This is a genomic window from Mycobacterium colombiense (genome assembly GCF_003284975.1).
Lineage (GTDB): Bacteria > Actinomycetota > Actinomycetes > Mycobacteriales > Mycobacteriaceae > Mycobacterium > Mycobacterium europaeum_A.
This window is the reverse complement of the sequence record NZ_QMEU01000010.1, coordinates 1-54,903: the sequence shown is the minus strand read 5'-3', so window position 1 is coordinate 54,903 and position 54,903 is coordinate 1. Positions and strand designations below refer to the sequence as shown.

The following is a 54,903-nucleotide window of genomic DNA, read 5'->3' as shown; positions in this document are numbered from 1 at the left end:
ATGTGGACCGGCTGCGGGCTGCTGATCGTGGCCTCCATCCCGGCGTTCTGGCTCATCCGCTTCGGCGGCGTGTACCCGGTGATCTTCATCGGCGTCCTGCTGATCGGCCTGATGGAGCTGTGCTTCGACAGCACCGGTCCGGCCATGTTGCCAGCACTGTTTCCCACCAACGTGCGCTACGGGGCGCTGGCCATCTCGTACAACATCTCGATTTCGCTGGTCGGCGGCGTCACGCCGCTGATCGCCCAAGCGCTGGTCTCCGGCACCGGCAACGTGATGGTGCCGGCTTACATGCTGATCTTCGGCGGCGTGGTGGGCGCCATCACGTTGCTGTTCACCCCGGAAGTCGCCGGCAAGCCGTTGCTCGGCTCCGGGCCTGCCGTCGAAACCGAGCGCGAGGCTCGCGAGCTTGCCGAGGACGTCAGGTAACAGACAACCCGCGCAGTATCTTCTGTTTTTGCTCGCGGGCGTTAATTTGGCCGTGGCGGGCTATCCGGTGGAGATGAGGACCGGTTTTCACCAGCGGCTGCGCACGCTGACCGAGCAGCTCGCCCAGATGTGCGGGATGGCCGCTGAGGCGATCCGGCAGGCGAGCCAGGCGCTGCTGGAGGCCGACCTGACGACGGCCGAGTCCGTCATCGCGGGCCATCGGAGCATCCTCGCGATGGACGCGCACGTCGAGGAGACCGCGTTCGCGCTGTTGGCCTTGCAGGCGCCGGTGGCCACCGACCTGCGCGCGGTGGTCAGCGCCCTGCGGATCGCCGCGGACGCGCGACGGATGGTCGAGCTCGCGGTGCACATAGCCGAGATCGCCCGTCGCCGCCACCCCTATCCGGCGGTCTCGGCAGAGGTGCGGCCATACATCGCCGCCATGGGCGAGGCGGCCGAAGCGCTGGCGCTGGGGGCGCGGGAGGTGCTGGTGTCTCAGGATCCGCGCAGGGCCGCTCAAATTCGCCGCGACGACGACACGATGGACGACCTGCACCGGCGCCTGCTGGCGGTCCTGAAGGATCCCGCGTGGACGGAGGGCGTCGCCGCCGCGGTGGACGCCACCCTGTTGGGCCGCTTCTACGAACGCTTCGCCGACCATGCGGTGCAGATCGCGCGGCGCGTCATCTTTCAGGCCACCGGACGCTAACCGATGCCCTTCGGCGCGGTGACAACGTGCCGCGAACGAGGTGGCTCAGCGGTCAAGCGTGACGCAGCACCAACAACTCGCCGGTCAAAGTTCCATCTTCGAGCAACCGACCAATTGTCGAACTCTGGCGTTCGGCCAACTGCCAGGTCTCCGTGTCCCCATGCCGGTCGGCGAGCACACGCTCCACGGTATCGACGCGCTCATTCCATTCGTCCTCGATCGGCGGTAGGTCCTGCGTGCCGAGCTGCCGCTCGACGTCGAGCGACGCCCTGATCAGCAACTCTCGCAAGGCATCGGGAGTCGGAAAGTGGTTGCCCTCCAGCGTATTTGGCGGTATTTCGCGGTGCGCGACGAAAACGAGCAACCCGACGCGCCCACCCGGCCGTACCACGCGGCGCAACTCGGTGAGCAACGCGATTTGATCGGGGGTGGTGCACAGCACGCCCAGGGCCCAGGCGGCGGCGAAACTCGCGTCCCTCATCGGTAGGGCCGAGCCCATCGCGCACACCACGGGAAAGCCGAAGAGTTTCTGTGCCGCACGGCACGCGCCGGTCTCCGGCTCCACGAGAACGGGCCGAACCGCAGTCGATCGAGCGGCGTAGGCCGCGGGGCCCCCGACGCCGGCGCCGGCGTCCAACAGTGTGGCATCGGGCGCCAGTTTCATGTGTTCGACGAGCCAGTCGAGGGCCGCCGGGCTTCCGCTCCCCCGGCAACCGGCAGGGAGGTGGTACTCCGGCCCGAGCTCGGCCGCCACCTGCGCGGTCCATTCGGCGACGGTGTCGAACTCGGCCTCCATGGCGTCCGTCATGGCGCCCCTCCTCCCCGTCGCTGACACTCCGCATCGTCGGCGGCGCGCGTCATGGCGCCCCTCCTCCCCGTCGCTGACACTCCGCATCGTCGGCGGCGCGCGTCATGGCGCCCCTCCTCCCTGATCCCGGATGCGTCGGCCCACCTCTGCCTTGATCTCCGCACCGATGCGAGGTCCCGATGCCGAGGCCAGCCCCGAGATGTTCACACCCTCGACGCCCTCGATCGACAGCAGCGATCGCGCCTCGTCCACCGCCGCCGCGATCCCAGCCTCCACCGGATCCGACGCGCTCAGAACCCGTTGCGTCACAGTGGGATCGAGCTCGAGTCCCGGCAGCCCTTCCAGCACCGCCGCCGAGATGCTGTCGGTGAATACCGCTACCGCCGCGATCACCGGGATCGCCAACCCGGCCGCCCGTGCCGACTTCATGAAATCGGCGATCATGTCGGGAAAGGGCACGTGATTGAGGACCGCCAGACTCGCTCCGGCACGCTGCTTCTCGACCAAACGCGCGGGCCGGCGATGTACGGGCGGGGCGGTGGGCGTTTCGGGTACCGCGGCGACGATGCCGACCGAAGCGGCCAGCGAAACCAGGCGAGGCCCGTCGAGGTCGAAGGTCTGCGAAACATCCGGGCGCACGTCATATCCGCGCCCATCGCCGGTGACGCACAGCACCGTTTCGACATCGATGCTGCGCAGTCCTCTCAACTCCTGCTCGAGCACCACGCGGTTACGGTCCCGGCAGGACAACGTGATCCAGGGCGTCACACCGGCGTCGAGCAACAGCGACGCCATCAACGTGGGCGGGAAGTCGGGTTTGTTCTGGTGTTCGCCCACGAGGACGGCGTCGCACCCGGGCGCCAGGACCGTCGCCGTCGCCGCGATGTCGTCAGGATCGAACGGGGTGGCGCTGAAGTCGGTGAGCACCCGCGGAGCGCGCGCGGGTCGGGGGGACGGGCGATGACCCGACCACGGCACTACGTCGTCGAAGACGCACGGACCCGGTTGCATCTCGCACTGTCCGTCCGGCCGCACGCCGCCGCACGGCCCGAACTCCATTCGCTTCGGACAACCCGAATCCGCCGCCATCTGCACCCCCTCGATCGTCAATACCCAAACGATCGCGCCCACAAGCGCCCCGGCGACCGCCCGATTTCGGGAGGTCATTCGGGATTAGCAATCGTTCGCTGCGGCTAATACGAAAGGGGCATGTGCTGGATGGACGGCACAGCGGACGGGATGGGAACGGCTATGGAACCGATATCACCGATGGACGCGTTGTTCCTCATCGGCGAGTCACGCGAACACCCGATGCACGTGGGCTCGCTGCAACTCTTCGAGCCCCCGGAGGATGCCGGTCCCCATTTCGTGCGCGAGGCGTATCAGGCGATGCTGGAGTGCACGGACGTGCAGCCGTCGTTCCGGAAACATCCGGCCTTCTTCGGCGGCATCACCAACGTCGCGTGGTCTTTCGACAAGGACGTCGAACTCGACTACCACCTTCGCCGGTCCGCGCTGCCCGAGCCCGGACGAGTCCGCGACTTGCTCGAGTTGGCCTCCCGGCTGCACGGCAGCCTGCTCGACCGGCATCGCCCGATGTGGGAGGCGCATCTGGTGGAAGGCCTGCAGGACGGGCGGTATGCGGTCTACACGAAGTATCACCACTCCCTCATGGACGGCGTTTCGGCGCTACGCCTGGTGCAGCGCGCCTTCACCCCCGACCCCGACGACGACGAGGTGCGGGTGCCCTGGAGCCTGGGTCCGCGTAAGCGCAGCGGGCGGCGCGAACAGTCGTCGCTCTTCGACCGCGTGGGCCGCACCGCGGGGTCGGCGCTCGCCATGGCGCCGTCCACGCTCAAGCTGGCGCGCGCCGCGCTACTCGAACAGCAACTGACCCTGCCGTTCCGGGCGCCTCGCTCGATGTTCAACGTCCGGATCGGCGGCGCCAGACGGGTAGCGGCACAGTCGTACTCGTTCGACCGCATCAACGCCGTCAAATCCGCCACCGGGACGACCGTCAACGACGTCGTGCTCGCCATGTGCGCCGGGGCCCTGCGCGCCTACCTCCTCGATCAGGACGCCCTGCCGGACGCGCCGCTGACCGCCATGGTCCCGGTGAATCTGCGCAAGGACGACGACGACCGCGGGGGCAACAACGTCGGGACGTTCCTGTGCAATCTCGCAACGGATCTCGACGACCCGGCCAAGCGGCTGGAGATCATCAGCGCCTCCATCCGCGACACCAAGGAGGTGTTCTGGCAGCTGCCGCCGGTTCAGCAGTTGGCCCTGTCCGCCTTCAACATCGGCGGCTTGTTCTTCGGGCTGATCCCCGGTTATCTTTCCGCCGGCTCGCCGCCGTTCAACATAGTCATCTCGAACGTGTCGACCGGCAACTCAGACCAATTGTATTGGCGCGGCGCGCGATTGGACGGAAACTATCCGCTATCGATCCCGCTCGACGGCCAGGCGGTCAACATCACCGTGACCAACAACGCGGACAACCTCGACTTCGGTCTGGTCGGATGCCGCCGCAGCGTCCCGCACCTGCAGCGAATGCTCGGTCATCTCGAGGCGTCCCTGAAGGATCTGGAGCTGGTGGCGGGCGTCTGAGACACGTTGCGGCGGTGGTATATCGCTGCCGCCGCTCACGAGGCGACGGTGTCGGTGGCGTCGGCGCGCTCTTCCTCCAGCCGATCCTTGCTGCGCAGCAATCGCAGCAGCGTGACGAACAGTAGACCGCCCACCAGGTTGCCGACGACGGTGTAGCCGAACCAGCCCAGCCAATCGAGGTAGCCGAACGGCGCCTTGCCGGTGATGAGCGCGCCGAAGATGAGCAGCGAATCCAGAATCGAATGGAACAACCGCAACCCGGCGAGGAGGAACGCCGCCGCCACGGCCGCGGCGATCTTGCCGGGCACCGAGTCGGTGCCGTGTTGCATCCGGGTCATCAGCGTGATCACCATGCCGCCGAGCACGGCCAGACAGCAGCTCTGGGCCGACAGCGGCGCGGTGGCGAAGTGGGTCGCGGATTCGACCGTCTGAGAGTGCAACTCGGGAAAGCCGGTCATGATCAGCCACATGATCACCCAGCCGCCGACGAGGTTGGCAAACATCGTCCCGGCCCACAGTTTGAGCAGTTGCGTCAGGCCGGCCCGCTTGGCCGCCACCGTGACGACGGGGATGATGAAGCCCTCGGTAAACAGCTCGCTGCGACCCAGCAGCAGCGCCAAAAAGCCGATGGAGAACGCCAATCCGGCCAGCAGCGGACGGTGGGTGGCGTCCAGGACCGACAGATAGGCGAGCACGCCGAGCGCCACCTCGGTGCCTCCAAAAAACCCGGTGACCAGCACACCGCGCCAGCTCCGGTGCAGTCGCTGGGTACCCTCGCTCAGCATTCTGCTGAACGCGTCTTCGAGCTCGTCCTCGATTGGACTGTCGGTTTTGCCGAGCTGTCGTCGAATGGTCTCGCCCATGGTGAAGTCCTCGCAGTTGAACGGCCGAAGAAACGGTCCTATACCCATTTCCCCGGCCGTCCTGCCGCCATGACGCGTTAGCTACCCCACATGCGCCATGCGCCGTAGCGGGCGCCGATTCGCGCGACCGCGGCACCAATCCTTTGTGGGGAATACCACTGCGCCTACTGTAAGGTCCACGGTAAGTCAGCGCAGGCGGGGAGAAGGGTGAACCGTGCCAAGCACCATTGATATGCGCAGCCAGCTGCGGCCCGACGTCGATCTGACCGACGGCGCCTTCTACGCGGGCGACTCGCGACCGGTCTACCGATGGATGCGCGAGAACGAGCCGGTGTTCCGGGACCGCAACGGCCTGGCGGCCGCGGCGACCTACCAGGCGGTGATCGACGCCGAGCGGGCACCGGAGTTGTTCTCCAACGCCGGCGGTATCCGGCCGGACCAGGACGCACCGCCCATGATGATCGCAATGGACGACCCCGCCCACCTGCTGCGGCGCAAGCTGGTCAACGCCGGCTTCACCCGCAAACGGGTCAAGGACAGGGAGTACTCGATCGGCGCGCTGTGTGACGCGCTGATCGACAACGTCTGTGAACGGGGCGAATGCGACTTCGTCTGGGACCTCGCGGCTCCGCTTCCCATGGCGGTGATCGGCGACATGCTGGGCGTGCTTCCGGAGGAACGCCAAATGTTCCTGCGCTGGTCCGACGACATGGTGACGTTGCTGAGCAGCACGACCGCACAAGAGGATTTTCAGGTCTCGGTGGACGCATTCGCCGCCTACACCGAATACATGACGGGCATGATCGCGGCGCGCAAGGCGGAGCCCACCGATGACCTGGTCAGCGTGCTGGTACATGCGGAGGTGGACGGCGAGAAGCTGGCCGACCATGAGATCGTCACCGAGGTGTTATTGCTGCTCATCGGCGGTGACGAGACCACCCGGCACACGCTGTCCGGCGGCACCGCGCAGATCCTGCGTCACCCGCAACAGCACCGGCGCCTAGTCGACGACGTGGCCCTGCTACCCAATGCGATCGAGGAAATGCTGCGCTGGACCGCCCCGGTCAAGAACATGGCCCGCACCATGACCGCGGATGTCGACTTCCACGGCACGCAACTCCATCAGGGCGAGAAGATCATCTTGCTGTTCGAATCGGCGAACTTCGACGAGGCGGTGTTCGGCGACCCGGAGAACTTCCGCATAGACCGGTATCCCAACAACCATCTGGCGTTCGGCTTCGGCACCCACTTCTGCCTGGGCAATCAGCTGGCGCGCCTGGAACTGTCGATGATGCTCGAGCGACTGCTGAAGCGCCTGCCGGACATGCGGCTGAGGTCGGAGGACCCACTTCCGCTGCGGCCGGCCAACTTCGTCAGCGGTCTGGAACGTATGCCGGTCGAATTCACGCCCACGGCACGGTCAAGTGCCTGATCCGAAACTGCGTCCGAGGCCTCACCGCTGCTGGCCGGCGAGCTCCGCGTCGGTCGCGTAATCCAGGTAAACACTGGTGCCGTTGGGCCGGGTGTGGATGGTGCAGTGGTCGGACAGGCGGTGCATCAGCATGATGCCGCGCGAGGCGTGCGGATCGTTGGACTGCCTCGTCGAGGGCGTGCGCCAGCTTCCGCGGTCACTGACACACACCCGGATCGACTCGGCCTCCGGGTCGTAGCTGGCCTGGAGTTTCATGACGCCAACCTGGTGATGCGAGCGATAAGCGTGCTCAACGCAATTCGCTAGCGCTTCGTTGACTCCGAGGACGACGTCCTCGCGGATTTCCTCCGGCGCGTGCACCTCGTGCCGCAGCCACCGTTGCAGCGCACGGCGCCACTCCGCCACCGTATCGGGGCGGGCTGTGCCGGCGAGCGTCAGCCGCACCGGCGTGGCTGTCTCCGGCAGTAGTGGACTCATGAAAGCCGCATACCCAGTTGTAGTTGGAGCAATAACCTTCTGCGAGTATCGCTTCGGCCACAGATCGGTAGCCGCGCAGAATCACCACGTCACGGCGCCGAAGGCGTCGGGGCGGGTGCTAACGGTGCGGCGACAGGATGGGTGTGACCAGTTCGCCCGTGCTGAGGTAGCTGTCGAGATTGCGGATGGCCAGCAGGGCCATGGCCCGCCGGGTCCGCGCGGTGGCGCTGCCGATGTGGGGAAGCAGCACAACGTTGTCCATGCCGAACAATTCGGCCGGTACGTGTGGCTCTTCGACGAAGACGTCCAGGCCCGCTCCCGCCAATTCGCCTGCGGCCAGCAATTCCACCAGCGCGTGCTCGTCGACCACGCTGCCTCTGGCGATGTTGATGAGGTAACCCTCGGGGCCCAGAGCCCGCAGCACCGCACGGTCGACCAACTTGTGCGAATTGCGGTCACCCGTGGTGGCGATGACCAGCACGTCCACCGACTCGGCCAGCTCCACGGGCGAATCGGCATAGCGGAACGGTGATGCCTCGATGCGATGACGGTTGTGATAGGCAATGGCGCAGTCGAATCCGAGCAGCCTGGTCGCGATCGCCGAACCGATCCGGCCCAGTCCCAAGATGCCGACCTGCAGGCCGCTGACGTCCCTGGCGTAGGGAAACGCACCCTCGCGCGCCCATCGGCCGGCGCGCACGTAGCGATCGGCGGCGCCGAACCGGCGCAGTGTCATCAGGATCAGCCCCACCGCGGTGTCGGCGACTGTGTCCGACAACACATCGGGCGTATTGCTCACGCCGATGCCGCGGCGCTTGGCCGCCTCCAGATCGATGAGATCCACGCCGGCCCCGTTGTTGACGATGACCTCCAGCTTGGGCAACGCCGCCATGGTGTCCGCATCGACGCCGGGCGATCCCGACGTCACCAGCACGCGCACGCCGGCTCCGTGCTCGGTCAAGAACCGCGTGCGGTCGGGGCCGCCGGGCAGCTGCGGAATTTCGTACCGGGCGGACAGCTCCGCTGCGAACGTCGGCTCCATCTCACCGACCCTGAGCACATCGCTGACTTTCTTCGCCGTCACGACTTCATCATCCTCGACGGCGGCATCGGGCCGGCCCGGCGGTGGAATATCCCGGCGACGACCGTGGTTGCCAGCGCGGCGGTGCCGGCCATTCCCCCGGGGACCACACCAGAACCGTCGTTGCGAGCGACCACTTGCGCCAGAGGCGTGAAGCCGGCACTGCCCCCAAAAACTCTTGCCCGGGGGCCCACGCGGGAGTTTCGTCGGGTGGGAAGCAATCCCGCTATCGCGCGGTTGCACAGCGAATGCGTATCGGAGTCGTCTTTCCACAAACCGAGCTCGGTTCGGACCCCGCCGTCGTGCGCTTGTACGGTCAGCGCGTCGAGGAACTGGGGTTCACCCACATCCTGGCCTATGACCACGTCGTCGGAGCGGACCCGACGGTGCATCACGGCTTTCAGGGCCCCTATGACATCGACTCGACGTTTCACGAGCCGTTCGTCATGTTCGGCTACCTGGCCGCCGTCACCGCGTTGGAACTCGTCACCGGTGTCATCATCTTGCCGCAACGCCAGTCGGTACTGGTGGCCAAGCAGGCCGCCGAGGTAGATGTGCTCACCGGGGGCCGTTTCCGGCTCGGCATCGGATTGGGTTGGAACGCAGTCGAATTCGAGGCGCTTGGCGAGTCCTTCACCAACCGGGGCAAGCGCTCCGAGGAACAGGTCGAGGTCATGCGCAAGCTGTGGACCGAACGGTCGGTCACGTTCAACGGCAGGTACCACACCGTGACGGGGGCCGGCCTGGCCCCGCTGCCGACCCAGCGGCCGATACCGGTGTGGTTCGGCGCCGCGTCGGATCGTGCTTACGAACGTGCCGGTCGGCTCGGCGACGGTTGGTTTCCCATGGTCGAGCCCGGACCCGGGCTCGACCACGCGCTCGAGCAGGTGGGCTGCGCGGCCGAGTCCGCGGGCCGTGACCCGAAGAGCCTCGGCATGGAAGGCCGGGTCAACTGGACCGGAGACCGCGATAAGCTCGCCGCCACTATCGCCGCCTGGAAGGCCGCCGGGGCCAGCCACCTGTCGGTGAACACCATGAAGGCCGGCTTCGCGAACGTCGACGGACACCTCGCCGCCCTCGAGCAGGTTGCCGACGACCTCGAATAGCGCCGCGGTTTTACCGGCTTCCCGCCGCGGACAACTCCTCGACCAAACTCAGGTGCGCGTTGCGGCGGCCGGCTTTCGATCGCTTCGGCGCGGGCTCGGTCGCCTCGACGGTGTCGCGGACATAGACCTGCCCGCCCGTAGCGCAGTGACGGCGCTGCCAGTCGCTGATCGCTTGGTGCGCCGCGTGATCGAGATAGCTCGTCAGCAGGTGGATGGTGACCGACGTCCGTTCGGGAATTGAGGCCAGGACGCCGGTCAACCGGGGCAGCGCCAGAAAGGTGCACGCGCCTTCGACGACGACGTGCCATCCGTCGCCAACTGGCTTGGCCTCGATCCTGGCGCGCACCACCCGCCATCCGGTGACGGCGATGGCCAGCGCGAGGCCGATCATCACGCCGTGCAGCAGATTGAGGAAGACCACGCTGCCCACCGTCACCAGGTAGACGGCGAGATCACCGTTGCGCAAGGCGGTTTCGATATGCGCCGGCTTCAGCAGCTCGATGCCGATGACGATGAGCAGGCCGGCAAGTGCCGCCGTGGGAATCTTTTCGACGAGCCCCGCGAAGGGCACCGCGAAGAGCAATATCCAAATGCCATGCAGGATGGTCGATGCACGCGTCTTCGCACCGGCATTCACGTTGGCCGCGCTGCGCACGATGACACCGGCGATCGGAAGCCCGCCGATGGCGCCCGACGCGATGTTGGCCGCGCCCTGCCCGATCAGCTCACGGTTGAAGTCGGTTCGCGCTCCGGTGTGCATTCGGTCGATCGACACCGCGGTCAGCAGACTCTGCACGCTGGTGATCAATGTGACCGTGATGACGGCGATGACGACGGCTCCCCAATTGCCGTGCGGCAGCGACGGCAACCGCAGCGCCTCGAGGACGGAGCCCTCCAAGACGATCCGGGACACGTGAAACGGGAAGATCATCGAGATGGCGGTGACCGTCACGATCGCCACCAGTGGACCCGGCACACTGGCCACCCGGGCCGGAACCCAGCGCCAGGCCACCAGAATCGCTATCACCAGCAATCCCAGCACGACTCCCGGGCGGTGTGCGCCCAGAATCTGGGCGGGCAATCCGGTGACATTGCTCCACGCCGAGCTTTTCGAAGCGCCGCCCAGCAGCACATGAACTTGCTGCAGGGCGATCGTAATTCCGATGCCGGCCAGCATGGCGTGGACCACGACCGGCGAGATCGCCAGGGCGGCCCGGGCAATCTTGCTGAACCCCAACAGGACCTGCAGGATCCCTGCGATCGCGGTGATGAAACATGTGACCGCCCAGCCGAACTGGGAGACCACATCGGCGACAACTACGGTAAGCCCCGCAGCCGGACCGCTCACCTGCAGTGGCGAGCCGCCCAGCCACCCGGCGACCACTCCTCCGACGATCGCCGCGATCAAGCCCGCGAGAACCGGTGCGTCCGAAGCGATCGCGATACCTAGCGACAGCGGAAGCGCCACCAGGAAAACCACCAACGAGGCCGGCAGATCGTACCGGAGCGTCTCTCGCATCCGATCGAGCCGGGACGGAGCCACCGCGTCCATATCCTGTCGGCCTGACTGTTCCACCTTGTGCACCGGCACTCCCCGAATTGGTCTTTAGCGGTGGGCTTTTAGCTATCCGCCCGGTCACGGCAGGCTGAACATTCGTAAAGCCTTGCGGCGCAGGATGTTACAGATACCACGAACGTCGTTGTTCGCCTGGGCACGCCTGGCCTATGCGTTCGAAGGTAAGGCGGCGGGGATAATAGGGTCAACCGGACGGGCCGGGCGCATATCGAATGCAAATTTTTCGGTGGCCATTGAAAGTAGCGGAGCCAGCCGAGGAAAATGGTTACTCCAGAACGAAAACCGGGATTTGCCGTGCCGTTTTCGTCTTGTATTCCGCGTAGGGCGGAAAAGCCTCAACGGCCCGCTGCCACCACTCCTCGCGCTCGGCGCCGTCGAGCTCGCGTGCCGTCAACTTGACCACCTTGTCGCCATCCTGCAGTGTCACGGCCGGATTCGCCTTCAGGTTGAAATACCACAGCGGATGCTCGGGCGCGCCGCCGTGCGACGCGACAATGACGTAGCGGCCATCCTTCTCGACCCGCATCAACGGCACGTAGCGCTGCTTGCCGGACTTCGCCCCGGTGACGGTCAGCAACACGATCGGCCGGTCGAAAACCTCGACTCCGTCGGTGGTGCCCTGACTCAGGATCTGTTCGGTCTGGTCGCGCACCCAGCCCCTGGGGCTCAACTCGATTTCGTCAGCCATACCTACACCGAACACCCCGGATCCGCGACCCCATTCCCCGGGTCCGACTAAGGCGTACAGTCGAGTCGTCAACTTATATGAGCTAACTAATCGCGTCGCAGTCGCGGAGAGGAGATGGGTGTGGCCCGCACCGAGAACGACACCTGGGACCTGGCGTCCAGCGTCGGAGCCACCGCCACCGCGGTCGCCGCGCAGCGGGCGATCGCCTCCAGCCCACCGGATGCTTTGTTGAATGACCCGTGGGCCGACCCCCTCGTCCGCGCAGTCGGCATCGACAGCTTCATCAAGCTGCTCGACCATCAGCTCGACCGCAGCGACGATCCGCTGCTGAACCGTCAGGCGGTCAAAGAGCAGATCACGGTGCGGACCCGGTTCTTCGATGACTATTTCGTTCAAGCGACGGAATCCGGCATCAAACAGGCGGTGATCTTGGCTTCCGGGCTGGACACCCGGGCATATCGGCTGCCCTGGCCGACGGGCACCGTCGTGTACGAGATCGACCAACCTGAGGTGATCGAGTTCAAGACGCGGACGCTGGCCGACCTGGGCGCCACCCCCAGCGCGGAGCGCCGCACGGTGTCGATCGACCTGCGTGAAGACTGGCCGTCCGCTCTCACCGCCGCCGGATTCGATCCTGCACAGCCGACCGCGTGGAGCGCCGAGGGACTGCTCGTCTATCTGCCGCCCGAGGCGCAGGACCGCTTGTTCGACGACATCGCGGCCGTTTCGGCGCCGGGCAGCCGGATCGCCACCGAGCACCTGGACCTGCGCAGCATCCCCTCGGACTGGGCGCAGAAGTTGACCGAGCGGTCCCGGCGCATCGGCTCCGGCATCAATCTGGCCGAGTTGTTCTACACCGGCGAGCGCAACACCGCCGCCGAATACCTGGGCGCGCGGGGCTGGGACGTCCATATCCGGACAACCGAGCAGGCGTTTGCCGCACACGGGTTCGCGGTTCCCGACGACGAATTGGCCTCATTCGGCGACGCTTCCGGCTACCTGACGGCGACGCTCAAGTAGTTGAGCCTCCGACGGCCTCGGTCGCTGGGCGGCTGGGGTTGATCGGCGAGCCGGTTTCCCAGCCAATCCCTGCATCGCCGCGTCCGCCCCATATATCAGCTTCATTGACATATATCAGTGGCATTGATATAAACGGTGGCATGACTCAACCGACGCAAGAGATGTTCGAATCCGCCTACCGGGGCGAGGCTCCCGAAATGGGCGAGGGCAACCGGCCGCCGTGGAGCATCGGCGAGCCGCAGCCAGAGATCGCGGCCCTCATCAACGACGGCAAATTCCACGGCGATGTGCTCGACGCCGGTTGCGGCGAGGCGGCCGTGTCGCTGTACCTCGCCGAGCGGGGCTTCACCACCGTGGGCCTGGACCAATCCCCCACCGCCATCGCGTTGGCCACCGAGAAAGCGGCCCGCCGAGGCCTCACCAGCGCCACCTTCGAGGTCGCGGACATCAGCGCCTTCACCGGCTACGACGGGCGCTTCGGAACCATCGTCGACAGCACCCTGTTCCACTCGATGCCAGTCGAACTGCGTGAGGGCTATCAGCAGTCGATCGTGCGGGCCGCCGCGCCGGGCGCCTCGTACTTTGTGCTCGTCTTCGACCGCGCCGCGATGCCTGCCAACGGGCCGGTCAACGCGGTCACCGAAGATGAGCTGCGCGAGGTGGTCTCGAAGTACTGGGTGATCGACGACATCCGGCCGGCCCGCATCCACGCCAACGTGCCCGAGAGCTTCCTGTCCGGCTTCCAGGACTTCGCCGCCGACATTCGCGATGAGGACAACGGCCGCAAATCCGTGGGCGCCTGGTTACTGTCCGCGCACCTCGGCTGACGCGGACCGGGGGCGCGGCCTACGGGCCGGCCCAGCCCTCCGGCAGCATCGGCGTGCGCGCGCCGTCGCCAGACTCGTTGTCGCCCAACGTGATCAGGCCCGCCGCCCGCAGGTCAGGCCTGGGTAGCGTCCCGGCGAAGCCCTGTGTCGAGGCACCGGATTCCGAGGGTAGGTGCCGAGCGGACGACACCGGTGCCGCCACCGCGGCCGGGTCATCGTCGGCCTCGATGAATTCGTAGCGGTATCCGGGGTCGACGACCGAGCGCGGGCGCCGGCGTGAGCGTCCGCCGTGCTGCTCCGCCACGGCCACCCCGGCCGCCGACGCCGCGTTCTGCGTGGCGGGCGCCGCGTTGTGGGCGCCGGTCTGCGCCGTCGATCCCATGCCGAGTCCGATGTTGCCCACCAGGTAACCGAAGCCCTCGGATCCGGTCACCGGGGCGGGCGGTGTGGGTGGAGCCGCGGGCGGCGCAGCCGCCGAAGCCGTAGGCGCAGGGATCGACGCCATCGACGTCGCCGTTACTGGCGGGCCGGCCGGTGCCGTGGGCGCCGTCACCGGAGCGGCCGGCACCGCCGGCGCTTGCACGCCCACCACCGCGGGCTGCGGCACGGCAGGAGCGGGAGCGCCGGCCGGCGCGGCCAGCCCGGCCAAGCCCGCCAGGCCTCCCAGGCTGCCCAGGCTGCCCAGGCTGGTGATCGACAGGCTCAAACCGACCTGCAGCAGCAGCGGCAACTCCTGGAGAATGAAGCGCAGTGTCCGGATCGTCCAGTTGATGATCCGGTAGGTCTGCCACGCGATGAAATAGTTGATCAGAGCCGGGAATTGGGACGGGTTGAGCAGGCCGGAAAAGTTCTGCTGTAGCCAGGCCACCGCCTGGGCGTTGCCGTTGAAGAAGTTGCCCAGGTTCTGCAGGTACTCCGATGGACTCCAGTTGGGTTGGCCCTGCCCGGGGATTTGCTCGCCGTCAGGCCCGAACAGCATTTCCCAGATCTCTTCGGGCGTGGGCAACTGGAAAGAACCCGTGCCGGTGCCGCTGCCCGCTCCGGTCCCAGTGCCGGTGCCGCTTCCCGTTCCTGTTCCGGTCCCCGTTCCGGATCCCGAGCCGCTGCCCGCCTTGCCCCCAGTGCCCGATCCGGCGCCGCTGCTCATCTGCACCGCTTCGGTCGTCGCCTGGTAGGTGGTCATGGTGGTGGCCGCCTGTGTCCACATCCGCGCGTAGTCGGCCTCGTTGAGCGCAATCGGAATGGTGTTGACGCCAAAGAAATTCGTGGCCACCAAGGCCGCATGCGTCGCATGGTTGGCGGCCAACTCCGGCAGCGTGGGCATCGCGGCCAGCGCGGCGGTGTATGCGGTGGCCACCCCCTGGTGTTGAGCGGCCGCCTCGGCGCTCAGCGCGCCGGCCAGCTGCAACCACGCCAAATACGGCATGTGCGCGGCGACATAGCTATCGGCCGTCGGGCCGTCCCACACCGGAACCGAACCGGTCAATACGGACGTCAACTCCGTTGCCGCCGAATCATATTGGCTACTCAACGCCGTCCACGTCGCTGCGGCCGCCAGCACCGGGCCCGGCCCCGGTCCGCTGCTCAACAGCGCCGAATGCACCTCCGGCGGAAGAGCCATCCACACCGGCGCGGTCATCGTCAGCCTGCGCCCAGATAGGTCGACGCACCCGCCGCGTCGCCGGCGGCGTAACCGACGCCAGCCAGACTCACGCCCAACCCGGCCCGACCCAGCACCTCGACGCCCTTGGCCGCCGCGGCCGAATGCTGGCTTCCTCGCTCGCTGAACACCGCGGCGGCCGCCAGCGAGACGGGATCGGCCGCCGGTGGGACCACCACCGAGACCACCGGCGCCGCCGCCGCGTGCGCGGCCGCAAGCGCAGCGGTGATCGCGTCGACCGCCGCACTCGTCGCGGCCAGGCCCTCGGGGATAACTCGCAGCGTCATAGCGGCCGCTCCTCGTATCGTCTTGTCGTCGAACCGGCGCCGGCCACCCTGGCCGCAGGCCGCCAACCCACACCCAGGGCTACCCCCCAGGCGAGCAGACCGGCTACCAATCCGAAGATCACGTGCCACTCAGCCCGCTCGAGCATTCCGTTCGATACCCACGCCGACATGGTGTGCCCCGTGGAGACCGAATTAGCTAGCGCGACAAGGTGAATGGGCGCAGCGGCCAGGGCCAGTAACCACCGATGCAACCGCACCACCGGAACGAAGCCCACCGCAAACAGCAACGCCGCCGCGGCCACGTAGCGACTGCTCCACAGCGGATCGCTCAACCCATGGATCGGCAGCGCCGCGATCGATGACGTCGCGCCGACCGCCAACACCGTCTCGCGACGCGCCGTCACCAGCGCGACCGCCACCAGCAGCGTCAGCCAGATCAGCCCGCGGTGACCGGGCAGCCCCAGGGGCATCCGGATGTCGGTCGAGGCGACGATGACGGCGACCGCAACTAGCGGAAACGCCGCCTCGCGGACGGCGGTGAATCCGGCTGTTGGGCGCATCAGCACGGTCATGCGCAGATCATAAGTCGCGAGAACCTAGACTAATCCTTATTTACGGCGAATTCACAGGATAGGACCCGTAAATGCGCAGCAATATGCTCTTGATTCGGGTGGTTGCGGTTTTCGCCCTAGCTACGGGACTCGTCGCGTGCGGTGCATCCGAGACCGAGGTCCAGCTCGTCGTGCAGGACAACCACCGGGTGCTCGACCGATTCACCCTGTCGCGACTCGAGCGGCTGCCCCAGGTTCAGGTCGCGACGCCGCAAACACACCGCGTGCAGCACGGACCCAGCGTGCGTTCGGTCCTCGACGCCGCGGGCGCCACCGGGGTCATCAGCGTACGGGTGGAAGGGCGCGACCCGGCCCAGACCCTGACGGCCGGCGAGCTCGACGATCGGACCATCCTCGGCTTCACCAAACGCCACACACTCAAGCTCACCGGCGCAGAACTCACTCGCGATCAGTGGGTTCGCGACGTCACCGACCTGGTGGTCAACCCGTGATCGGCGGTACCGCGCTGGCCGGTGTCGACCTGCTGATCGGCATCGATGACACCGACAACCCGTACACCCCCGGCACCGGCCGGCGGGCCCGCGCGCTGCTTCGTGAGCTACAGGCGGCCGGACTCGGCTCACCCGCGGGCGCCACGAGACATCAGCTGCTCGTCGATGATCGGATCCCGTACACGTCCCATAACTCGAGCGCGTGCCTGGCCTGGCGCAGCCCCGCCGGTGATCCGGACGCGGTTCGCACCGGAGTCATCGAGTTCGCCGGACACTTCCTGGAAACGGTGTGCCCGCCCGACGCGGATCCGGGGCTCGCCGTCGTCATTCCGGGCGAACTCGTCGGCAGCGCGCCGCGGCTGATCGACTTCGGTCTTCGCGCCAAACGGGAAGTACTGTGCCCCAACGAAGCTCGCGAACTCGCCACGACACTCGGCATCCACCTGTCCGGCCACGGCGGCACGCGGGAGGGGACGACCGGCGCGCTCGCGGCGGTCGGCCTGCACCTGTCGGGCAACGACGGACTGTTCATCACCTTGCCCGGAATCCGCAAGCTGCCCGGCCGGGCCACCATCGAGACCGTATTCGACCTGACCCCGATCGACATCGCGCGCGACGACGCTTTCCGCCAGCCTCGGCACGGCGAGATGATCGACCTGGGCGACTGGGTACGGCCAATCTTGCTCGACGGGCTGGCCGTGTTGCTACTCGAACCGCCCCGAGCGCAGGGCAACGGAACCAGGTCGTGGCGAACGGCACCGCGTGCGGTGGTCAAGCAATACTGATTCCCCGCTCGATCCCGCGTACGTGAGCTGCACGATCGGTGTCGGCGGTCGCGCGCGGGTTTCAAAGGCCGTCATTCGGGCGAACCTGACGAAAGGCATTGCAGACGTTCAAAGGAGATCTCGGTGGATCAGCAAGTCAACTTCGACCCGCCCGCGGCGCCCGAGGACGCCCGAAAGGCAACCGAGGAACAGCGCAAGCTGCAGGAGCAGCTAGAGCACCAGGACGAGGATCCGAACGCCCCCGGATTGCACCAGTCCCGGCACGACCTACCCGACGAGAGCACCCGCTAGTCGCCTCAACCGTGGCTCGGCGAAAGCCCGTCAGGGACAAGGCAGTTCAGGTTGCCGGGCCGACGGTGTGGAGCGCCGGTAATCGTGGGCAAGCGCCACGCCCGCCTGCCACGTCAACGTCAGCCCGCCCAGCGCCGCCGCGGGAATCGCCCACAACCGCCGGATCAGGAGCGCGTGATCGCACTGATCGACATACTTTCCGCCCACGCCGAGCGCGCTGGACGCCTGGGTCAGATCGGTGATAAAGCCGCTGCCGCACTTGACTTGCCAGCCGAACTGATCGTAGGCGTCGATGAACACCGGCAGATACAGCGCGAAGACTCCCCCGGCCAGCAACACCACGGCAGCGGAGACGATCAGCGGCCCGCGGTTGGTCATGCGCCCCCCTCAGGTCATGCAGACGTTGGCGAAAAGCAGCACCGGCCAAGAGACGATCGAGCCGAGGAATGAGACCACCAGATCGACGCCGTGCATCTCGTGCAGATGCTGGGTGTGGGTGCTCGACCAGATCACGCCGACGATCAGGTACGGCGTCCCCAGCAGGATCGCCAGGCCCAGCAGCTCGGCGATGGTCAGTTGATACTCCAGGACTGAGCGGATCCTGCTGAGCATGAGCATGCCTTTCGCGCGGGCGCTGCCGGGTTCGAAGCCGGCCTACACCGAAGTGCTGAGGACCCACCGCGTCCCGGCGTGCGGACTAGACTCATATATGTTAATCGGCATTCGATTGATTCGGTAGTGTCGCGGTCGATTTGGCGGCGCAGTCACGCAGCGGCCGAACGCTCAGATGTGGTGGCGCAAAGGGGCGCTCGGCTCGCGCTCCTTGCATCGGAGGGGTTTGTTTGTAAGGAGCAAGTGCGGGAAGATTATTTGGCGGAGTTCCCGCAACAGCATGTCAGCGGCGCTGCCGGCCACCGCGTGGCGCGCTACGAGGCGCTGCGGCCGGCCGTCCTAGCAGCGTGACCTCCATCAGGCGGCGCACCGTGAGTCCGGCGGCCGCGCTGGCGTCGGGGTAGACGAGTCGGCCGGTGTCCACCGCGAGGGCAAACGCGGCGTGGACGGCGTATCGCGCGCGGCCGAGCGTGAGCTCCGGCCTGGCCGCGACGGCGAGGCTGGCCCAGGATTCGACGGTGGAACGCTGAATGTTGTACAGCAGTACCGCGTCCGTGTCGGGCAGGTTGTGCCGCTCCGTGTAGTAGACGCAGGCCAATTCGGGGTTGGCGAATGAGCGGGTGACGTAGGCCTCGATGAGTTGCGCGAGCGCCTGTTCCGGGTCGGCGCTGGTGGCCAAGATGCTGGACAGGTCGCCGGAGAGTTGGTCGGCAGCGCGCCGGTAGTAGACAGCCAGAATGTTGGCCTTGCCCGGAAAGTACTGATAGATGCTGGCAACCGGGATGCCCACCGCCGCCGCGATGTCTTCCATCCCGGTCTCGCGATAGCCGCGTTCGTTGAACAGGCGCATCGATTCGTGCAACAGAAGTTCATAGCTTCCGGCTGCGCTGGTCAGCGTCGCCGTGCGCGGCTGCTCGGATCCGCGACCGCGCTGGGTTGGCAAGTCGGCCCGCAACACCGCGGCCGAGATGTCGGCCAGCGCCGCGCGGATCTCGGAATTGCCCAGCCGCGACCGATGGTCGGTGATGCTGCCTATCACGCTCAGGGTGGCCGCCGACAGGATCCAGCGTTGCCGCGACGTGAGTTTCGGTCGAAGCCTCATCAGCGGACGCTGCAGGCGCCGGTTGATCAGTTTGATCTGTTCGGCCAAGGCGTGTTGATCGTCGCCACGTAAGTAGCGGCCCTCCCAGCGATAGAGTCCGCCGGCGGTGCGGTTGACGATCGTGGAGTCGATCAGCGCACTGACCAGCGCGCTGAGCTGCTCCTCGGGATCGCCATCGGCGGGCAGGTCATCAGCGAACGCCGTGGCGTCGACCAGTTGCTGTCCCAGCGCCAAGAAGACTTCGCGGAACAGGTCGTACTTGCCCTGCGAGTGGCGGTATAGCGCGGCCGCGGAGATCCCGACCCGCGCCGCGATGTTTTCCATGCTGACCGCGTGATAGCCCAACTCGCTGAATGCGTCGGTGGCGGCGCGGGCGATTTGGATCTTGCGGTCCTTCGGGCGCCGCTTTACTTGATCTGCGGACGAGCGGCTAGCCGATGGCATACAGATCACCGTAGCCGCAGCAGCGGCTGTCGGGGCGATCGGTCGACAAGCGGAATCGCCGAGCCGGCAAGCTTCCCGCGCGCGGCTGGGCGCAGCGTCCTACCCGAGGTCATCAGACGTCTATCCCCGCTACGCCCCGCCGAATTCCGGGCGCAGGACCGAGCTCAGTGCGCTGAGCGGAATGTGTGGCTCGACGGCCCCTCCGTCCATGGACCATTGCTCCGACTGCCCGTATTGGATAGGCGAGTCGTGTCCCACCGGATAGTCCGGCATGTACAGGATCAGCTCGTCGGGCGTGAGCGCCCAGGCTTTGTAGCCGCCCGAGAAGACCTTGTCCGGTGTCCACCGATCGAAGGTGAACGGATACGTTCCCGGATTGTGCTGCCATGCGGCATGGTCGAGTGCGTCCTGGATGGACGATTCGGCCAACGGCGGAATTGCGGTCAGCGGGTCGAGGCCCGGCTTGGTGATGTCGGCCAGCTGCAACCGCCTGCCGTCGGCCATGTCGAAGGTGAACGTGCGATAGGCGTTGTTGAATGCCGGACCGTCGGCGTGGTAGTCCTCGTGGAAGGCCACGCTGAGCGCCGGCCCATGGGTGAACACCTGATAGTTCTCCTCGCCCCAGCTGTCTTGGACCATCGATGCGCCCTTCGTGCGCCAGTTGTTCATCAAATTCCGCAGGTATTCACGGATGGGTGGACCGCTGGTGGGGTTCTCGACCAGATCGCCGGGCAACGCTATCTTGATGTCCCGGACCGCCTTTCGCTCGGACAACACCGACGTGTGGCAGTACTGCCCGTCCCAATCACCGCCGAGCTCGCCGCAAAACGATTGCGCCGAGGCCGGTGCCGTCGGTGCCCTCACCACCGCGGCCGCCACCATCGCCGCACCGGCCGAGACTCGAATCAACCGCATGACCGAAACGCCCTAGGGTAGTTCGACTTTGCTGGCCAGCCAGCGGCCGCCGACGTCTTCCATCGTCATCTTCATCCGGCTTCGGTCAACCCGACCATCGGGCCGCGCGGCGTTGCTGACGGTTTGGTCGACCATCAACAGCACCACCACCTTGGTTTTGCTCTGCGATTGAATCGCCGAGTCCACCACGGTGCCATGCGCTGTGGCCTTGTTGTCGATGAGCAGTTGCCGAAGCTGCGCGCTGGCTTTGGTGTACGTCTCCTTGAAATCCCCTGTGGCCCCGTTGAGTACGGCCGAGAAGTTCTGGTCGACCTGACCGGAGTCGATACTGGTGAGCACCTGGGCGTAGTCGATCGCGGTCCGCTGGGCCGCCTGCCCGGCCTGGTCCACCGCGTGCTCATCCCACAGCTTCCAGCCCAACCCGCCGGCGAGGGCGAATGCCCCGGCATAGACGGCCGCGGCAACCGCGATGCGGCCGTGGCCTTTCCATCGCCAGGTACGGCCTTTCGCGTCCCGCCCGTCGGCGTTCGCGGAGGCTTCCTGCTGGTTGTCGGGCCGGGTCTCGGCGTCTTCGCTCGTACTGCAGTCGTGGTCGGCGGTTAGCGTCACGGCGGTGTCTCCTTGCGGTCGTGAAGGGCTCGTGGACTCAGCGGGGCGGTTCGATCGGCAGGGTCGGTCCGCCGTAGGGCGTGGGAATGGTGAAGCGCCCCTTGGGCGTTGGATCGGCGGTCTGGCCCAGGTCGGCGCCGGGGGGCGGCCCCGCGGTGTCGTCTCCCCCCGGTCGTGGCGCATTCTTGGCACCCCGGATCAAAACTTGCGGGTCGTCGTCTCTGCAGTAGGTGTACAGGAAGGGCTCGGGGTAGTCCGCCGATGACGACGGCCGCCGCGGGGTGCCGTAATCGCACGTGTAACGCGGGTAGATGTCGGCGGTCGCCCACAGCCCGTGCTCGTGCATGGTCGTCATCAGGGCCTCGAGTGTCGAGCCGCGATAGTCGGGGAAGACCGCGTTCAGCGCCGGCACGCGCAGATAGACGATCCGCGCGGTGGTGACCAGATTGGCTAGTAACCCGACCATGGTGTCGGAGTTGTCGTCGAACAGGTTGTCCACCGAGGACAGGGCGTGCGGGGTTCGGTCGACGAATCTGCGGTAGCCGCCGTCCATCTTGTTCACGCCGGTCATGAGGTCCCCGACATTGCGGGACGTCGCACCGAGGCCGGCATTCTTGTCCGACAGCGTCGTCAGGACCACCCGGCTGGTCTTGAGCATGCTCACGGTCTGTGGCAGCACCGGGTCCATCGTCGACAGCAGGAAGGTGGCGCCGTCGATGATGTCGGTGAGCTTCTGCGGCCCCTCCTTGCTCAGACTCAGTTCGCGCTTGACGATTTCGAGCTTCTTCGGGTCAGTCTGGGCCAGCAGCCCATCGGCGTCGGCGAGCACTTGCGACAGTGGAATCGGCGTGGTGGTGTGCTGTGGGCCGATCACGCTGCCGTTCGACAGGAACGGGCCGGCGTTGGATGCGGGCTCGAAATCGATGTACTGCTCGCCGGCCGGGGACAGCCCGGACACCCGTACCGGGCTGGCGGCGGGGATCTTGGTACTCGCATTGATGCTGGCGATCACCTCGACGCCGGTCGGTGTGGGCCGCAGCGATTGGATCCGCCCCACCCGGATCCCCCGGACCGCTACGTCCTGGTTGGCCAGCAGGCCACCGGATTCGGGCAGCCGGATGGTGACCCAGTAGGTCGACTCGAAGGGGTTGATCCGCAGCGCCCCGAGCGCCAGGTACGCCACGCCGACGACGAGGGTCAGAGCAAGGGCAAGGCCGGACAGCCACGCGCGCCGCCGGTGTCCCGCTTTGACCGCGCCGACGATGAACCGGCCGAGGGTGTCGATCACCGCGGCGGCTCCGGGATCATCGGATCCGGCGGCGCTTGACCGGCGGGTGCCGGTGGAAGCGGCGGACCGACCGGCGTCCACGGGCTTTGGCCCATCGGTGTCTGTGGGCCGCGGCCGACGACCCGTTCCTGAAGGCGCCACAGAACGTATTTGATGGACCCGATCATGTAGTTCCAGTCGCGGCGCATCGGTCCGTGGAACACGGGATCACCCTTGAATCCGCCCGTCTCCGCCCCGGTGCCCGGCCGCGATCCCATCACCAACCGATCAAAGCTGCCGCGCACCGAAATCGCGTCACTGGGCGTGGCTTTCACGAAGGGCGGGATCAACCTGTTCAGACCGGCGAGACTGGTGTCGGGGCTCAGCACCACGTCATTCCATGCGGCGGCAATCGTGTTGGCGTCCTTGATGATGCTGCGGCCCGTCTTGTCGGTGCCGGCGATGGACGGGAATTTGGACAGCTGATGCGTCGTGGCTCCGAGCTCGTCGACCACGTCGGCGATTTCGTCGGCGTTGCTGGATAACACGTTGGTTGCCGGGCCGACGGCTTGCAGAATCTCGGTCAGCGCCTGGTTTTTCTGGTCCAGCCGGTCAGCGAGCCCGGCCGTTTCTGTCACCGCCGCGTCGATCTGCTCGGAGCGCGAATTAAGCTTGCTCAGCAGCAGATTGGTCCGGTTGATCAGGTCGCCGAACGCGCGGCCCTGGTCGCCGGTCGCCTTGCCGGCGCCGTTGACGATGTTGGTGAAGTTGCGCACCGCGCCACCGTTGACCAGCAGCGCGGCCGAGCTCAGCACGCTCTCCACGGTGGCGGCGGCGCGGGTCGCCGGCAGGCCGATAATGTCGCCGCTTTTCAGCAGCGGCGCCCGGGGATCCATCGGGGTCGGCGGCTTGATCGCGACGAACACATCACCAAGCGGTGTCGCCGAGCGCAGCTCCGCGGTGCTGCCGGCGGGGACCCGCACGCCGTCCATGATCCGCAGGGTGGTGACCGCGGTGTAGTTGCGCGCAACCATCGATTCGAGCTGTCCGACGTCGGCGCCGGCGAGTTTGACTTTCGCGTGGGCTGGAAGGTTCAGCGCGTTGGAGAAGACCGCGTTGAGCAGATATCCACCGCCGCCGATTCCTGGCGCGGGCAGCGGCAGGCTGGATAGCCCGTTGGTGGCGCAGCCGGAACTGACCATGGCTGCGCTGAGCGCCACTGCCAACGTTTTGCGCTTGACGACGTTCATCGCTATTGCCCCATCGCCGAGAGACCGTCGAGAATGTAGGTCAGGCCGAAATCTGGTCCGTAGTCTTGCAGCGTGCCTGTGCTGCAACCGAGTTGGCGCAAGTGCATGAGATTGCAGAGTTCCTTGGCGGACTGGCTGTCGGTGAGGGCCTTGTCCAGCAGCCCGTGCACGCGTATCGCGCCGTTGTTCCGGTCGACGGTGTTGTAGAGGTTTTCCAGTGTCATCGGGAGCACGTCGAGCATTTCGGACACTCCGCGCTGGTCCTCGACGATCGTCTTGGCGACGGTGTCGCCGTTGCGGACCGCCTGCTTGAGGTTGTCCCGGTTCTGCTCGATCAGCGTGGTGACTTCTTCGAGGATTCGGTTGATGGTCCGTCCGGTGGCACCGGTGCCGAACTTCTCGTCGGCGAGCATCTGGCTGAGTTGGCGCGTGGTCGAGCCGAATTGACGCACTTTGGTGTCGTTGCGGGCGGCGGCCTCGGTTATCGAGCTGAGGTCGGTGATGATCGTGGTCAACTGCTCGCGGGTGGTCCCGCCCCGCTCGGAGCTGAGCCGCAGTGCGTTGGAGAGTTGCTCGAGAGCGGACAGGATCTTCTTGCCGTTGCCGTCGGTGATGGCGACCGCGGAGTCACTCAGGTCGGCGACGGGGCCCCCGCCCCGTCCGTCGCCCTTCAGCGATTTCGACACCTTGTCGAGCATGTCCAGTACGCGGTCGAAAGCCACCGGCGTCTTGGTTCGGGTGAGTCCGATCGTGTCGTGGTTCTTCAGCACCGGGCCGCCCCGGTAGGGCGGGGTCAGTTCCACCTGCCGGTCGGTGAGGATGGAGGTCGTGATGGTGACGGCGCGGGCGGCCGCCGGGATCTTGACCTTCTTGTCCACCGTCAACTCGGCCTCGACGTAGCTGCCTTTGGACGTGACCTTGCTGACCTTACCCACCGGCATGCCCAGCACCGCCACCACGTTGCCCTCGTAAAGCCCAGCGGCGCTGTCGAATTGCGCGATCACCGTCATGGTGTCCAGGCGCGACTTCACGTAGTGGCCGACCAGCCCGATGGCGACGGCGGCCAGCGCCGCGACCGCGACACTTACGGCGATGAGCTTGCGCCTGCCGGTGGTCATTTGCAGTCCTTGAAATACTGGATCATCTTGAACTCTTTGGCGCGACCGCTGATGGCACACATCCAGGAATCGATGGCGAGACCGTTGGGAAGGTTGAATTCGACGACCGGCCCGTAGCCGGTGGCGTTGGTCAGACCGCGCAGGGCCACGGGGGCGACTTGCAACAGGTTTCGCAGCAAGTCGTCGTGCCGGCCGACCATGTTCGTCAGCTGGTGCAGGTTGGCGAACAGCTCGTCGAGCAGTGGTCGGTTGGTGACGACGATCTTGTCGAGCTGGTCGACGAGATCGGTCAATCCGGCGAACATGGCGTGAAAGGTGGCCTCCCGGGCCACCAGGTGCCCGAGCAGATCCTGGCCCTGATCCATCAGATGGCCGATGTTGGTCTGCTGGCGCCGCAGGGTATTGACCACTCGCTGAGTGCTTTTCAGTAGCGTGCCGAGTTGGCCCCGACGGTCGGCGGTGATAGTCGACAGCGTCTGCAGATTCGCGACGGCCTGCGGTATCAGTGGCGGTACGCCGCCAAGTTGCTTGCCCAGCACCGCGAGCGACTGCGCGAACTGGTCGGAATCGACCTGCTCGAACGTCGTGGTGGCGTCCTCGAGTAGTGACTGCAGGTCGTAGGGCACCTCGGTGTGGCTCAGGCTGATCGTCTTGGCCGGCAGCGAGCCCGGGCCGTCGGGAACCAGCTCGAGGTAGCGCGAACCCAGGATCGTCATCACCTTGATCACCGCCCGGGTGTCCTTGCCGAGGGCGATGTTGTCGCGCACGCTCAGCCCGGCTTCGACGTGATCGCCATCGAGCTTCATGCTGGTGACGTGTCCGACCTCGATGCCGGCGACGGTGATGGGGTTGCCGGGTCGAAGCGTTGCGGCCTGCAGGAATTCGGCGGTGTAGTGGGTGTAGCCGATGCCGAGCAGCTTGATTCCCAGCGACACCGCGACAAGGACGGCGACCAGCGCCAGTCCCGCCAACCCCAGCCAGGTCCTGTTGTATGACTCCAGCGGACGACGCCGCGACCACCGGGCCCTGAGCGAGTCAGCCATTGGCCATGTTCCTGCATCGCGGGGTGTGCCACCCCATGTTCTTTGTGGTGATCGGGTACGCGTTGCCGGGCGTGGCCGCGTTGACGATGAATGTCGTGATGTCGTTGAGCCCCGGGAAGAACCCGGTGGCGTTCAGGTCGCATGCATAGGCGTTGCCGTAGGAGCCCTCGCTGACGGCCCGCGCGAAACCCTTGAGCAGCAGCGGCAGGTTGTCCCCGGTGAAGGCCAGCTGGGGTTCGATGCCGACCATGTGCTTGCTGAACCCGGGTTCTCGGGTGATCAGTTCGTTCAACGACGGGTCCACGTCGTCGGCGATCGCCGAGAGCCGACGGGTCACCCGCGCGATCGAACCCACGGAGTCCTGTAGCGCAGCGCGGCGGTTGTCGAAATTGGCTACCGCATCGCGGGTTTGGTCGAGTGCATGGTCGAGGTCGTCATTCTGGCGAGCGACGGTGTCGGTGACCTTCGTGAGGTTGCTGATCAGATCGCCCAGGGATTGATCGCGGGCGGACAGCGTTCGGGTGATCGTCGAGGTCTGCTGCACCAGTAGCGGGATGGATGCCTGATCGCCTTGCAGTGACTGCAAGACGCCCTTGGTCAGGTCGTCGGCGTCCTTGGCGTTGAGCAGGGTGAACAGCGGCTCGAAACCGTTGAGCAGCTTGCCGACGTCGAAGGAGGGGTCCGTTTGCTGCACCGGTATCACGCTTCCAGCGGAAAGCGTTGCCCTGTTGCCGATCTCGCCCAGCGACAAGCCCAGGTACCGCTGGCCGATGATGTTCTGATAGGTCACCGATGCCACGGTGTTCCCGTACAGGCGCTGATCGTTTTCGACGATGAACGCGACCTTCGCCAGTTTGCCGGTCAGCTCGATGTTTTCGACGCGCCCGACACGCACGCCGGCCATTCGGACGTCGTCACCGATGCGCAATCCGTACACGTCGCTGAACATCGCCGCGTACGGCGTGGTCGGCCCCGCCACGTCACGCCGGAGGGTGGCGTACACCATCCACGTCACGGCGATGGCGATCGCCATGAATATCGACAGCCCGATGAGCGGCCCCCGTACCTTCATTTCGGCCCGTCTACCGGTTGTGGTTGCGCGGGTTTCAGCGAGACGGACGTACCGCGCGCGACCGGGCCGAGCAGCAGTTGGGTCGCCGCCGACGCCGGGCGTCCCTGGCCGGTGATCAAGCCCAGCTGGTCGCGTTCGTGTTGGCTGCCAACGGGTCCGACGTTGCCGCCGTATCCCGACGGCGCGACCGCGCCGGGCGGGCCGGGGTTCGGCGCCGGCGATGGCCCCGGCGGAGGCGGCGGCGCGTCATCGGGATCGGCGGTTCCGGGGACCCGGGGTGCCGGACCGATGGGCCACGGCCACCACGGTAAGGGCGGGTTGGGGTCTTGCAGGCTGGGGTTGGGGTTGTACAGGGGCGGTCCGACCGGAACGAGGTTGCCGTCGGGCCCGACCTGAGTGCCCGGGGGCGGCGCCAGATCCGCTGGCGGGTGGTAGTTCTGCGGTAACAGGACCTCGGGCAGGTCGGGCCGGACCGCGATGGTCGGGGCGGTATAACAACTGGGCCCCAGCAACTGGCCGTACCGCGGGCAGTCGGCACGGGTGTAGGTGTAGCTCGGTGTCAGCGCCAGATTGACCCGCATGTTTCCCGTGTCGAGTTCGGGATCCCATACCTGTTCAAAGAACTTGTCGGACAACCGGTTCAATCGAGTGAAGATGGGTACGAATTTGTCGCTGTGCAAGGCGAATACGCCCAGGACCGGTGTGAGGTTCTGTGTCATCTCGATCAGTTGATCGGTGTGGTTGTCGAACGCTTGGCGGTTGACCCCGATGGTGTGATGTGAACCGGTGACCAGCGAGCGAAATTGCTCCCGCTTTTCGGCCAGCGTCTGCATCGGTTTGACCGCGTCATGCAGGACATCGACAAGCTCGGGCGCCGTGGACTGCAGACCCCGAGTGGCATCCAGCAGCGCGGAGACCGTGGTCGGCCCGGGATCGGTGGCGACGATGGAGTTGAGCTCGTCGAGCACCCGAGTCAATTGCGCGCCGGCGGTGAGCAGCGCACTCCGGCGGTTGTTGGTGGCGGCCGCCACGGCGGCCAGAAGTCCCACGCTGTGGTCCTCGCGGCCCCGGCCGGTTGCGGCGAGGATGTCACGCAGCTTGCTGATCGTCGTCTGGAAGATCACCGTCGAAAGCTGCTGGTCTTCGGGGATGCGCGCCCCGCTGCGGATGCTCGAACCTCCTCCGCCGTCGACGAGTTGCACCGACGACACCGCGAACACGTTGCTGGGCACCACGCGCGCGGTCACCGCGCCCGGAATGTCCTTGGCGTAATCGGGTTTGAGGTTGATGTGCACATAGTTGGGTTTGCCGTATGCCGCCGGCACAACGTTGTCGACGGCCCCGACGAGCAGCCCGTGATACTTCACGTCCGATCGGGCGGGCAGGCCGTCGCCCACGTTCGTCAACTCGGCGACCACGCGGACATAGTCGTTGAGTCGTCCGGTGGACTTCAACAACAGGGAGCCGGTGACCAGCCCCGCGATCAGCAGCACCGTGACGCCCATCGCCAGCAGCTGGTGGTCGGAGGGGCCCCGGCCGTCGAAATCTAGCGAATTCGGCATTCAGCCACCGAATCTCGCGCCGGCGTCGATGCTCCACAGCGCCATGGTGAGCAACATGTTGACCATGATCACAACGGTGATGCTCGCGCGCATGGCGTGCCCGGCGGCCACTCCCACGCCCTCGGGCCCGCCCGCGGCGTAGAAGCCGTAGTAGCACTGCACGGTGGAGGACAGCCACACGAAGACAACGCATTTGAGCACCGAATAGGCAATGTCCTTGGCATTCAGCATCATCGTGAAGTAGTGCAGGTACGGACCGATGGAGCCACCGCTGATCACCTCGGCGACCACCTGACACGTCAGGTACGTCACCGCAAGGCACGCGATGTAAAGCGGGATGACCGCGATGACAGAGGCCATCAGCCGCGTTGTGACCAGGAACGGGATGGGGCGGATGGCCAGCGATTCCAGGGCATCGATCTCTTCGGCGATGCGCATGGCACCCAGCTGCGCGGTGAAGCGGCAGCCGGCCTGCATCGCGAAGGCCAGCGAAGCCATGATCGGCGCCAGCTCGCGGGTGTTGACCAGCGATGAGATGATGCCGGTCGCGGGGCCCAAGCCGAGCAAATTGAGGAAGTTGTATCCCTCCACGGCCACCAAAGCGCCAGCGGTGAAGCCGAGCACCACCGCGACGCCGGCCGTGCCCCCGCCGACCACGATCGAGCCGTTGCCCCAGGCGATGTTGGACAGCAGGTGCAGGAATTCCGCGCGGTACTGTCGCAGCACGGACGGCACGGCGAGCACGGCCCGCGCGAAGAACACCAGCATGTGTCCCAGCCGCATTGTCGGGGCGGCCGCGGCCCGATAGGCCCCGACAAAGGGGCGGGCCAGGGTGGGGACGTAGGCGGACGCCGTCATGTCACAGCCCGGTCCTGGGATACAACGCGTTGTACAGCTCGCTGATCCCGACGTTGACGATCATCAGTACCAGAATCGATTCCACCACGGCGGCGTTGACCGAATTCGCGACGCCCGCCGGACCGCCCTTGGTGAAAAGCCCCTTCTGGCACGCGATTACCGCCACGATGGCGCCGTAGATAACGGCTTTGAGCAACGCTACGACCATGTCTTCGGTGGTGGCGAACGACGAGAAGGTCGCCACGAAACTCCCGGGCGCGCCGCGCTGGAAGTAGACGTTGAACAGGTAGCTGGCCAAAAACCCGACGAAGCAAGTGATTCCGGTCAGGGCGACGCCGACCATGATGGCCGCGGCGAAGCGCGGCACCACTAGGCGGCGAATAACCGAAACACCCATCACCTCCATGGCGTCGGTCTCCTCGCGCATCGTGCGGGAACCGAGATCGGCGGTAATCGCGGACCCGACGGCGGATGCCATGAGGACCGCGGCCACCAGCGAGGCGGCCTGGCGAATCACCGCGAGTCCACTGGCCGCTCCGGCGAGTGAAGTCGCCCCGACCTGGTTGGCCAGCAGGGCGAACTGGATGGAGAGGGTCACCCCGATCGGCAGCGCCACCAGCACCGTCGGCAGCACCGCCGTGGCGGCCATGAACGCGCCCTGGCGGATGAACTCGGCCCATTGGAAGCGCCCGGTGAACAGGTCGACCATGCAGTACTCGATGGTGCGGAGCGCGAGGATGTACTGCTCTCCGAGGGTGTTTAGTGAGGCCAGGGGGTGCCGCACGACGTATCCCGCGGACCACTCCTGAATAGCGGCCACGCTGTCGGTCGCTCGGTCGTCGGTGAACGGTCGCTTTGCCCCCACGGGCGGCTATGTTAACCGCTGCTCAGCTTCTGCGGAAGATCCGAGTTCCTCGACTGCGTTGCCTTTAGCGCCGCCTCGAGCCACGTTCTCCCGCGATGACTGGTGGTCATTCTGCTGCTCCGCCCGGTAGCGGCCACTTGACGCATCACCAGCTACGCGAGAAGATGCCCTACCAGGACGCCGATGTTAATGGGCATTTGGCGTTGAGATGGTAGTTCGGTAATCGGTGACCGCGGGATATCGTATTTCCTGGGGAAGAGCGGATGAATCTGACGAGGGTGCGACGAGCAGGTAGCGGCCTAACGTGCGCCGCGCCGGCGCTGGTCGCTGCCATCGCGCTCTCGGGGTATGCCGCCGCCGATGCCGGGCAGCCCCCGCCACCGTTGCCGGTGTTCACGCCCGCGCCTAGCGAATGGTCGCCGAACTTCGACATCTGGCCGTACAACACGTTCACGGCACGGGTGACACCGGAGATGATCGGCGGAATGTCGGACTCGTGCCAGTGGTTCAAGGCGCAGTTCGATCCGCTGATCGACCAGATCAACGATTTCAACCGCTACCTCGGCGACCAGCACGACGACTATTCGGCCGGCGGCGCACAGGGATACGCCCGCGCCGTGGTCGCCAACATCGACCAGTCGACGGCGTTCCTGGCGCCTCGAGTCAAGCCACTGATCATCACCAACCAGCCCGACAACTTCGGACCGTACTCGCCGGTATACGGCGGCGAATCGATGACGCACTTGGCATTTCAACTGTCGCGGATCAGCGACAGCATCAAGAGAAAGGACCCGTCAGGAGTCACCCACGCCAACATCGTCTCGGCCACCGGCTGGGCGAACGCGCTTCGCGACTCCGGCGCATGCAACTGATGAATAACCGCCCAGCACTACGACCAGTCGGCAACCCGGGCACGTGGTTGGTAAGTCGCTTCCGCCTCGCCGCGGCGCGCATCGGGAATGACGCGACGCATCCACCGGCACCCACCGACACCGACGACTCCGGCGACGATGCGACGCCGACCGGCCCCTCATCGGACACGAGCGACGACGCCGCCGAGACCGCCGAGCCCGACACGGCGGGCGACGACCAGGAGCTCGCGGACGAGGTGCGCGCGGATGCCCGAAAGCCTCGTCGGTTCAACGCCGTTCGCTGGGTCGCCGCGGGCGTGCTGGCCATCCTGATCACGGGTTCGGGTTATGAGGGCTGGCTGTTGTTTCAGCACCACCAGAGGGAGGTCGCGGCCGCCCAGGCACTGACTGCGGCCAAGAAGTACATTCTCGCGCTCACCAGCGTGGACACCAATGCGATCGATAAGAACTTCACCGACGTCCTCGACGGGTCGACTGGTGAATTCAAGGACATGTACACCAAATCCAGCGCCCAGCTGCGCCAGACGCTCATCGACAACAAAGCGGCGGCGCATGGGAGTGTGATCGAGGCCGCGGTCCAGTCCGCCACCGAAGACAAGGTGGACGTCGTGCTGTTTGTCGATCAGTCGGTGAGCAACGGGGCCGCCCCGGCGCCCCAGCTGGACCGCAGCCGGGTCAGGATGACCATGGAGAAGGTGGACGGTCGCTGGCTGGCCAGCAAGGTCGATCTGCCCTGAAGCTGTTGCCCTAGAGACGATTCACGACTCAGCGGGTCGATGTCGGCGTCCGCCCTGAGCGGTAGACACGTGTGCTGGTCCCAAAGGAGCGCGGTCATCGAGCAGATCCTCGGGTGGAACCGCTAGTCGTGTGTGTCGCCAGCGCGGTATCGAGCGCGTGATCGGGCAGCTCGAACCAGGCCATCGGCTCCGGTGGTGCCGGCGGCGGTTCAACCAGCCGGCGATGCCACCAGCCGACGTCCCACCACGTTTCGTGTTTGAAACCCACGCCGCGGAAGGTGCCGATGGGGGCGAATCCCAGCGCTTCGTGCAGGCCGACGCTGGCGGAATTGGGTAACGCGATGCCCGCATACGCGTTGACATAGCCTTGCGCGACAAGCACATTGAACAGCGCGGCGTAAAGCCGGCTGCCCTGGCCTTGGCGGTGAATCGATTCGTCGAGGTACAACGAGACATCGACCGACCAGCGGTACGCCTCACGCGCGCGGTGCGGACTCGCGTAGGCGAACCCCTTGACTCGGTCACCGTCGGCCACGACCAGCCAGGGCAGCCGCGCGAGCGTCCTCGTCATCCGCGAGCCCATCTCGTCGGCGCCTGGGGGTGTTGCCTCGAAGGAGATCGCCGTGTCGCGCACGTAGGGCAGATAGATCTCCGCGACCGCAGTTGCGTCCGCCGCCGTGGCCATTCGCACCCTCATCACCACACAACGCTAGTCGGGCGGCGGTGCTTCAGGAAAAGAATTTAGCCATGAGCTTTTCGGCGATCCACCGGTGTGCGGTGTTCTGCGAGGCGACGAGTTGCCAGCGACCGTCCGCCCGCACGGCCACGCTGGTGTTCACGCGGGCGTTGCGCCGGCTGCCCCGTCGTCCCGCCCTGACCACCGACGCGTTCGCGTGGATCAGAGCGACGTCGGGTGTGAGAAATCGGATCCCGGTGATGTCTACTCGCAGCTGCGTTCGGTTGAGCAACTTCCTGAAGAGCGGAACGTACGACGCCGCGATGGCATCGCGGCCGACGTGACGGCTGCCCAGAAAGGTGATGTAGTCGGCGTCGGTGGTGAACACGCTCGCGTAGGCCGCGGGATCGCCCGCGGCCCAGGCAGTTACCTGTCGATCGATGAGCGCCCGAATGGCTTGCTCGTCGGCCTGCTGGTCGCCGGCTGTCATGATGCCTCCCGCGGGTGGGTTATCCGACTACGCGATCTCGGGACTGATCATCGATGCGATCGCATTGCGCGGCACCGACACTTGCGTCGCTTCCATCGCCGGCTGCAGCGCGTTCTGATCGAAGAAGAACACGATCGCGTCATTGGTGATCGCGAAGCTCTGGTAGTTCGTCGGCTGGAGCCCGGTGGCCGGCGGAATCGACACCGTCGCCCGATACCGGTCGGCCAGGGTCTTCTGCACGATCGGCAAGATCGTCTGCAGCGGTTGACTTCCCGGCCGGAATAACGCATCGAAGGTGATCGGTTGTTGGTTGGCCAGGTCGAAGTTGAAGGACCTGTACCACACCAACGGGTGGGCGGCGCCGAGATTCTGATAGATCTCGGTGACAACCGACTGGGTGCCGGAGGCCGGGGGACCCGAACTGTACCGGGTACCGGTAACCTTCAGCGCTGTCGGCGATTTCAACGTGTTCACCGGTCCGCGCTCGTTGCCGAAGTCGTCGCTGACCTTGGTCAGATAGCCGATCATCGTCTGCTCGTCGGGATAGTTGGCCGGAAACACCATGCTGATGTCCGACAGTGGAGCCGAGGCGTCGAAGTGGCACATTTGATTGGTGTCGACGCTCGCCGGGTCGCACAGTTGCGCGTCCGCGTGGACCGCGGCAGGGCATGCGAACGCGGCTGCCGATGCAAAGGCTGCCACCGCCGCCGCGACCCACCGTGATCCGGTACGACGCCCGCTGCCCAAGTTCACCCAATGCCTCCGTTGCATAACCCGCAGGGTGCATTGTCACAGATGGGCAACGTCGGATGAACGGACGGTCGACGAGCTATCGCCAACGCCGCTGCGCCCAGGGCGCTCGCGGTCTCAGCGCGGCGCGTCCTGCAGCTCGCCCTGCGGCAGCCTCGCGGTGGGCGCGTCCACACTCGCTGGTCGGCGCCGACCGGATGCGCGGGTGTTGATCCAGCATGCGAGCCCTCCCAGCACCAGACCGACCGCGATGCCCGCGTCGGGACGTTGATCCAGGATCATCCACGACAAGACTCCGGCCACGGCGGGAATGACGGCGAACAGCATCGCGACCGCCGTTGCACCGTGGGTATTGATGGCCCGCACGTAGAGGCTCACCGCGAGCGTGGCGTTCAGCAGCACCATGCCGCTGACCGCGATCAACGCCTTGACGCCGTCGTGGACCGTGAACGGCGTGACGATCGCGAACGCCGCGGCGGGTATCAGCCCGACGGCATTCTGCATGGCGCTCATCACCCGGAAGTCGACGCGGGTGCAGAACCGTTGCTGATACACGCCGCCCGCCGAAAGTCCAAGCAGTCCAACGACAAGCAACACGATGACCGGGTCGACGCCGTGGGTGCTCATCAGCCTTCGGGAACAGGCGGCCAGCACCGCGACGACGCCGAGCGCCAGCGCAACCACGCGCAGGACGCCGAGCGGCTCCCGCAGGAACGTCGTCGCCAGGATCGCGGTGGTCACCGGATTCATCGCTATCACCACCGCACACAGCACCGCCGGCGCCCCGAGCTGAACAGCCTCGTACAAACAGCAGAACTGCACGCCCTGGATCAGCAGACCCGTGACCAGGACGTGGCCGAACTGCGCTCCGCGCGGCCAGCCGGCCCTGGCCACGATCGACCAGATCGCCAGGATCGTTGCGGCCAAACTGAATCGCAGCACCAGCGCGGCCATCGGCGTCATGGCGGTTACCGCCAGGGTGCCGATCGGATATCCGAGGGCGTAGAAGAACGTCACCGCGGTGGCGGTGGTGACCGGCATGCGGGGCAGAGGCATGCCACCCATGTTGGCTTGATCGACCGACGCAGTCCAACGATTATTGGCGATCGCGATTGATCGCGAAAACTTATCGCTACCGCCCGCCGGTCGTGCGTATTCGAGGCTTGGAGCCGATTATTGATTAGCAAGATTGATCGGATTACAGTGCGGCTATGGCCCAGGTGCTCGATATCGCGCCGCTGCGCAGCCTCGTCGCCGTCGCCGACTGCGGCGGTTTCCACCGTGCCGCCGCAGCCCTCCACCTGAGCCAGTCCGCGGTCAGCCAGCATCTGCGCCGTATCGAAGCGGTGGTCGGTGAACCGATAGTGCAACGCTCGGGACGGGGGGTCGCCTTCACCGAGGTCGGGCAGAAGGCACTACGCCATGCCCGCACGATATTGGCGGCGCACGACAACGCGCTCGATGACCTGGGTGCGACCGAACACAAGGTCCTGACCATCGGCGCCACCGAACACGGCGCCGATGTGATGCTTGCCGGCTTGTCCCGGGTGTTGCGCGAGCGACTCCCCGACCTGCGGGTGCGCTTCCGGCTCGACCGCAACGTGTCGCTGGCCGATTCGATCGACCGCGGTTTGGTCGATCTGGCCATCATGCTCGACGGGGCCGGTCTGGATCGCGCTAATGCCTCGGGAGTTGTTCAGTTGCAATGGGTTTCCGCGCGCACACTGACGCTCTCACCGCGAGAGCGGCTGCCGCTGGTGATTTTCGCGGAGCCGTGCACATTGCGTGAGCCGGCCTTCGCGATTCTGGAAGGCCACCATATCGAGTACGAGATCGCCGCCGAGTGCGGTGATTTGTCCGGCCTCTACGCGGCGGTGCGATCGGGCCTCGGCGTGGCACTGCTGCCGATGATCGGTAAGTTCCCCGACGGTCTGAGTCCGGCCGAGGGACTGCCGCCCGCCAACAGCGCCTCGATACTGGTGCGCGGCCGTCACGGCATCGACCCCGACTTGCTGGGGACGGTCGACGATGCGGTGCGCGACTTGCTGGCCGCCGCAACCTGATTCGGTGTAACCGGTAGAGACGGCAAGGTGTTAGCGGCGTAGTCGCAGCGCCAGGAAGTATTCGTGCTGTCGGCTGCGGTCCACGGTGTAGCCCATTGCCTTGGTGACACCCTCGGTGTCGTATTCCAGCCAGCGCTCGGTGCGCTGACGCTCGAATTCGGTCCAGGAGGCCACCGTGAACCTCTCGAGGAATGTATCCGGTTGTCCGACACTGTGATACAGCCGCCAACTGTGTCCGCCGGTGCGCAGCCGGGACTGCCTGACCGCGCGCATCGCCTCGGTGAAGTCGTGGAGGTTCGCGGGCGGAACCTGATAGCGAACGGTCACCAGCACCGGCCCATCCTGCGGGCATGGTTCGAACACCAGCGTGGGTGACGGCCAGGCGGTGGAAACGTCGACGCTCAGCGTCCCGGTGCAGGGCAGCAGCGGGAGGATGAAGATGCTGAGGGCGACGACGCCGAGCACCACCGCCGACCCGATCAGCGCGGTGTGCAGCCCCGCCCGCGTGGCGAGCGCACCCCAGACGTAGGAGCCGATCGCCTGAGATCCGGTCGCGACGAGCAGATACACCGCGAGGCCCCGAGCGCGCACCCAACGCGGCAGGGAAAGCTGCGCCGCGGCGTTCAACGTCGTCAGGGTGATCAGCCACGAGGCACCGGACAGCACCAGGATCGGAGTCGCCGCGGCGAACGGCAGCCAGGCTACTGCCAGCGGCGCCAAGGCGTACACGGCGGCGGACCCGGCCAGCAGGACGTTATCGGGGACCTTCTGGTGTAGCCGTGCGGCAAACGCCACTGAAAGCACGGCCCCCAAGCCGATCGCCGCCAGCGCCACCCCGTAGCCGCTGGCGGCCAGGTGCCACCGGTGTGCCGCGGCCACCGGCAACAGCGCGAGCACGGCCGACGCCGGAAACAGGAAAAGCACCGCGCGCAACAGGATCCTGCGGAAGATGGGGCTGTTGTCGACATAGAGCAGCCCGGTGAGGATGGCGTGGCCGAAATGTTCCCGCTCCAGCGGGGCGAATTGCTTGGGCCGCTTCCAGGCGGCGAGGGCAACGATGATTCCGGCGAACGACACCGCGTTGATGGCGAACGCCGCCGCGGGTCCGGACACGGCCACCACGACACCACCGATCGCCGGTCCGATCGCTCGTGCGGCGTTGCCCGCGACGCTGCCCAGGGTCGAAGCGGCCGGTATCTGCTCGCGAGGGACGACCTCGGGTTGGATCGCCTGCCAGGCCGGCCCGGCCAGTGCGGACGCGCAACCGATGGCCACGGTGAACGCCAGCAGCGAAGTCGGGGTCATCCGCCCGAGGTAGGTCAGCACGGCCAACGCCAAGGCCACCAGCACCGCGTAGGACTGCAGGACAAAAAGCAACCGCCGCCGGTCGAACAGGTCGGCGAGTACGCCCGCACAAAGACCTAGCAGCAGCGTCGGTCCGAGGCTCGCGGTCTGCACCAGCGCCACGATGACGTCGCTGCTGTGCTTTTCCACCAAGAACCATTGGGCTGCAACGCTTTGCATCCATGTCCCGACGTTGGACGCCAGCTGCGCGATGAACAGGCTGCGATACACGCGGTTGCGGAGCGGTGCCCATGCCGACGGCTGCTCAGCCGCGGCGCTCTCCCGATCCTGGATCACCATTGGATCTGTGGGCCACCACCGTGCTCGAACCGCATACCGCAACGAAGCGCATCGACGACACACGCAAGGCGGTCGGCGAATACCAACGGCGAGCCGGGATCGACCTCTGGCATGACAGAACGCCTTTCGCGTGGTAGCGGGATTAAGAGTCTAAACCGGGCCCCGCATACCTGCCACGCGAAGCGTTATCCGTCTCGATGGCGCAGCAGCTCGAACCAGTTGTGCGGAACCCGCCCGCGCGGCCCGGGAACCGACTGATCCTCGGGGCGGCACTCGGGCGGTGCGAGCTCGGGACCCTCGTAGTAGTCGTTGGCCTCGTAGTTCCAGAACCAATCCTCGCCCGGCTCGAACGACCGGATGATCGGATGCCCGGTCTGCTGCCAGTGCTTGGTCGCATGGCGAGAGAACGAGTCGTCGCAGCAGCCGATGTGCCCGCAAGCCGCACAACGACGCAGGTGCACCCACCAACCACCGGTCGCGTCGCACTCGAGGCAGCCCATGCCGCTGGGCGGCACCAAAGGGTCGACAGGAGCAGTCATCGGCGCCCCCTTCGTCGTGCATGGCAGCTGTTAGCGCATCTGCGCGGATGCTACCCGCTTGTCCCTGCGGCCGGCATCACGTTTGCTGCGATACTTTCCACGTGCGTTACGAACAACTTGGCCGCCTGCTGATGCGAGCCGCGCCCGTAGTCAATGCGCCGATAGCCGCGCTGGCCAACTCCCGCCGCTTCGGCAGACTGCTCAACCGAAATATCACCATGCTGACCTATACGGGTAGACGCTCCGGGCGCACCTTCAGCATCCCGGTGTCCTACCGACGTATTGGGAACGAGATCGTCATCGCCGTCGGCATGCCTGACGCGAAGACGTGGTGGCGCAACTTCCTGAACTCCGGCGGACCCCTGACCTTGCGCCTCGACGGGGCCGATCGCGTCGGACATGCCGTCGCCAACCAGGACGAAAGAGGACGCGTAACCGTCACGGTGCGGCTCGCCGAGGCGAATTCGTGAACTCCACAATTCCCAACCGGGCGAACCGCCGCCGGCGGCGTCGAGCGGAAACTGCTTCACGACAGGGTGTTTGAGTCCTCGGAGGTCGAAAACTGTTTGCCCGTTCGCGCCAGATGCCGATCACACCATCCTGGTTCACCACAGCACTGGATCACAGGCCAGAGCACGTCGACGTGGACTTCGACGGTTGCCGCATACACGTGCGCGTCTGGGGTGATGCCGACCAACCGCCTGTGGTCCTCGTCCACGGTGGCGGAGCGCACTCGGGCTGGTGGGATCACATCGCGCCGTTCTTTCTACAGACGCATCGGGTGATCGCACCGGATCTTTCCGGGCACGGTGACAGCGAAGCCCGTGGCAGCTACGACTTGCGAACGTGGGCAAGCGAAGTGATGGCGGCCGCGGCGGCCTTGGGACCCGCCGGACGACCAACCATCATCGGCCACAGCATGGGCGGTTGGGTCGTGTCCACGGCGGCGATGCAGTACAGCCCCCAAATCAACAGCATGCTGGTGATCGACTCCCCGCTGTGGGAGCGCGCCCCGGAGGAGGGGCGGCTGCGCAGGCACAAGCACAACCAATACCGGACGAAAGACGAGATCTTGGCCCGCTTTACGGCGGTGCCCGCGCAGGAATTGCTCCTGCCCTACATCCGACAGCACATAGCGGCCGAGTCGGTGCGCAAAACCGACGAGGGCTGGATCTGGAAATTCGACCCGGCGATCTACGGCGGTGAATTTCTCGAACCGACCCCGGCCGACGAGGAGTCGCTGGAGACCATGCTGGCCGCGATGCGTTGCCGGGTGGGCTATTTGCGGTGTGAGGCCGGGCTGGTGCCTCCCGCGATGGCCGAACAGATCCGCTCCCTGCTTCAACTGCGTGGCCCCTTCGTGGAATTGGCCCTGGCCGGCCACCACCCGATGCTGGACCAGCCGCTCCCCCTCGTCGCAACGTTGCGGACCCTGCTTGAATTCTGGTCGATCACTTAGGGATTGACTCGCTTATGCATTGGAGAGAATGCCCGCATGCCTGAGATGCCTAGTGTCGGTTCGTGGCCATCAGCGTTGCCCGCAGTACAGGTACGGCTGGCCCGTCCCACGGCCCAGCTGCAGCGGATAGTCGCGTTCTACCGGGACGTATTGTCGCTGCCTCAGTTGCATTCCGCGGATGACGGCGAATGGGCGGTCGTCATGTTCGGGCTGCCCGGCGATCAATACAATCTCGAATTCGTCGCCCATCGCGACGGTATCGACGGAACCGCGCCAACGCGGGAGAACCTGCTGGTGTTCTACTTCAACTCGGCTGACGATCAGCAAGCGGTCGCAACCAGGTGCCGCGGCGCGGGAGCCGAGGAGGTCGTGCTCGACAACCCGTGGTGGGCCCGCAATGGGGCGATAGCCTTCCTCGACCCGGACGCGTGGACGATCGTCCTGATGCCGGCGCCCGTGCCCTTGGCGCACGCCGGGCGTTAAGCCCTGGCGCGGCGGGCCAGTTTCGCGGGTTGGTCGATGATGAGGGCCTTGCCCTGCTGGCGGATCCATCCGCGTTGGGTGAAGTCGGACAGGGCTTTGTTGACGGTTTCGCGCGACGAACCCACGAGTTGGGCGAGTTCCTTCTGCGTGAGGTGGTGCTCGACGAGCACCGAGCCGCCGGTGCTGGTGCCGAAACGCATTGCCAAATCTAGGATTTGTTTGGCCACCCGGGCGGGGACATCGGTGAAGATCAGGTCGCACAGGGCGTTGTTGGTATGCCGAAGCCGGCGCGCCAGCACCCGCAGCAGCTGCTCGGCAATTTCGGGGCGTTCGACAATCCATGTCCGCAACGCGCGACGGTCCATCCTGACCGCTTCCACCTCGGTCAGGGTGATCACCGTGGAGGTCCGCGGGCCGGGATCGAAGAGCGCCAGCTCACCGAACACGTCCCCGGGACCCAGCACCGCGAAGACGGTTTCGCGACCGTCTGTGGTCTGATGGCGGATCTTCACCGCGCCCGACAGGATGACGTACAGGTCATCGCCCAGCTCGCCCTCGACGAAGACGGTGCGCCTGCGCGGAAACGACACGTGCTCCAGGTGGCGAGCCAACGCCTCGACCGCATCGGGAGCGATCCCCTGGAAGATGCCGGCTCGCGCTAATACTTCGTTCACGCCGCCCCTTTCAACGCGTTTCGCACGGCGTTGCGCGCGCCAGGCGCTGCTCCAGAGTGGGGCGTCTTGGCTCGCTGTCCAGACTTTACACCAGGCCCGAGATTCGTAACGTGGCAGGTCAGGCCGCGGGCTGGCCGTGCAGCGAGTCGCCGTTGGGTGGGCGGGGCGGGCCGCTTATGCCGCCGACGTGGTGACGGTCGACGCGACGGTCACCTCGGAGTACAGGTTTCCGCACGCATCACAATCGACCTGATACTCGAGCTTGTGGGCATCGCGTTCGAGAAACCGGTACTGCGCCCACGCCGCGCAGCGCGGGCACCGTGCACGACCGTGCTCGATTGCCATTCGTCAACCCTTCACTCGCCAAAGACACACAGGAAGTACCCCGTGCCAAGCCGGTCTAACCATCGAGTGTCGACTGCCCATGGACGCGGGCGCGGGACGGCGTTCGGCCCCTAGTAGTTGAGCCCCGAGAACATGACCCGGCCGGGATCGTATTTCTGCCGCACGGCGCTCAGCCGCGATAGGTTCGGGCCGAAATAGCGCGAGGGCGACTGGTTGGCCTCGATGTAGTTGACGTAGCCGCCGACCGAATACTGTTGTACGGCTTGATGTGCCGTGTTGAGCCAGTTGGTCGCGGCCGCCGGATCACCCGTTTCCACATACCACTGCACCAGCGCCGACTGGCGCCGCCACGGAAAGGCGGTGGCTCCGGGTGCCACCGTGGCGAGGGCACCGTCCAGCGCGTGCATGATGGCCAGCATGCGCCCGGCGCCGCGGGGAAAGGCATTGACCGCCGCCGCGATCCCCTGTGCCACGCCCGCGTTGACGGTGGTGAAGACGTCGGATCCGCCGACGTAGCCGAGCGGTGACGGGTTGAGATTGCCGACGGCCAGATAGTTCACCAGGTCCAAATAGTTGAAGGTGTGGTTCTCGGTGCCCGACGGCTGCAGCCCCACCGCCTGTGTGATCGCGGCCGCGGCGCTGTTGCCCGACCCGGCCGGGCAGGTCGCCAGGATCCGGCAGTGCACACCCATCGCGTCGACGGTGGCGTCCGCCAACGCCCAACTGTTCTGGTCGGCGGTGCGCAACCAGTTCTGCCAACCGACGAGGACCTGCGCGAAGGACTGCGGCGGGAAGTTGAGGTTGACGACGTCGACGTCTTTGGTGGGAAACGTGGCGAAGGTCAGGGAGGTGGTCACGCCGAAGTTGCCGCCACCGCCGCCGCGCAGCGCCCAGAACAGGTCGGGATTGCTGGCGGCAGACGCGGTGACCGCTTGACCGCTGGGCAGCACCACCGACGCCGACGTCAGCTGGTCACAGAGCAGGCCGGCATGCCGGGATTGGGCCCCCATGCCGCCACCGAGCGCATGCCCGGCGGCACCGACTGACGGGCAGGTACCGGTTGGGATGCCCCGGCCGGCAGCGGCCAGCGTCCGGTGCATCGTGTACAGACTCGTGGCCGGCGTCACCGTGACCTGTCCCGTCGCGGCGTCGTAGTTGGCGTCCCCGGGCAGTTGGCGCAGGTCGAGCACCATGGTTCCGTTCGCGGTCGACGCCCCGATGTAGGAGTGTCCGCCGCTGCGCGGGGCCACCTTCAGGTTGTGGGCTGCCGCGAAGGCCATCGCCTTTTGAACGTCGGCCGCCGATGTCGGGGTGACGACCGCCGCCGGCGTCAACCCGTTGTAGTTTGTGTTGAAAACCTGCTTGGCTCCGGCGAATTGGGGGCTGTCCGGAAGCACCACCTTCCCGCCGAGGGCCGTGGACAGGCCCTCCCAACCGGTGGGTCTCGGGTCGGCGGCCACTCGGGGTGCGCCGAGGACCGCGCCGGTGGCCAACGCTCCGACGGCGCCCCGCAAAAACATCTGCCGCGAGATCTCACGCGCCATCGTCAGGCTCCCGCGATTGCCTCATGCCTCGAATTGTCAACGACGACAAGCGTGGTGCCGCACGACGTGTCGGGGGGTGATCCAAACGTGCTCGAACCGTTACCCGGCGCCTTTGCCGTTGTCGACTCGATAGACCGCGCCGTGGATGGCGGCCGCGGCGTCGCTGGCGAGGAATGCGATGACGTTGGCGACATCGAGGGGTTGCATCATGCCGCGCGGTGAGGCGGTGCGCATGATCAGGTCGTAGTTGGGATCGTCTGGCGCGCTGAACTGTTCGATCTGCGGCGTGAGCATTCCGCCTGGACATACCGCGTTGACGCGCAGGCGATCCGCGGTGTACTCCACGGCCAACGCGCGGGTGAGGCCGATCAGGCCATGCTTGGCGGCGCAGTAGCCGGCCGAGTAGGCCTGGCCCTCGACGCCGGCGATGGAGCTGACGTTGACGATGTTTCCGCCGCGCTCCAGCAGCTGGGGCAGGGCAGCCCTGCACAGGTAGAAGGGTCCGTTGAGGTTGACCGCAAGGTCCTGTTCCCAGTCGTCGTCGGTCATCGACTCCGTGCGGCGCATCTGGTGTCGCCCGGCGACATTGACCAGGACGTCGAGGCCACCAAAATCACGCACGCACTGCTCGACCGCGTCCCGGCAGGCCTGCACCGACCCGATGTCCACCGACGCGAAGCCGCCGCGTTCGATATCGGCGAAGACGTCAGCCAGGCGTCCGGCATCGCGGCCGATGCCGAAAACCGTTGCGCCCTGCCGGCAGAACAACTTTGCGGTTTCTGCGCCCAGGCCGGACGACGCCCCGGTCACCAACGCCACTTTGTCTTGTAGTGCAGCCATGCCCGTTCCCGTCCTTCTCGGTGACAGTCGATTCGGCAGACTACTTGGTGGGCTCTACCAGGACCGCAACCGCACCAAGCTGCCGCGCCGAAGATGCGGTGGCGCAACTATTCTCATGCCGTATCTGGCGGCGATGTCGGAGACGATGCGCTCGGCCCGCATGCGTTGCCGGATGCGGCGCACGGTGATCATCGCGAGCAGGCCGATGGCCTGCCTGCTCAGTGCGATGCGGCTGGTTCGCTTCCTCCAGCTCGGCGGCGTCGAGGCCGCGCGCCGTCCCGCGTAGTAGCCGAGGCAGGTTGCCGTCGCGAGCGCGAAGATGACCGCGATTACCGTCACGTGTCGAGCGTCCTTCGTCGCCGTCGCGGGGAGGTCACGGGCGGGCTACACCTCGGCCACCAAGTGCCGGGCCGCTGTGCCGCTCAGCGCCGGAAGACGACCCACCTCATCGCGCTGTACATGTACACCGCTTCACAGCCGCCCGCCGCCAGGCGCGACAGCTGATAGTGCACGCCGATGGCCGCGAGCGCCGTGGTCACCCCGAGGATGAAGGCCAGATAGTTGACGGCGACCACCACGGCGTAGGTCAGCACCTGAGGCCCGACCGCGGCATGGGACCGAAAGTTGACTATGCGATTGAGGACGTAGCTAAGTGTGAGGGCGCATCCGTAGGCGATCGTCACGGCGATGGGCACCGGAAGGGCGAGCCCGCTGCGCAAGCCCGTCAGGATCGTCAAGTCGAGGCCGAAGGTGAAACCGTTGATCACACAGAAGCCCACGAACGTCGGCGCGACGACCGCCTTCAGGCCGAATGGAAGCCGGCCGACAACCGCCTCGCACCAGTTATGGAACCGGCCAGCCAGGCGTGAGTGGCTGGCCGAGGGTTCCGCACGCACCTGAGCACGGTGACATGACCAGGTATCGACTAGGTGATCAGTTGGCCAACTTCGGCCGATCGCGCATCGTTCCTTTCGCTGCGGGTCACGCCCTACGATTCGAAATGTGGACAAGATGCCCCACTACACCGGCCCGATAGATCCGGCAAACCGCAATATCTTTGGGGCAAGCCTGTCGCTGATCGGTTTGGCGACGATGATGCTCGCCCTTCTGCTGCTGCTGACGGTCTCGAGCAACCGCACTTTGGCGTTCAAATTGGAAGCCGGGTTCTTTCCACCGTTGTCCGAATCGGCGGTGCAGTCGGCGCGCACCGAGGTCGTCATCGCGGCTGTGTTGATTGTCCTGTCGACCGCTTCGGCGATTACGGCGGTCATTTTTCGCTCGACCATCGCGTGGCGGCTCATCGGTGGCGTGACCCTGCTGGCTTTGCTCCTGGCCGGCCCCTTGCTCTGGGTCTGCTATGACATGGCGTTCTGAATCCGCGGTGCTGCCAATATGATTCGCGCTTGAGGCCCCAGACCTCAATCTGCTGAACTGGATTCGCCAAAATACGATTAACGGTCGGCACATCGTGGGGCGAGGGTCTCGCCCCATCACCAGCCGCTGGTGACTAGCAGATGACGGCCGGGCCGCCCGTCATGGGGCAGTAGGGAGGCACACAGCTCACCGCCGTGGTTGAGACGGCCGAGGCGAGCACCAGCGCAAACAAGACTCTCGTAACCTTGTTCATAACTGGAGAGTGTACGTCCAGCCAGGTTCCTCCAGAGGCGGTTCGGGCTTGAAACAACCGCTGATGGCTCAGCCGTAGCCACCCGTAGAACGATCCGCAGGAATCGGTCCCGCTTGTCAAAATGGCTGAGTGACGATGCTGCACGGAACACCGGCGACCGTCTTGACGGCCGTCGTTGTCGCTTTTATTGCCGGAAATATGTTGCGGTCGCTTCACAACGTGGTTCGTCACGAACGGCTGCGTCAGGAGTATCGCCAAACAGTTCTGGCCATGCGCTGGTGGATGATTCCGGCGGCGGTTGGCCAGCTCACCGTGGTGATTGCTGTCTACTTCGCGCTCGTGGACGTGTTTCCGCTGCTCAGTTGGGGTTGGTGGCGGATGCTGGGCAACAGCGGCAACGTCGGTCTCGCACAGACAGGGCAGAGCGGGTGGATCTGGGCAGTGGTCGGAGTCGCGGTGCCAATCGTCTTGGCCGCTCTGGTTCCGTGGGTGGCCCATGCCGAAGAGGTCGCATTTCGCTGTCGCGCTGAACAACAAGGTGTCCGCCGAAAAGTGACGAGGCAAGTCGTGTTCGGGCTGACTCATTTGTGGGCGGGGATACCGATCGCGGCTTGCTTAGCGCTGACTTTTAGCGGGCTGTACTTCCTGATGGTGTACCTGCGCGCCATTGCGACCCTCAGCCCCGAGATGGAGGCGGCGCGACAAATGCCTCAATACGAGCGTCTGCCGTCCCCTGCGACGCCCGACAATATGGATGAGAACCCCGACGCCTGGGCGGAATTTCATAGAGAACGTGAACAGGTGCGGACGGAAAATGAGCGCCGACGTAACGAATGGGCTGACAACCTAGGTGAGCAAATATCAGCTAGTCATGACCGTGTTGATCAGGTGAGACGACGTGCGGTCGCCAGCTCCGCCGCTGCGCATGCGGTTAGCAACTGGGTGGTGATTCTGCTGCTGGTGTTGTTCCTCGCGTGGCGAGGGCTAGTGAGCTAGCAAGAGTTGCGGACCATCGGGCATTCCGGCACAAAACGCTCTACGAAATTCGCGCAACGCCCTCGGGGTAGGAGCCACCGAAACCGCAGTGTTCAACGCTGACGTCAGGTCACCGGCGGGGTGGCCGAGCGACGTCGAGTGTCGATGCCTTCGGCTAGGTCGGCCAGCGGTAACTCACTCGGGCGATGTTGTCATCCGCGTTGCGGCCTTCGGTGGCCTGATGTCGCCGGGTTAGTGTGCGTAGGTCGGCTTCCGTGAACAGGCCGACAGAAAAGTTGAGCAATCCATGACAGCAGCAGCAGAAGCGTCGGCACTCGAAGCGCGGGTCGGCCACTACTACCGGATCGACGACACTTACCAGGTCGGCCGCGAGAAACTACGCGAGTTCGCCCGCGCCGTGCAGGACTACCACCCTGCGCACTGGAAACTCGACGCCGCCGCTGAACTGGGATATCCGGACCTGGTGGCGCCGCTGACGTTCACGTCGGCCCCGGCCATGGCCGCCAATCGGCACTTGTTCGAATCGGTGGTCATCGGTTACGAGATGTACCTGCAGACCGAAGAAGTCTTCGAGCAGCACCGACCGATCGTGGCCGGAGACGAACTGCACGTTGACGTCGAACTGTCATCGGTGCGCAGGATCGCCGGCAGAGACTTGATCACCGTGACCAACACGTTCACCGATACGGCCGGCGAGCGGGTGCACACCCTGCACACCACCGTCGTGGGCGTCACCGCAGAGGATGTCGATCCGGCGATCAGAAGCGTCGCGGAAAAGGTGATGATGCACGATGTGAACCTCGCCGGAATCGACTACTCCGAGGGCGACTACCAGAAGACGGTGCGCCCGGCGGACGAGGTCCGGATCGCCCACGCAGGTACCACCCGCACCCCGGGAACACCATCCTTCGACGACGTGCAGGTCGGCGACGAGTTACCGGTCCACCATGCACGACTATCCCGCGGCGACTTGGTGAACTACTCCGGGGTGGCCTGCGACGCCAACCCGCTTCATTGGGACGAGAACCTCGCCAAACTGGCGGGCCAGCCCGACGTGATCGCCCACGGAATGCTCACCATGGCGTTGGGTGCCGGATTCGGCTCGGCATGGTCAGGCGATCCCGGTGCGGTGACCCGTTACGCGGTGCGGCTGTCCCAGCCCGTGATCGTCTCGGCCACCGAGGGTGCCGATATCGAGTACAGCGGCCGGATCAAGTCACTGGACCCGGAAACGCGCAGCGGAGTCGTGATCGTCGGCGCAAAGTCGGCCGGCCGCAAGATATTTGGCCTGGCGACGTTGAACATCCGTTTCCGCTGACGTCCGTGTGAGCTTGTAGGTCTCACGCCTCGCTCACGCGGCGGTGGCCCAGACCTTGGATGATTCCATTGGAGTCATTGGGTTCTCAATTTGCTGAGCTTTTCAAGTGCTCGCAGAAACACCCTGCGCTCCTCCGTCGTCAGCTCGCCTAGCCAGTGTTCTTCGCTGTGTTGAATTTCGGCTTGCACCGCGTTCTTGACCTCACGGCCGGCCGGCGTGATTTCGAGCAGGCGGACCCGGCGGTCATCTGGGTCAGGCCTGCGCTCGATGTAGCTGCGCTCTTGCAGCTCGTCGAGCGTCGGGATGATCCGCGTCTTGTCTGCGCCGATGGACTCAGCGAGTGCTGCTTGTGTGCGCACAGGCGACCGATCTAGCGCATCCAGAACGACGTACCCCCACATGCTCACGTGGTGCGCGGCGAGGATCGGCATCTCCGCTGCGACGAGGTCCCTGAGCAGTGGATGCAGCATCGCCGCCAAGTCATCACGCCGTGGTTTGGGTGCCATCAGCCAACTCTAAGCGTTGTCAGATCATATACATGCGCTTATGATGTGTTGATGCCTATGGACCTTCCGGACATTCGCCCTCTGCACCGCATCGCCGTGATGACCTCCACCAGCATCGTCGGCTCCGTGCAGCACGATGATCTCAACGCGGCCACCCCGTGTGCTCACTGGCAGTTGATCGACCTGCTCGCCCACATGACCATTCAACACCGCGGATTCGCCTCAGCCGCACGGGGATTCGGCAGGGAGCCCAAGGTATGGGACGCGTCATCTGTGAGGGATGCGGTCGCCGCCGACCCTGGTGCGGCCTACGCCGACGCAGCGAAGGACGTGCTCGCAGCGTTCGCCGACGACGCGGTACTCGACGCGTCGTTCACCCTTCCCGAGTTCGGGCCGGACGCGAAGTTCCCCGGCGCGGTGGCCATCGGGTTTCACTTCGTCGACTACGTCGTCCACGGCTGGGACGTCGCGAAAGCGCTAGGGATGCCATTCACCCTTGCCGACGAGGTGGTTGACGCTGCGCTGCCTCTGGCTCTCCTCGCCCCCGAGGGCGAGGCACGAGACGTCCCCGGCGCACCCTTCGCGCACGCCACCGATGGCCCCAGCCAGTCCAGCATGGACAAGATCCTGCGCTACCTCGGTCGCGACCCCAGCTGGGACGCGACATCGCGGAAGCGCTGACCCCACCACTACAGGGGGCGAATTAGCGTTGGGCCGAGGAAACCTCGCCCCCTCCGCCGAAGACCGCAACGGAGGAAGATTGCTGCGGGTTTCATAGCGCGCCCATCTCACAACGAGCTGAACAGGTACAGCCGAACGTGAGCTGGCAACCTACAAAAATTACCGGATCACCGCGCCATGTTGGTGAACCGCGACAGATGCAGCTGGTGCGCGACGGTCACCGTCTTGGTGGGGCCGTTGCGGTGCTTGGCGAGAATGAAATCCGCCTCTCCCCCGCGCGGGTCGTCGCGCTCGAATGCGTCGGGCCGGTTCAGCAGGATCACCATGTCCGCATCCTGCTCCAGCGATCCCGACTCACGGAGGTCCGACAACATCGGCTTCTTGTCGGTGCGCTGTTCGGGACCGCGGTTGAGCTGGCTGATCGCGACGACCGGCACCTCAAGCTCCTTGGCCAAAAGCTTGAGATGACGCGAGAATTCGGACACCTCGAGCTGCCGCGACTCGACCTTCTTGCCGGACGACATCAGCTGCAGATAATCGACCACGACCAGACGCAGGTCGGATTTCTGCCGCAGCCGGCGCGCCTTGGCCCGGATCTCCATCATCGTCAGGTTCGGCGAGTCGTCGATATACAGTGGCGCCTCGCTGATTTCGCTCATCCGCCGCGCCAACCGCGTCCAGTCTTCGTCGCTCATGCGGCCCGACCGCATGTCGGCGAGCTTGATCTTCGCTTCGGCTGACAGCAGCCGCATGACGATTTCGGACTTGCTCATCTCCAGCGAGAAGATCACGCTGGCCATGCGGTGCTTGATCGAGCACGACCGCAAAAAATCTAGTCCGAGGGTGCTTTTGCCCACTCCAGGTCGAGCCGCCACGATGATCATCTGCCCGGCATGCAGGCCGTTGGTCACCTCGTCGAGCTCGGTGAAGCCGGTCGGCACGCCGCGCGCGACGCCACCGTTGGAGGCGATGGCGTCGATCTCGTCCATCGTCGGCTGCAGCAGATCCTCGAGCGGAACGAAATCCTCCGACGTCCGCCGCTCGGCGACCTCATAGATCTCCGCCTGCGCGCGGTCGACCACCTCGGCCACGTCGGCGCCGTCGGCGCCCGCGTAGCCGTACTGCACCACCCGGGTGCCCGCCTCCACGAGCCGCCGCAGGAGCGCCTTCTCGGCCACGATGGTCGCGTAGTAACTCGCGTTGGCCGCTGTCGGCACCGTCGAGATGAGCGTGTGCAGATACGGCGCCCCGCCGATCCGGCGCAGCAGGTTGCGGCGGTCCAGCTCCGCGGCGACGGTCACCGCGTCGGCCGGCTCGCCACGGCCGTAGAGGTCCAAGATCGCGTCGTAGACGTTCTGGTGGGCGGGGCGGTAGAAGTCGCCGGGCCGCAGCCGTTCGAGCACGTCGGCGATGGCGTCCTTGCTCAGCAGCATGCCGCCCAGCACCGCCTGCTCGGCCGCCAGGTCCTGCGGTGGCTGGCGCCCGAAATCTTCACTAGGCGGCGAAGAATCCATGCTCGACGCCAAGTCATCGACGACTGCCACGGATTCCCTCCTCCCCCGATCCACGCACCCGAACATACATTCGATAATCGATCTGAGCGTAAGTCAAGGCGCTGACAACCTGCGCCTCATGGCACCCGCACGCCGGCGCCGGGACGACGTTAAACGTTGCTGGCTAGGACGCAAAGGGGGTGCTGTTTATGAAGCTGTGCATCGTGTGTGCATATCCGTCGACACCTGTGTTGAGCGGGGTGTGGAGAACCTGTGGATTAATGCAAAGGGCTGGGACATCGGTGCAGATACCGGCCATACAACGCCATTGAATTCGTGTGGACAAGAATCTCTACGGCGTGTCGTCGCAGGTTACTGCCCCGGGCGTGTTGGCTTTCCGCCATATTTTCCCAGCGTTACGGGCCGGTAAAGCGCGCTGCCCGGATACACCCCAGAAATAGTTCGCCAGGGAGCACGTCCGCGACGCTGGCTACCAATGGGCGCGCGGGTGCCCGCTGCACAACGAAGCCCGGCGTCGGCCGATCATGGCCACCGCCGCGACGAGCAAACGTCGGGTGCTTAGCTCTGTGCCACGACCTCGAGCGCGACTTCCACGTCGACCTCGGGGTGCAGGTGCACCGCCACCGGGTGGGTCCCGACGGCCTTGATGTGCGACTTGGGCAGCCGCACGATCCGCTTGTCCAGGTTGGGGCCGCCCGCCTTCTTGATCGCGGCGACGACATCGCTGGCGGTCACCGAGCCGAACAGCTTGCCGGAATCGGCCGCGGTCTTCACCGGCAGCGAGACCGGGCCGAGCGCCTCGATCGCCGTCTTGAGCTCGTTGGCGTGCCCGAGGTCGCGCACCGCCTTGGTTTCGCGGGCGCGGCGGATATCGTCGGCCTGCTTCTGCGCGCCGCGCGAGGCCACGATGGCCAGGCCGCGCGGGAGCAGAAAGTTGCGGCCGTAACCGTCCTTGACCTCGACCGTGTCGCCGACGGCACCAAGATGGTCGACGTCAGCCGTCAGAATCAGCTTCATCGTTTCGTACTTTCGGTAGGCCCTCGGCGGCTATCGCGCCGAGGAGGTGAAGGGCAGCAGCGCCACCTCGCGGGCATTCTTCACCGCGATGGCGATGTCACGCTGGTGCTGCACACAGTTGCCGGTGACGCGACGCGCACGGATCTTGCCGCGCTCGCTGATGTAGGTACGCAGCAGCGCGGTGTCCTTGTAATCGATCGCTTGATCCTTCTTGGCGCAGAAGACACATTTGCGTGCCTTGACCGGCTTTTCCGGAGCCGGCCGCCGCTTGTTGGACTTGGCCATGTCTGTTTTTCTTTCCGTTCTCTATTACTGAAGTTTTCTCGAATCAGAAGGGCGGTTCGTCGTCTCCGCCACCGAAGGAGCCCGATGCGGGCGCGCTGCCCCACGGGTCGTCGGCGGGAGCGCTGCTCGCCGGCGCCGACTGCTGGCGTGATCCGCCGCCGCCGCCACCACCGCCGAAGCCGCCGCCGCCACCGCCACCGCCGCTGCGGCTGGCCTTGTTGACCTTGGCCGTGGCGTACCGCAGCGAGGGGCCAATCTCATCGACCTCGACCTCGACGACGGTGCGCTTCTCACCTTCACGGGTTTCGAACGAGCGTTGCTTGAGCCGGCCCGTGACGATCACCCGGGCACCACGCGTCAGGCTTTCCGCGACATTCTCGGCGGCTTCCCGCCAGATGTTGCATCGCAGGAACAGCGCCTCACCGTCTTTCCATTCCCCGCTCTGGCGGTCATAGATCCGGGGGGTCGACGCCACGGTGAAGTTCGCGACGGCGGCACCCGACGGCGTGAACCGCAGTTCGGGGTCGGCGGTCAGGTTTCCGACAACGGTGATAGTGGTGTCACCAGCCACAACTTCCTCCTCGTTCCGCCCCGCTGCTCGCTTCTGCGACGGTGGTCCTCGCTGAGCCTACGCAAGTCCACCGACGGTGGGCCCACGACGCGACCACTGCTGTTAGTGCTTGTCGGTGCGCATCACCTTGGTGCGCAGTACCGACTCGTTGAGGCTCAGCTGGCGGTCGAGCTCGGATACCGTCGCCGGCTCGGCCTTCAGGTCGACGACGACGTAGATGCCTTCGGCGTGCTTGGCGATCTCGTAGGCCAGCCGGCGGCGGCCCCAGATGTCCACCTTGTCGACGGATCCACCATCCTTGCGGACGACGTTGAGGAACGTCTCCAAGGACGGGGCAACGGTGCGCTCGTCGAGCGTGGGGTCGAGAATGACCATGATTTCGTATGGACGCATGGAAACCTCACCACCTCCTCTGGTCTCAAGCGGCCACGGACGATCCGTGGCAGGAGGGTCGCCTGCGTCGGCAACCGCATCAGGCTACCGGAAAGGGGGCTGACCAGAAAAATCCGGCCGGTCGGGCAACCCGCTATCGCCGGGCGGCCAAGTATTCGCCGGCCCTGGCCACTGTCGCCGGGTCGGCCTTGGCGAGCGCGCCCGAGTCGAACGGCGGCTGCGGGTCGTATTCGATCAGCAGCTGAGCGGCCTGTGCGGCCTCGCGATCGACGAGCAGTTCCACCAGACGTAGCGCCATGTCGATGCCGGAGGAGACCCCCGCGGCGGTGATGATCCGCTGTGGCAGGTGTTCGACGACTCGCTGCGGCACGTAGCGGGCGCCCAAGCCGTTGAGGAGGTCCGCGGCCCGCCAATGCGTCGTGGCCGTGAGCCCGTCCAGCAGCCCGGCCGCAGCCAGCAGCAGGGCACCGGTGCACACCGAAGCGGTGAACCGGGTGTTGGGGTGTACCGCTTGCAGCCACGCCCGGATGGTGTCGTCGTGGATGAGCTGTCGGGTGCCGATGCCGCCGGGGAACACCACCACATCGGGTGCGTCCACGTCGTCGAAGGTGGCGTCGCAGCTGACACCGAGCATGCCGTTCTCGGTCCGCATCTCACCGCGGTGGTGCCCGACGAACACGACGTCGATGGACGGGATGCGTTGCAGCACTTCGTATGGACCCACCGCGTCGAGCGCGGTGAATCGCGGGAAGATGGGGATGGCAACCTGCGTCATGGCGCCAAGCCTTCGCCCCCGGCTGCGCCGGGATCGTCGTCGTCGGCGCGGGTCATGGCGCCCCGCTCGCCACTGGGGCCTGCTCGCCGGCGTGCTCGGCTGCCGGGACGGCCGAGCGGCGTGACCCCGGCGGCCGCAGCCAGTCGGGCAACCAACCGGGCGGGTCGTCGGGTGCGCGGTCGAACGGTCCGCCCGCGGGATCGTCCACCCGTCCGCCCCACCGCACCAAGTCCTCACCGGGCCGGTAGATCTGACGGATCACGAACGCGCACAACATGATAACCGCAATATCGCGGAGCAGCACGGTGGTTGTGAAGAACTGTTCGGGCAGGGAACGATTGGGGTTGCCGTACAGGTAATACATCCGCGGCACCCACACCAGCGCATCGACGGTCATCCACGCCAACAGCAGCCGGCGATGCGGCAGGGCGAGCACCGCCAGCGGCACCAGCCACAGCGAGAACTGCGGGCTCCACACCTTGTTGGTCAGCAGGAACGCCGCGACCACCAAAAACGCCAGCTGCGCCACCCGCGGCCGTTGCGGGGCGGTCAACACGACGTATGCGATCGCCGCACAACAGGCCACGAACAACACGGCGACCACGCTGTTGAGCACGGTCGGCGGCTGCCAGAATCCGAGTTTGGGATCGAACCCCCGCCACCCGGTGAACGACTTGATGACGTTGTACAACGAGTCCATGTCGTCGCCGCGCCGCGTGTTGAGTCGGAAGAACTCCGACCACCCGCGCGGAAAGAACACCAGCACCGGCAGATTCACCAACAGCCAAGTCGCTGCGGTCGACCCGGCGGTGCGGACCCACGCGCGCAGCCGTCCGGTCCGGATTCCCAGCAGCAGCATCGGGCCCAGGAGCAGCAACGGGTACAGCTTGGCCGCGGCGCCCAACCCGATCAGCACGCCCGCCAGCACCGGCTTTCGTCGCGCCCACGCCAGCAGGCCGGCCATCGCGAATGCCGTTGCCAGCGCGTCGAAATTGGTGAAGATCTGAAAAATCAGAATGGGCGAACCCGCGACCAATGCGGCATCCCAGATCCGGCGCCCGGCCAGGCCCGCGCTCGCCCAGACGGTGGCCAGCCAGGCCAGCGCCAGCCCGAACGCGGCGATGTTGAAGAACATCACCACCTCGGCGACCACCGGCAGCGGGGCGAGCTTGCTCAGGGCCGTGTAGGTCTTGGCCAGCGCCATCGACACGTACTGATAGATCCCGGTCAGCACCGGATACTCCATGTAGCGCACCGCGGGCTGCCCGTCGTAACGGATCTGCTGGGCACCGGTGGAGTCGGTCTCGACCCAGCTCGATTTGTACGGAAACTTGCCCTGGCTCAACAACTCTGCGCCGTAAAGCGGCACCGTGTCGGAGTAGCACAACTCGTAGTAGGCGCGTTGGTTGTCCCAGTTGGCCACCCGCTGATCGGCGGTGCCGGTGCCGGTGCTTTGCAGACACGCGGCCTTCGTCGACCAACCCAATGCCAAGAACACCAGCGCGATCAGGAACATCACCCGCAGCGGGGTCATCAGCCGGGTGCGGCCGATCAGCGCGTGCCGGCCCACCGGGCCACCAACGACGTCGGCGAGTGCGGCGCCCAGGAAGTCGTTGCGGCTCGGGCAATCTCGGTTGTCGGCGCTGCGCAGATCCGCGGCCAGCCGCTGCGGTGA

63 protein-coding genes (1 of these 63 only partly in view) are annotated in these 54,903 nt (G+C 65.9%); 20 read left to right on the top strand and 43 right to left on the bottom strand.

From position 1 onward, the window contains the following. Together DQP58_RS06145 and phoU are read left to right on the top strand one after the other, a co-directional pair. A protein-coding gene (locus DQP58_RS06145) for an MFS transporter (protein ID WP_112707588.1) crosses the window boundary here: on the top strand, positions 1–429 show its final stretch. The gene continues 903 nt to the left of window position 1, outside the view; 429 of the gene's 1,332 nt are visible here — the last part of the coding sequence; its start codon lies off the left edge, out of view; the stop codon is at positions 427–429. 73 nt (positions 430–502) lie between these two features. Further along, a complete protein-coding gene (gene phoU, locus DQP58_RS06140; protein ID WP_112707629.1) occupies positions 503–1,138 on the top strand; it encodes a phosphate signaling complex protein PhoU in 636 nt (211 codons plus the stop codon). A 52-nt stretch (positions 1,139–1,190) separates the two neighbouring features. Here phoU and DQP58_RS06135 read toward each other — a convergent pair whose 3' ends face one another. Beyond that, positions 1,191–1,946 (bottom strand): class I SAM-dependent methyltransferase, encoded by a 756-nt coding sequence (locus tag DQP58_RS06135; RefSeq protein WP_165827805.1) that lies wholly within the window; start codon positions 1,944–1,946, stop codon positions 1,191–1,193. A gap of 102 nt (positions 1,947–2,048) precedes the next feature. After that, the gene (locus tag DQP58_RS06130; RefSeq protein WP_112707627.1) at positions 2,049–3,035 is read right to left on the bottom strand and encodes a methylenetetrahydrofolate reductase; all 987 of its coding nucleotides are present in this window, start codon (positions 3,033–3,035) and stop codon (positions 2,049–2,051) included. A gap of 162 nt (positions 3,036–3,197) precedes the next feature. Between DQP58_RS06130 and DQP58_RS06125 the strand changes: the two genes are divergently transcribed. Continuing rightward, on the top strand, positions 3,198–4,556 hold the full coding sequence (locus DQP58_RS06125; protein WP_112707626.1) for a WS/DGAT/MGAT family O-acyltransferase: 1,359 nt from the start codon (positions 3,198–3,200) through the stop codon (positions 4,554–4,556). A gap of 35 nt (positions 4,557–4,591) precedes the next feature. Here DQP58_RS06125 and DQP58_RS06120 read toward each other — a convergent pair whose 3' ends face one another. Then, the gene (locus tag DQP58_RS06120) at positions 4,592–5,419 is read right to left on the bottom strand and encodes a formate/nitrite transporter family protein (RefSeq protein WP_112707587.1); all 828 of its coding nucleotides are present in this window, start codon (positions 5,417–5,419) and stop codon (positions 4,592–4,594) included. A 232-nt stretch (positions 5,420–5,651) separates the two neighbouring features. Here DQP58_RS06120 and DQP58_RS06115 point away from each other — a divergent pair, with 232 nt between their 5' ends. Then, positions 5,652–6,851 carry a cytochrome P450 gene (locus tag DQP58_RS06115; RefSeq protein ID WP_165827807.1) on the top strand — a complete coding sequence of 400 codons (1,200 nt, stop codon included), beginning with the start codon at positions 5,652–5,654 and terminating at the stop codon, positions 6,849–6,851. A gap of 21 nt (positions 6,852–6,872) precedes the next feature. Here the strand turns inward: DQP58_RS06115 and DQP58_RS06110 are convergent, their stop codons facing one another. Continuing rightward, positions 6,873–7,295: an ATP-binding protein gene (locus DQP58_RS06110; protein ID WP_205869352.1), complete on the bottom strand. Its 423-nt coding sequence runs from the start codon at positions 7,293–7,295 to the stop codon at positions 6,873–6,875. Between the two features lie 151 nt (positions 7,296–7,446). Further along, entirely contained in the window at positions 7,447–8,370 is a 924-nt protein-coding gene (locus DQP58_RS06105; RefSeq protein ID WP_430915699.1) for a 2-hydroxyacid dehydrogenase, read from the bottom strand. A gap of 287 nt (positions 8,371–8,657) precedes the next feature. On the opposite strand from DQP58_RS06105, the gene DQP58_RS06100 reads away from it, so the two are divergent. Continuing rightward, on the top strand, positions 8,658–9,515 hold the full coding sequence (locus DQP58_RS06100; RefSeq protein WP_112707583.1) for an LLM class F420-dependent oxidoreductase: 858 nt from the start codon (positions 8,658–8,660) through the stop codon (positions 9,513–9,515). A 10-nt stretch (positions 9,516–9,525) separates the two neighbouring features. Here DQP58_RS06100 and DQP58_RS06095 read toward each other — a convergent pair whose 3' ends face one another. Next, positions 9,526–11,067, bottom strand: a complete 1,542-nt coding sequence (locus tag DQP58_RS06095) for a SulP family inorganic anion transporter (protein ID WP_205869348.1) — start codon at positions 11,065–11,067, stop codon at positions 9,526–9,528. Between the two features lie 289 nt (positions 11,068–11,356). Next, positions 11,357–11,779, bottom strand: a complete 423-nt coding sequence (locus DQP58_RS06090; protein ID WP_112707582.1) for a nitroreductase family deazaflavin-dependent oxidoreductase — start codon at positions 11,777–11,779, stop codon at positions 11,357–11,359. 120 nt (positions 11,780–11,899) lie between these two features. On the opposite strand from DQP58_RS06090, the gene DQP58_RS06085 reads away from it, so the two are divergent. Then, positions 11,900–12,799, top strand: a complete 900-nt coding sequence (locus DQP58_RS06085; RefSeq protein WP_112707624.1) for a class I SAM-dependent methyltransferase — start codon at positions 11,900–11,902, stop codon at positions 12,797–12,799. 140 nt (positions 12,800–12,939) lie between these two features. Continuing rightward, on the top strand, positions 12,940–13,626 hold the full coding sequence (locus tag DQP58_RS06080; RefSeq protein WP_112707581.1) for a class I SAM-dependent methyltransferase: 687 nt from the start codon (positions 12,940–12,942) through the stop codon (positions 13,624–13,626). A gap of 19 nt (positions 13,627–13,645) precedes the next feature. Here the strand turns inward: DQP58_RS06080 and DQP58_RS06075 are convergent, their stop codons facing one another. The 3 genes from DQP58_RS06075 to DQP58_RS06065 are packed head-to-tail and all read right to left on the bottom strand — an operon-like array spanning position 13,646 to position 16,145. Beyond that, positions 13,646–15,265 carry a PPE family protein gene (locus tag DQP58_RS06075; RefSeq protein WP_430915698.1) on the bottom strand — a complete coding sequence of 540 codons (1,620 nt, stop codon included), beginning with the start codon at positions 15,263–15,265 and terminating at the stop codon, positions 13,646–13,648. Positions 15,266–15,267: 2 nt separating this feature from the next. Then, entirely contained in the window at positions 15,268–15,573 is a 306-nt protein-coding gene (locus tag DQP58_RS06070) for a PE domain-containing protein (protein WP_066876480.1), read from the bottom strand. Then, entirely contained in the window at positions 15,570–16,145 is a 576-nt protein-coding gene (locus tag DQP58_RS06065) for a hypothetical protein (protein WP_112707580.1), read from the bottom strand. The genes DQP58_RS06070 and DQP58_RS06065 overlap by 4 nt, the downstream gene beginning before the upstream one ends. A 71-nt stretch (positions 16,146–16,216) precedes the next feature. On the opposite strand from DQP58_RS06065, the gene DQP58_RS06060 reads away from it, so the two are divergent. The 3 genes from DQP58_RS06060 (at position 16,217) to DQP58_RS26745 (ending at position 17,712) form a co-directional block, all read left to right on the top strand. Continuing rightward, positions 16,217–16,636, top strand: coding sequence for a hypothetical protein (locus DQP58_RS06060; protein ID WP_112707579.1), 420 nt, complete (start codon positions 16,217–16,219; stop codon positions 16,634–16,636). Continuing rightward, positions 16,633–17,421 carry a hypothetical protein gene (locus DQP58_RS06055; protein ID WP_112707578.1) on the top strand — a complete coding sequence of 263 codons (789 nt, stop codon included), beginning with the start codon at positions 16,633–16,635 and terminating at the stop codon, positions 17,419–17,421. Before DQP58_RS06060 ends, DQP58_RS06055 begins: the two co-directional genes overlap by 4 nt. A gap of 123 nt (positions 17,422–17,544) precedes the next feature. Next, positions 17,545–17,712, top strand: a complete 168-nt coding sequence (locus tag DQP58_RS26745; protein ID WP_165827804.1) for a hypothetical protein — start codon at positions 17,545–17,547, stop codon at positions 17,710–17,712. Between the two features lie 30 nt (positions 17,713–17,742). Here DQP58_RS26745 and DQP58_RS06050 read toward each other — a convergent pair whose 3' ends face one another. From DQP58_RS06050 to DQP58_RS05990, 13 genes are all read right to left on the bottom strand, one after another. Beyond that, complete coding sequence (locus DQP58_RS06050) at positions 17,743–18,090, bottom strand: hypothetical protein (RefSeq protein WP_112707577.1); 348 nt, start codon at positions 18,088–18,090, stop codon at positions 17,743–17,745. Positions 18,091–18,099: 9 nt separating this feature from the next. Beyond that, positions 18,100–18,324, bottom strand: a complete 225-nt coding sequence (locus DQP58_RS06045; RefSeq protein ID WP_112707622.1) for a hypothetical protein — start codon at positions 18,322–18,324, stop codon at positions 18,100–18,102. 283 nt (positions 18,325–18,607) lie between these two features. Further along, the gene (locus DQP58_RS06040; RefSeq protein ID WP_112707576.1) at positions 18,608–19,870 is read right to left on the bottom strand and encodes a TetR/AcrR family transcriptional regulator; all 1,263 of its coding nucleotides are present in this window, start codon (positions 19,868–19,870) and stop codon (positions 18,608–18,610) included. A 129-nt stretch (positions 19,871–19,999) separates the two neighbouring features. Further along, positions 20,000–20,785 carry a mannan-binding family protein gene (locus DQP58_RS06035; RefSeq protein WP_112707575.1) on the bottom strand — a complete coding sequence of 262 codons (786 nt, stop codon included), beginning with the start codon at positions 20,783–20,785 and terminating at the stop codon, positions 20,000–20,002. A 12-nt stretch (positions 20,786–20,797) separates the two neighbouring features. Further along, positions 20,798–21,394, bottom strand: coding sequence for an Mce protein (locus DQP58_RS06030; RefSeq protein ID WP_112707574.1), 597 nt, complete (start codon positions 21,392–21,394; stop codon positions 20,798–20,800). Between the two features lie 37 nt (positions 21,395–21,431). Then, positions 21,432–22,682 carry an MlaD family protein gene (locus DQP58_RS06025; protein WP_112707621.1) on the bottom strand — a complete coding sequence of 417 codons (1,251 nt, stop codon included), beginning with the start codon at positions 22,680–22,682 and terminating at the stop codon, positions 21,432–21,434. Continuing rightward, complete coding sequence (locus tag DQP58_RS06020; RefSeq protein ID WP_112707573.1) at positions 22,679–23,911, bottom strand: MlaD family protein; 1,233 nt, start codon at positions 23,909–23,911, stop codon at positions 22,679–22,681. Before DQP58_RS06020 ends, DQP58_RS06025 begins: the two co-directional genes overlap by 4 nt. Before the next feature lie 2 nt (positions 23,912–23,913). Then, positions 23,914–25,029 carry an MCE family protein gene (locus DQP58_RS06015; RefSeq protein WP_112707572.1) on the bottom strand — a complete coding sequence of 372 codons (1,116 nt, stop codon included), beginning with the start codon at positions 25,027–25,029 and terminating at the stop codon, positions 23,914–23,916. Further along, positions 25,026–26,072, bottom strand: a complete 1,047-nt coding sequence (locus DQP58_RS06010) for an MCE family protein (protein WP_112707571.1) — start codon at positions 26,070–26,072, stop codon at positions 25,026–25,028. Before DQP58_RS06010 ends, DQP58_RS06015 begins: the two co-directional genes overlap by 4 nt. After that, positions 26,065–27,144, bottom strand: coding sequence for an MlaD family protein (locus tag DQP58_RS06005; protein ID WP_112707570.1), 1,080 nt, complete (start codon positions 27,142–27,144; stop codon positions 26,065–26,067). Before DQP58_RS06005 ends, DQP58_RS06010 begins: the two co-directional genes overlap by 8 nt. Further along, on the bottom strand, positions 27,141–28,706 hold the full coding sequence (locus DQP58_RS06000) for an MlaD family protein (protein ID WP_112707569.1): 1,566 nt from the start codon (positions 28,704–28,706) through the stop codon (positions 27,141–27,143). Before DQP58_RS06000 ends, DQP58_RS06005 begins: the two co-directional genes overlap by 4 nt. Next, complete coding sequence (locus DQP58_RS05995; RefSeq protein WP_112707568.1) at positions 28,707–29,564, bottom strand: ABC transporter permease; 858 nt, start codon at positions 29,562–29,564, stop codon at positions 28,707–28,709. A gap of 1 nt (position 29,565) precedes the next feature. Continuing rightward, a complete protein-coding gene (locus DQP58_RS05990) occupies positions 29,566–30,429 on the bottom strand; it encodes an MlaE family ABC transporter permease (protein WP_112707567.1) in 864 nt (287 codons plus the stop codon). Positions 30,430–30,692: 263 nt separating this feature from the next. Between DQP58_RS05990 and DQP58_RS05985 the strand changes: the two genes are divergently transcribed. Both DQP58_RS05985 and DQP58_RS05980 read left to right on the top strand, forming a co-directional pair. Beyond that, a complete protein-coding gene (locus tag DQP58_RS05985) occupies positions 30,693–31,301 on the top strand; it encodes a hypothetical protein (protein ID WP_112707566.1) in 609 nt (202 codons plus the stop codon). After that, complete coding sequence (locus DQP58_RS05980) at positions 31,292–32,038, top strand: Mce protein (RefSeq protein WP_112707565.1); 747 nt, start codon at positions 31,292–31,294, stop codon at positions 32,036–32,038. The genes DQP58_RS05985 and DQP58_RS05980 overlap by 10 nt, the downstream gene beginning before the upstream one ends. A 94-nt stretch (positions 32,039–32,132) precedes the next feature. Here DQP58_RS05980 and DQP58_RS05975 read toward each other — a convergent pair whose 3' ends face one another. From DQP58_RS05975 to DQP58_RS05960, 4 genes are all read right to left on the bottom strand, one after another. Further along, positions 32,133–32,723 (bottom strand): arsinothricin resistance N-acetyltransferase ArsN1 family B, encoded by a 591-nt coding sequence (locus tag DQP58_RS05975; RefSeq protein WP_112707564.1) that lies wholly within the window; start codon positions 32,721–32,723, stop codon positions 32,133–32,135. 43 nt (positions 32,724–32,766) lie between these two features. After that, complete coding sequence (locus tag DQP58_RS05970) at positions 32,767–33,204, bottom strand: SgcJ/EcaC family oxidoreductase (protein WP_112707563.1); 438 nt, start codon at positions 33,202–33,204, stop codon at positions 32,767–32,769. A 27-nt stretch (positions 33,205–33,231) separates the two neighbouring features. Further along, entirely contained in the window at positions 33,232–33,957 is a 726-nt protein-coding gene (locus tag DQP58_RS05965; RefSeq protein WP_240629580.1) for an esterase, read from the bottom strand. A 114-nt stretch (positions 33,958–34,071) separates the two neighbouring features. Then, positions 34,072–35,019, bottom strand: coding sequence for a DMT family transporter (locus DQP58_RS05960; protein ID WP_240629579.1), 948 nt, complete (start codon positions 35,017–35,019; stop codon positions 34,072–34,074). Positions 35,020–35,165: 146 nt separating this feature from the next. Between DQP58_RS05960 and DQP58_RS05955 the strand changes: the two genes are divergently transcribed. Continuing rightward, entirely contained in the window at positions 35,166–36,017 is an 852-nt protein-coding gene (locus DQP58_RS05955; protein WP_112707560.1) for a LysR family transcriptional regulator, read from the top strand. Positions 36,018–36,047: 30 nt separating this feature from the next. On the opposite strand, the gene DQP58_RS05950 is transcribed toward DQP58_RS05955, so the two are convergent. Continuing rightward, positions 36,048–37,661, bottom strand: a complete 1,614-nt coding sequence (locus DQP58_RS05950) for an MFS transporter (RefSeq protein ID WP_112707559.1) — start codon at positions 37,659–37,661, stop codon at positions 36,048–36,050. Between the two features lie 185 nt (positions 37,662–37,846). Next, on the bottom strand, positions 37,847–38,200 hold the full coding sequence (locus tag DQP58_RS05945; protein ID WP_112707558.1) for a UBP-type zinc finger domain-containing protein: 354 nt from the start codon (positions 38,198–38,200) through the stop codon (positions 37,847–37,849). Between the two features lie 131 nt (positions 38,201–38,331). Between DQP58_RS05945 and DQP58_RS05940 the strand changes: the two genes are divergently transcribed. From DQP58_RS05940 to DQP58_RS05930, 3 genes are all read left to right on the top strand, one after another. Further along, positions 38,332–38,670 (top strand): nitroreductase/quinone reductase family protein, encoded by a 339-nt coding sequence (locus tag DQP58_RS05940; protein ID WP_112707620.1) that lies wholly within the window; start codon positions 38,332–38,334, stop codon positions 38,668–38,670. A gap of 113 nt (positions 38,671–38,783) precedes the next feature. Then, the gene (locus DQP58_RS05935; protein ID WP_165827803.1) at positions 38,784–39,659 is read left to right on the top strand and encodes an alpha/beta fold hydrolase; all 876 of its coding nucleotides are present in this window, start codon (positions 38,784–38,786) and stop codon (positions 39,657–39,659) included. Between the two features lie 36 nt (positions 39,660–39,695). Continuing rightward, positions 39,696–40,142 (top strand): VOC family protein, encoded by a 447-nt coding sequence (locus DQP58_RS05930; RefSeq protein WP_112707557.1) that lies wholly within the window; start codon positions 39,696–39,698, stop codon positions 40,140–40,142. Here the strand turns inward: DQP58_RS05930 and DQP58_RS05925 are convergent. The 6 genes from DQP58_RS05925 to DQP58_RS05905 all read right to left on the bottom strand — a co-directional run bounded on the left by DQP58_RS05925 (position 40,139) and on the right by DQP58_RS05905 (position 44,441). After that, positions 40,139–40,816 (bottom strand): Crp/Fnr family transcriptional regulator, encoded by a 678-nt coding sequence (locus tag DQP58_RS05925; protein ID WP_112707556.1) that lies wholly within the window; start codon positions 40,814–40,816, stop codon positions 40,139–40,141. The two genes, DQP58_RS05930 and DQP58_RS05925, sit on opposite strands and share 4 nt — an antisense overlap. A gap of 174 nt (positions 40,817–40,990) precedes the next feature. After that, positions 40,991–41,161 (bottom strand): hypothetical protein, encoded by a 171-nt coding sequence (locus DQP58_RS26740; RefSeq protein WP_165827802.1) that lies wholly within the window; start codon positions 41,159–41,161, stop codon positions 40,991–40,993. A gap of 110 nt (positions 41,162–41,271) precedes the next feature. Beyond that, positions 41,272–42,705 carry an FAD-dependent oxidoreductase gene (locus tag DQP58_RS05920; protein ID WP_112707555.1) on the bottom strand — a complete coding sequence of 478 codons (1,434 nt, stop codon included), beginning with the start codon at positions 42,703–42,705 and terminating at the stop codon, positions 41,272–41,274. A 99-nt stretch (positions 42,706–42,804) separates the two neighbouring features. Next, complete coding sequence (locus tag DQP58_RS05915) at positions 42,805–43,545, bottom strand: SDR family NAD(P)-dependent oxidoreductase (RefSeq protein ID WP_112707554.1); 741 nt, start codon at positions 43,543–43,545, stop codon at positions 42,805–42,807. A 54-nt stretch (positions 43,546–43,599) separates the two neighbouring features. After that, entirely contained in the window at positions 43,600–43,884 is a 285-nt protein-coding gene (locus tag DQP58_RS05910) for a hypothetical protein (RefSeq protein WP_112707553.1), read from the bottom strand. 83 nt (positions 43,885–43,967) lie between these two features. Beyond that, the gene (locus tag DQP58_RS05905) at positions 43,968–44,441 is read right to left on the bottom strand and encodes a GtrA family protein (RefSeq protein WP_112707552.1); all 474 of its coding nucleotides are present in this window, start codon (positions 44,439–44,441) and stop codon (positions 43,968–43,970) included. Positions 44,442–44,547: 106 nt separating this feature from the next. On the opposite strand from DQP58_RS05905, the gene DQP58_RS05900 reads away from it, so the two are divergent. From DQP58_RS05900 to DQP58_RS05890, 3 genes are all read left to right on the top strand, one after another. Further along, entirely contained in the window at positions 44,548–44,919 is a 372-nt protein-coding gene (locus DQP58_RS05900) for a hypothetical protein (RefSeq protein WP_112707551.1), read from the top strand. Positions 44,920–45,301: 382 nt separating this feature from the next. Beyond that, positions 45,302–46,168, top strand: coding sequence for a hypothetical protein (locus DQP58_RS05895; RefSeq protein ID WP_112707550.1), 867 nt, complete (start codon positions 45,302–45,304; stop codon positions 46,166–46,168). Between the two features lie 286 nt (positions 46,169–46,454). Further along, complete coding sequence (locus tag DQP58_RS05890; RefSeq protein WP_112707549.1) at positions 46,455–47,486, top strand: fused (3R)-hydroxyacyl-ACP dehydratase subunits HadA/HadB; 1,032 nt, start codon at positions 46,455–46,457, stop codon at positions 47,484–47,486. A gap of 74 nt (positions 47,487–47,560) precedes the next feature. Here DQP58_RS05890 and DQP58_RS05885 read toward each other — a convergent pair whose 3' ends face one another. Then, positions 47,561–47,992, bottom strand: a complete 432-nt coding sequence (locus DQP58_RS05885; protein ID WP_112707548.1) for a MarR family winged helix-turn-helix transcriptional regulator — start codon at positions 47,990–47,992, stop codon at positions 47,561–47,563. A gap of 57 nt (positions 47,993–48,049) precedes the next feature. On the opposite strand from DQP58_RS05885, the gene DQP58_RS05880 reads away from it, so the two are divergent. Then, a complete protein-coding gene (locus DQP58_RS05880; RefSeq protein ID WP_112707547.1) occupies positions 48,050–48,673 on the top strand; it encodes a TIGR03086 family metal-binding protein in 624 nt (207 codons plus the stop codon). 167 nt (positions 48,674–48,840) lie between these two features. Here DQP58_RS05880 and dnaB read toward each other — a convergent pair whose 3' ends face one another. The 7 genes from dnaB to DQP58_RS05840 form a co-directional block, all read right to left on the bottom strand. Continuing rightward, a complete protein-coding gene (dnaB, locus tag DQP58_RS05875; protein ID WP_112707546.1) occupies positions 48,841–50,217 on the bottom strand; it encodes a replicative DNA helicase in 1,377 nt (458 codons plus the stop codon). A 528-nt stretch (positions 50,218–50,745) separates the two neighbouring features. Beyond that, a complete protein-coding gene (gene rplI / locus DQP58_RS05865) occupies positions 50,746–51,204 on the bottom strand; it encodes a 50S ribosomal protein L9 (protein ID WP_066873329.1) in 459 nt (152 codons plus the stop codon). 30 nt (positions 51,205–51,234) lie between these two features. Continuing rightward, complete coding sequence (rpsR, locus tag DQP58_RS05860) at positions 51,235–51,489, bottom strand: 30S ribosomal protein S18 (RefSeq protein ID WP_003874730.1); 255 nt, start codon at positions 51,487–51,489, stop codon at positions 51,235–51,237. Positions 51,490–51,532: 43 nt separating this feature from the next. Then, on the bottom strand, positions 51,533–52,060 hold the full coding sequence (locus DQP58_RS05855; RefSeq protein WP_112632464.1) for a single-stranded DNA-binding protein: 528 nt from the start codon (positions 52,058–52,060) through the stop codon (positions 51,533–51,535). 102 nt (positions 52,061–52,162) lie between these two features. Beyond that, entirely contained in the window at positions 52,163–52,453 is a 291-nt protein-coding gene (gene rpsF / locus DQP58_RS05850; protein WP_007771721.1) for a 30S ribosomal protein S6, read from the bottom strand. Positions 52,454–52,586: 133 nt separating this feature from the next. Next, positions 52,587–53,228 (bottom strand): DJ-1/PfpI family protein, encoded by a 642-nt coding sequence (locus DQP58_RS05845; protein WP_112707545.1) that lies wholly within the window; start codon positions 53,226–53,228, stop codon positions 52,587–52,589. Between the two features lie 52 nt (positions 53,229–53,280). Continuing rightward, the coding region (locus tag DQP58_RS05840; RefSeq protein WP_112707544.1) for a glycosyltransferase family 87 protein at positions 53,281–54,903 on the bottom strand (1,623 nt) is incomplete at its 5' end.

What these genes read in the sequence shown, in the direction of transcription:
- DQP58_RS06080 (WP_112707581.1), top strand. Translation starts at nt 12,940, where the DNA reads ATGACTCAACCGACGCAAGAGATGTTCGAATCCGCCTACCGGGGCGAG.
- DQP58_RS06115 (WP_165827807.1), top strand. Translation starts at nt 5,652, where the DNA reads ATGCGCAGCCAGCTGCGGCCCGACGTCGATCTGACCGACGGCGCCTTC.
- DQP58_RS05935 (WP_165827803.1), top strand. Translation starts at nt 38,784, where the DNA reads ATGCCGATCACACCATCCTGGTTCACCACAGCACTGGATCACAGGCCA.
- DQP58_RS06045 (WP_112707622.1), bottom strand. Translation starts at nt 18,324, where the DNA reads ATGCTCAGCAGGATCCGCTCAGTCCTGGAGTATCAACTGACCATCGCC.
- DQP58_RS05980 (WP_112707565.1), top strand. Translation starts at nt 31,292, where the DNA reads ATGCAACTGATGAATAACCGCCCAGCACTACGACCAGTCGGCAACCCG.
- DQP58_RS05845 (WP_112707545.1), bottom strand. Translation starts at nt 53,228, where the DNA reads ATGACGCAGGTTGCCATCCCCATCTTCCCGCGATTCACCGCGCTCGAC.
- DQP58_RS05995 (WP_112707568.1), bottom strand. Translation starts at nt 29,564, where the DNA reads ATGACGGCGTCCGCCTACGTCCCCACCCTGGCCCGCCCCTTTGTCGGG.
- DQP58_RS06100 (WP_112707583.1), top strand. Translation starts at nt 8,658, where the DNA reads ATGCGTATCGGAGTCGTCTTTCCACAAACCGAGCTCGGTTCGGACCCC.
- DQP58_RS06005 (WP_112707570.1), bottom strand. Translation starts at nt 27,144, where the DNA reads ATGAAGGTACGGGGGCCGCTCATCGGGCTGTCGATATTCATGGCGATC.
- DQP58_RS05970 (WP_112707563.1), bottom strand. Translation starts at nt 33,204, where the DNA reads ATGACAGCCGGCGACCAGCAGGCCGACGAGCAAGCCATTCGGGCGCTC.
- DQP58_RS06050 (WP_112707577.1), bottom strand. Translation starts at nt 18,090, where the DNA reads ATGACCAACCGCGGGCCGCTGATCGTCTCCGCTGCCGTGGTGTTGCTG.
- rpsR (WP_003874730.1), bottom strand. Translation starts at nt 51,489, where the DNA reads ATGGCCAAGTCCAACAAGCGGCGGCCGGCTCCGGAAAAGCCGGTCAAG.
- DQP58_RS06000 (WP_112707569.1), bottom strand. Translation starts at nt 28,706, where the DNA reads ATGCCGAATTCGCTAGATTTCGACGGCCGGGGCCCCTCCGACCACCAG.
- DQP58_RS05950 (WP_112707559.1), bottom strand. Translation starts at nt 37,661, where the DNA reads ATGGTGATCCAGGATCGGGAGAGCGCCGCGGCTGAGCAGCCGTCGGCA.
- DQP58_RS06105 (WP_430915699.1), bottom strand. Translation starts at nt 8,370, where the DNA reads ATGGAGCCGACGTTCGCAGCGGAGCTGTCCGCCCGGTACGAAATTCCG.
- DQP58_RS05880 (WP_112707547.1), top strand. Translation starts at nt 48,050, where the DNA reads ATGGACCTTCCGGACATTCGCCCTCTGCACCGCATCGCCGTGATGACC.
- DQP58_RS05960 (WP_240629579.1), bottom strand. Translation starts at nt 35,019, where the DNA reads ATGGGTGGCATGCCTCTGCCCCGCATGCCGGTCACCACCGCCACCGCG.
- DQP58_RS26740 (WP_165827802.1), bottom strand. Translation starts at nt 41,161, where the DNA reads ATGGCAATCGAGCACGGTCGTGCACGGTGCCCGCGCTGCGCGGCGTGG.
- DQP58_RS06065 (WP_112707580.1), bottom strand. Translation starts at nt 16,145, where the DNA reads ATGACCGTGCTGATGCGCCCAACAGCCGGATTCACCGCCGTCCGCGAG.
- DQP58_RS06035 (WP_112707575.1), bottom strand. Translation starts at nt 20,785, where the DNA reads ATGCGGTTGATTCGAGTCTCGGCCGGTGCGGCGATGGTGGCGGCCGCG.
- DQP58_RS05890 (WP_112707549.1), top strand. Translation starts at nt 46,455, where the DNA reads ATGACAGCAGCAGCAGAAGCGTCGGCACTCGAAGCGCGGGTCGGCCAC.
- DQP58_RS05920 (WP_112707555.1), bottom strand. Translation starts at nt 42,705, where the DNA reads ATGGCGCGTGAGATCTCGCGGCAGATGTTTTTGCGGGGCGCCGTCGGA.
- DQP58_RS05885 (WP_112707548.1), bottom strand. Translation starts at nt 47,992, where the DNA reads ATGGCACCCAAACCACGGCGTGATGACTTGGCGGCGATGCTGCATCCA.
- DQP58_RS05985 (WP_112707566.1), top strand. Translation starts at nt 30,693, where the DNA reads ATGAATCTGACGAGGGTGCGACGAGCAGGTAGCGGCCTAACGTGCGCC.
- DQP58_RS05940 (WP_112707620.1), top strand. Translation starts at nt 38,332, where the DNA reads ATGCGAGCCGCGCCCGTAGTCAATGCGCCGATAGCCGCGCTGGCCAAC.
- DQP58_RS06125 (WP_112707626.1), top strand. Translation starts at nt 3,198, where the DNA reads ATGGAACCGATATCACCGATGGACGCGTTGTTCCTCATCGGCGAGTCA.
- DQP58_RS05955 (WP_112707560.1), top strand. Translation starts at nt 35,166, where the DNA reads ATGGCCCAGGTGCTCGATATCGCGCCGCTGCGCAGCCTCGTCGCCGTC.
- DQP58_RS06040 (WP_112707576.1), bottom strand. Translation starts at nt 19,870, where the DNA reads ATGCCATCGGCTAGCCGCTCGTCCGCAGATCAAGTAAAGCGGCGCCCG.
- phoU (WP_112707629.1), top strand. Translation starts at nt 503, where the DNA reads ATGAGGACCGGTTTTCACCAGCGGCTGCGCACGCTGACCGAGCAGCTC.
- DQP58_RS06020 (WP_112707573.1), bottom strand. Translation starts at nt 23,911, where the DNA reads ATGAACGTCGTCAAGCGCAAAACGTTGGCAGTGGCGCTCAGCGCAGCC.
- DQP58_RS06015 (WP_112707572.1), bottom strand. Translation starts at nt 25,029, where the DNA reads ATGACCACCGGCAGGCGCAAGCTCATCGCCGTAAGTGTCGCGGTCGCG.
- DQP58_RS05915 (WP_112707554.1), bottom strand. Translation starts at nt 43,545, where the DNA reads ATGGCTGCACTACAAGACAAAGTGGCGTTGGTGACCGGGGCGTCGTCC.
- rplI (WP_066873329.1), bottom strand. Translation starts at nt 51,204, where the DNA reads ATGAAGCTGATTCTGACGGCTGACGTCGACCATCTTGGTGCCGTCGGC.
- DQP58_RS06130 (WP_112707627.1), bottom strand. Translation starts at nt 3,035, where the DNA reads ATGGCGGCGGATTCGGGTTGTCCGAAGCGAATGGAGTTCGGGCCGTGC.
- DQP58_RS05930 (WP_112707557.1), top strand. Translation starts at nt 39,696, where the DNA reads ATGCCTGAGATGCCTAGTGTCGGTTCGTGGCCATCAGCGTTGCCCGCA.
- DQP58_RS05945 (WP_112707558.1), bottom strand. Translation starts at nt 38,200, where the DNA reads ATGACTGCTCCTGTCGACCCTTTGGTGCCGCCCAGCGGCATGGGCTGC.
- DQP58_RS06095 (WP_205869348.1), bottom strand. Translation starts at nt 11,067, where the DNA reads ATGGACGCGGTGGCTCCGTCCCGGCTCGATCGGATGCGAGAGACGCTC.
- rpsF (WP_007771721.1), bottom strand. Translation starts at nt 52,453, where the DNA reads ATGCGTCCATACGAAATCATGGTCATTCTCGACCCCACGCTCGACGAG.
- DQP58_RS06060 (WP_112707579.1), top strand. Translation starts at nt 16,217, where the DNA reads ATGCGCAGCAATATGCTCTTGATTCGGGTGGTTGCGGTTTTCGCCCTA.
- DQP58_RS06135 (WP_165827805.1), bottom strand. Translation starts at nt 1,946, where the DNA reads ATGACGGACGCCATGGAGGCCGAGTTCGACACCGTCGCCGAATGGACC.
- DQP58_RS06120 (WP_112707587.1), bottom strand. Translation starts at nt 5,419, where the DNA reads ATGGGCGAGACCATTCGACGACAGCTCGGCAAAACCGACAGTCCAATC.
- DQP58_RS06075 (WP_430915698.1), bottom strand. Translation starts at nt 15,265, where the DNA reads ATGACCGCGCCGGTGTGGATGGCTCTTCCGCCGGAGGTGCATTCGGCG.
- DQP58_RS06090 (WP_112707582.1), bottom strand. Translation starts at nt 11,779, where the DNA reads ATGGCTGACGAAATCGAGTTGAGCCCCAGGGGCTGGGTGCGCGACCAG.
- DQP58_RS05975 (WP_112707564.1), bottom strand. Translation starts at nt 32,723, where the DNA reads ATGGCCACGGCGGCGGACGCAACTGCGGTCGCGGAGATCTATCTGCCC.
- DQP58_RS06010 (WP_112707571.1), bottom strand. Translation starts at nt 26,072, where the DNA reads ATGGCTGACTCGCTCAGGGCCCGGTGGTCGCGGCGTCGTCCGCTGGAG.
- DQP58_RS06070 (WP_066876480.1), bottom strand. Translation starts at nt 15,573, where the DNA reads ATGACGCTGCGAGTTATCCCCGAGGGCCTGGCCGCGACGAGTGCGGCG.